This window comes from Azospirillum largimobile (genome assembly GCF_977007025.2).
Window position 1 is genome coordinate 685,001 of sequence record NZ_CDRMUA020000002.1, and the last position, 56,629, is coordinate 741,629.

At 68.0% G+C, this 56,629-nt stretch carries 47 protein-coding genes and 1 pseudogene (2 of these 48 cut by a window edge); 19 read left to right on the forward strand and 29 right to left on the reverse strand.

Annotated elements, in window-relative coordinates; genetic code table 11:
• Positions 1–781: the end of a monovalent cation:proton antiporter-2 (CPA2) family protein gene (locus tag ACWPKK_RS16340; protein ID WP_452006075.1), read on the forward strand. Its footprint begins 917 nt before the window's first position; the window shows 781 of its 1,698 coding nt (coding positions 918–1,698); the start codon falls outside the window, past its left edge; the stop codon is at positions 779–781.
• Between the two features lie 59 nt (positions 782–840).
• Here ACWPKK_RS16340 and ACWPKK_RS16345 read toward each other — a convergent pair whose 3' ends face one another.
• The 4 genes from ACWPKK_RS16345 to ACWPKK_RS16360 are packed head-to-tail and all read right to left on the reverse strand — an operon-like array spanning position 841 to position 4,712.
• A complete protein-coding gene (locus ACWPKK_RS16345; protein WP_452006077.1) occupies positions 841–1,878 on the reverse strand; it encodes a sulfate/molybdate ABC transporter ATP-binding protein in 1,038 nt (345 codons plus the stop codon).
• Between the two features lie 31 nt (positions 1,879–1,909).
• Positions 1,910–2,797, reverse strand: coding sequence for a sulfate ABC transporter permease subunit CysW (cysW, locus tag ACWPKK_RS16350; RefSeq protein ID WP_324864592.1), 888 nt, complete (start codon positions 2,795–2,797; stop codon positions 1,910–1,912).
• A gap of 1 nt (position 2,798) precedes the next feature.
• Positions 2,799–3,701, reverse strand: a complete 903-nt coding sequence (cysT, locus tag ACWPKK_RS16355; RefSeq protein WP_324864586.1) for a sulfate ABC transporter permease subunit CysT — start codon at positions 3,699–3,701, stop codon at positions 2,799–2,801.
• Between the two features lie 3 nt (positions 3,702–3,704).
• On the reverse strand, positions 3,705–4,712 hold the full coding sequence (locus tag ACWPKK_RS16360) for a sulfate ABC transporter substrate-binding protein (protein WP_324864584.1): 1,008 nt from the start codon (positions 4,710–4,712) through the stop codon (positions 3,705–3,707).
• 313 nt (positions 4,713–5,025) lie between these two features.
• On the opposite strand from ACWPKK_RS16360, the gene ACWPKK_RS16365 reads away from it, so the two are divergent.
• On the forward strand, positions 5,026–5,166 hold the full coding sequence (locus tag ACWPKK_RS16365; RefSeq protein WP_188092503.1) for a hypothetical protein: 141 nt from the start codon (positions 5,026–5,028) through the stop codon (positions 5,164–5,166).
• A gap of 23 nt (positions 5,167–5,189) precedes the next feature.
• Positions 5,190–6,950: a hypothetical protein gene (locus ACWPKK_RS16370; RefSeq protein ID WP_452006081.1), complete on the forward strand. Its 1,761-nt coding sequence runs from the start codon at positions 5,190–5,192 to the stop codon at positions 6,948–6,950.
• Here the strand turns inward: ACWPKK_RS16370 and ACWPKK_RS16375 are convergent.
• Positions 6,947–10,309 (reverse strand): PAS domain S-box protein, encoded by a 3,363-nt coding sequence (locus ACWPKK_RS16375; RefSeq protein ID WP_452006084.1) that lies wholly within the window; start codon positions 10,307–10,309, stop codon positions 6,947–6,949. The two genes, ACWPKK_RS16370 and ACWPKK_RS16375, sit on opposite strands and share 4 nt — an antisense overlap.
• A 390-nt stretch (positions 10,310–10,699) precedes the next feature.
• Between ACWPKK_RS16375 and ACWPKK_RS16380 the strand changes: the two genes are divergently transcribed.
• The 5 genes from ACWPKK_RS16380 (at position 10,700) to ACWPKK_RS16400 (ending at position 18,404) form a co-directional block, all read left to right on the forward strand.
• Positions 10,700–11,362, forward strand: coding sequence for an HAD family hydrolase (locus ACWPKK_RS16380; protein WP_452006087.1), 663 nt, complete (start codon positions 10,700–10,702; stop codon positions 11,360–11,362).
• Positions 11,363–11,734: 372 nt separating this feature from the next.
• Positions 11,735–12,814, forward strand: coding sequence for an aldose epimerase family protein (locus ACWPKK_RS16385; RefSeq protein WP_452006090.1), 1,080 nt, complete (start codon positions 11,735–11,737; stop codon positions 12,812–12,814).
• A 69-nt stretch (positions 12,815–12,883) separates the two neighbouring features.
• Positions 12,884–14,383 (forward strand): pyruvate kinase, encoded by a 1,500-nt coding sequence (gene pyk / locus ACWPKK_RS16390; RefSeq protein ID WP_452006093.1) that lies wholly within the window; start codon positions 12,884–12,886, stop codon positions 14,381–14,383.
• Between the two features lie 366 nt (positions 14,384–14,749).
• Entirely contained in the window at positions 14,750–17,986 is a 3,237-nt protein-coding gene (locus ACWPKK_RS16395) for a sensor domain-containing protein (RefSeq protein ID WP_452006095.1), read from the forward strand.
• 91 nt (positions 17,987–18,077) lie between these two features.
• A complete protein-coding gene (locus tag ACWPKK_RS16400; protein WP_149226579.1) occupies positions 18,078–18,404 on the forward strand; it encodes a hypothetical protein in 327 nt (108 codons plus the stop codon).
• Positions 18,405–18,462: 58 nt separating this feature from the next.
• Here ACWPKK_RS16400 and ACWPKK_RS16405 read toward each other — a convergent pair whose 3' ends face one another.
• The 5 genes from ACWPKK_RS16405 to ACWPKK_RS16425 are packed head-to-tail and all read right to left on the reverse strand — an operon-like array spanning position 18,463 to position 22,633.
• Entirely contained in the window at positions 18,463–19,176 is a 714-nt protein-coding gene (locus tag ACWPKK_RS16405) for a histidine phosphatase family protein (protein ID WP_452006097.1), read from the reverse strand.
• Positions 19,173–19,601 carry a DUF6285 domain-containing protein gene (locus ACWPKK_RS16410; protein ID WP_452006099.1) on the reverse strand — a complete coding sequence of 143 codons (429 nt, stop codon included), beginning with the start codon at positions 19,599–19,601 and terminating at the stop codon, positions 19,173–19,175. Before ACWPKK_RS16410 ends, ACWPKK_RS16405 begins: the two co-directional genes overlap by 4 nt.
• Positions 19,598–20,644, reverse strand: a complete 1,047-nt coding sequence (locus ACWPKK_RS16415; protein WP_452006102.1) for a phosphotransferase family protein — start codon at positions 20,642–20,644, stop codon at positions 19,598–19,600. Before ACWPKK_RS16415 ends, ACWPKK_RS16410 begins: the two co-directional genes overlap by 4 nt.
• Positions 20,641–21,837, reverse strand: a complete 1,197-nt coding sequence (locus ACWPKK_RS16420; RefSeq protein ID WP_452006105.1) for an acyl-CoA dehydrogenase family protein — start codon at positions 21,835–21,837, stop codon at positions 20,641–20,643. The genes ACWPKK_RS16415 and ACWPKK_RS16420 overlap by 4 nt, the downstream gene beginning before the upstream one ends.
• 16 nt (positions 21,838–21,853) lie before the next feature.
• A complete protein-coding gene (locus ACWPKK_RS16425; protein WP_452006108.1) occupies positions 21,854–22,633 on the reverse strand; it encodes a glucose 1-dehydrogenase in 780 nt (259 codons plus the stop codon).
• A 161-nt stretch (positions 22,634–22,794) separates the two neighbouring features.
• Here ACWPKK_RS16425 and ACWPKK_RS16430 point away from each other — a divergent pair, with 161 nt between their 5' ends.
• Positions 22,795–23,505, forward strand: coding sequence for a TetR/AcrR family transcriptional regulator (locus ACWPKK_RS16430; RefSeq protein WP_452006110.1), 711 nt, complete (start codon positions 22,795–22,797; stop codon positions 23,503–23,505).
• Positions 23,506–23,696: 191 nt separating this feature from the next.
• Here ACWPKK_RS16430 and ACWPKK_RS16435 read toward each other — a convergent pair whose 3' ends face one another.
• The 3 genes from ACWPKK_RS16435 to ACWPKK_RS16445 form a co-directional block, all read right to left on the reverse strand.
• Complete coding sequence (locus ACWPKK_RS16435; RefSeq protein ID WP_452006113.1) at positions 23,697–24,914, reverse strand: ABC transporter substrate-binding protein; 1,218 nt, start codon at positions 24,912–24,914, stop codon at positions 23,697–23,699.
• 36 nt (positions 24,915–24,950) lie between these two features.
• Positions 24,951–25,883 carry a BKACE family enzyme gene (locus tag ACWPKK_RS16440; RefSeq protein ID WP_324867907.1) on the reverse strand — a complete coding sequence of 311 codons (933 nt, stop codon included), beginning with the start codon at positions 25,881–25,883 and terminating at the stop codon, positions 24,951–24,953.
• 61 nt (positions 25,884–25,944) lie between these two features.
• Positions 25,945–26,601 (reverse strand): TetR/AcrR family transcriptional regulator, encoded by a 657-nt coding sequence (locus tag ACWPKK_RS16445; protein ID WP_452006116.1) that lies wholly within the window; start codon positions 26,599–26,601, stop codon positions 25,945–25,947.
• Positions 26,602–26,821: 220 nt separating this feature from the next.
• Here ACWPKK_RS16445 and ACWPKK_RS16450 point away from each other — a divergent pair, with 220 nt between their 5' ends.
• The 3 genes from ACWPKK_RS16450 (at position 26,822) to ACWPKK_RS16460 (ending at position 32,783) form a co-directional block, all read left to right on the forward strand.
• Positions 26,822–28,363 (forward strand): fatty acyl-CoA synthetase, encoded by a 1,542-nt coding sequence (locus tag ACWPKK_RS16450; RefSeq protein WP_452006119.1) that lies wholly within the window; start codon positions 26,822–26,824, stop codon positions 28,361–28,363.
• Positions 28,364–28,677: 314 nt separating this feature from the next.
• On the forward strand, positions 28,678–30,984 hold the full coding sequence (locus ACWPKK_RS16455) for a 3-hydroxyacyl-CoA dehydrogenase NAD-binding domain-containing protein (protein WP_452006122.1): 2,307 nt from the start codon (positions 28,678–28,680) through the stop codon (positions 30,982–30,984).
• Positions 30,985–30,995: 11 nt separating this feature from the next.
• Positions 30,996–32,783 carry an acyl-CoA dehydrogenase C-terminal domain-containing protein gene (locus ACWPKK_RS16460; protein ID WP_452006124.1) on the forward strand — a complete coding sequence of 596 codons (1,788 nt, stop codon included), beginning with the start codon at positions 30,996–30,998 and terminating at the stop codon, positions 32,781–32,783.
• On the opposite strand, the gene ACWPKK_RS16465 is transcribed toward ACWPKK_RS16460, so the two are convergent.
• The 8 genes from ACWPKK_RS16465 to ACWPKK_RS16500 all read right to left on the reverse strand — a co-directional run bounded on the left by ACWPKK_RS16465 (position 32,780) and on the right by ACWPKK_RS16500 (position 41,237).
• Positions 32,780–33,469, reverse strand: a complete 690-nt coding sequence (locus tag ACWPKK_RS16465; protein ID WP_452006127.1) for a TetR family transcriptional regulator — start codon at positions 33,467–33,469, stop codon at positions 32,780–32,782. The genes ACWPKK_RS16460 and ACWPKK_RS16465 overlap by 4 nt on opposite strands.
• 70 nt (positions 33,470–33,539) lie before the next feature.
• Positions 33,540–34,406 (reverse strand): sugar phosphate isomerase/epimerase family protein, encoded by an 867-nt coding sequence (locus tag ACWPKK_RS16470; RefSeq protein WP_452006674.1) that lies wholly within the window; start codon positions 34,404–34,406, stop codon positions 33,540–33,542.
• A 14-nt stretch (positions 34,407–34,420) separates the two neighbouring features.
• A complete protein-coding gene (locus ACWPKK_RS16475) occupies positions 34,421–35,581 on the reverse strand; it encodes a dihydrodipicolinate synthase family protein (protein ID WP_452006129.1) in 1,161 nt (386 codons plus the stop codon).
• A 159-nt stretch (positions 35,582–35,740) separates the two neighbouring features.
• Positions 35,741–36,892: a Gfo/Idh/MocA family protein gene (locus ACWPKK_RS16480; protein ID WP_452006132.1), complete on the reverse strand. Its 1,152-nt coding sequence runs from the start codon at positions 36,890–36,892 to the stop codon at positions 35,741–35,743.
• Entirely contained in the window at positions 36,889–38,244 is a 1,356-nt protein-coding gene (locus ACWPKK_RS16485; RefSeq protein ID WP_452006135.1) for a hypothetical protein, read from the reverse strand. The genes ACWPKK_RS16480 and ACWPKK_RS16485 overlap by 4 nt, the downstream gene beginning before the upstream one ends.
• Before the next feature lie 194 nt (positions 38,245–38,438).
• A complete protein-coding gene (locus ACWPKK_RS16490) occupies positions 38,439–39,263 on the reverse strand; it encodes an ABC transporter ATP-binding protein (RefSeq protein ID WP_452006138.1) in 825 nt (274 codons plus the stop codon).
• A 51-nt stretch (positions 39,264–39,314) separates the two neighbouring features.
• Positions 39,315–40,331, reverse strand: a complete 1,017-nt coding sequence (locus ACWPKK_RS16495; protein WP_452006141.1) for an ABC transporter substrate-binding protein — start codon at positions 40,329–40,331, stop codon at positions 39,315–39,317.
• Positions 40,332–40,427: 96 nt separating this feature from the next.
• Positions 40,428–41,237 (reverse strand): ABC transporter permease, encoded by an 810-nt coding sequence (locus tag ACWPKK_RS16500; RefSeq protein WP_324867888.1) that lies wholly within the window; start codon positions 41,235–41,237, stop codon positions 40,428–40,430.
• A gap of 498 nt (positions 41,238–41,735) precedes the next feature.
• On the opposite strand from ACWPKK_RS16500, the gene ACWPKK_RS16505 reads away from it, so the two are divergent.
• Positions 41,736–43,496, forward strand: coding sequence for a putative bifunctional diguanylate cyclase/phosphodiesterase (locus ACWPKK_RS16505; RefSeq protein WP_452006143.1), 1,761 nt, complete (start codon positions 41,736–41,738; stop codon positions 43,494–43,496).
• Positions 43,497–43,554: 58 nt separating this feature from the next.
• On the opposite strand, the gene ACWPKK_RS16510 is transcribed toward ACWPKK_RS16505, so the two are convergent.
• Both ACWPKK_RS16510 and ACWPKK_RS16515 read right to left on the reverse strand, forming a co-directional pair.
• Positions 43,555–43,845, reverse strand: a complete 291-nt coding sequence (locus ACWPKK_RS16510; protein WP_452006146.1) for a hypothetical protein — start codon at positions 43,843–43,845, stop codon at positions 43,555–43,557.
• Positions 43,846–43,957: 112 nt separating this feature from the next.
• On the reverse strand, positions 43,958–44,905 hold the full coding sequence (locus ACWPKK_RS16515; RefSeq protein ID WP_452006149.1) for a LysR family transcriptional regulator: 948 nt from the start codon (positions 44,903–44,905) through the stop codon (positions 43,958–43,960).
• Positions 44,906–45,042: 137 nt separating this feature from the next.
• Here ACWPKK_RS16515 and ACWPKK_RS16520 point away from each other — a divergent pair, with 137 nt between their 5' ends.
• Entirely contained in the window at positions 45,043–46,404 is a 1,362-nt protein-coding gene (locus tag ACWPKK_RS16520; RefSeq protein WP_452006151.1) for an aminotransferase class III-fold pyridoxal phosphate-dependent enzyme, read from the forward strand.
• 180 nt (positions 46,405–46,584) lie between these two features.
• The gene (locus tag ACWPKK_RS16525) at positions 46,585–48,084 is read left to right on the forward strand and encodes a CoA-acylating methylmalonate-semialdehyde dehydrogenase (RefSeq protein WP_452006154.1); all 1,500 of its coding nucleotides are present in this window, start codon (positions 46,585–46,587) and stop codon (positions 48,082–48,084) included.
• An 85-nt stretch (positions 48,085–48,169) separates the two neighbouring features.
• Here ACWPKK_RS16525 and ACWPKK_RS16530 read toward each other — a convergent pair whose 3' ends face one another.
• Genes ACWPKK_RS16530 through ACWPKK_RS16545 form a run of 4 tightly spaced genes read right to left on the reverse strand, consistent with a single transcriptional unit; the run spans position 48,170 to position 53,325 of the window.
• Positions 48,170–48,724, reverse strand: coding sequence for a sarcosine oxidase subunit gamma (locus ACWPKK_RS16530; RefSeq protein WP_452006157.1), 555 nt, complete (start codon positions 48,722–48,724; stop codon positions 48,170–48,172).
• Positions 48,725–48,735: 11 nt separating this feature from the next.
• On the reverse strand, positions 48,736–51,732 hold the full coding sequence (locus ACWPKK_RS16535; protein ID WP_452006160.1) for a sarcosine oxidase subunit alpha: 2,997 nt from the start codon (positions 51,730–51,732) through the stop codon (positions 48,736–48,738).
• Positions 51,729–52,061: a sarcosine oxidase subunit delta gene (locus ACWPKK_RS16540; protein WP_324867871.1), complete on the reverse strand. Its 333-nt coding sequence runs from the start codon at positions 52,059–52,061 to the stop codon at positions 51,729–51,731. The genes ACWPKK_RS16535 and ACWPKK_RS16540 overlap by 4 nt, the downstream gene beginning before the upstream one ends.
• Positions 52,062–52,071: 10 nt before the next feature.
• Positions 52,072–53,325: a sarcosine oxidase subunit beta family protein gene (locus ACWPKK_RS16545; protein WP_452006163.1), complete on the reverse strand. Its 1,254-nt coding sequence runs from the start codon at positions 53,323–53,325 to the stop codon at positions 52,072–52,074.
• Positions 53,326–53,439: 114 nt separating this feature from the next.
• On the opposite strand from ACWPKK_RS16545, the gene ACWPKK_RS16550 reads away from it, so the two are divergent.
• Positions 53,440–54,483: a GlxA family transcriptional regulator gene (locus tag ACWPKK_RS16550; RefSeq protein WP_452006166.1), complete on the forward strand. Its 1,044-nt coding sequence runs from the start codon at positions 53,440–53,442 to the stop codon at positions 54,481–54,483.
• A 43-nt stretch (positions 54,484–54,526) separates the two neighbouring features.
• On the opposite strand, the gene ACWPKK_RS16555 is transcribed toward ACWPKK_RS16550, so the two are convergent.
• Positions 54,527–54,700, reverse strand: a complete 174-nt coding sequence (locus ACWPKK_RS16555) for a hypothetical protein (RefSeq protein ID WP_452006169.1) — start codon at positions 54,698–54,700, stop codon at positions 54,527–54,529.
• Here ACWPKK_RS16555 and ACWPKK_RS16560 point away from each other — a divergent pair.
• The gene (locus ACWPKK_RS16560) at positions 54,699–55,442 is read left to right on the forward strand and encodes a HisA/HisF-related TIM barrel protein (RefSeq protein ID WP_452006171.1); all 744 of its coding nucleotides are present in this window, start codon (positions 54,699–54,701) and stop codon (positions 55,440–55,442) included. The two genes, ACWPKK_RS16555 and ACWPKK_RS16560, sit on opposite strands and share 2 nt — an antisense overlap.
• Here the strand turns inward: ACWPKK_RS16560 and ACWPKK_RS16565 are convergent.
• Positions 55,421–55,558: a hypothetical protein gene (locus ACWPKK_RS16565; protein ID WP_452006173.1), complete on the reverse strand. Its 138-nt coding sequence runs from the start codon at positions 55,556–55,558 to the stop codon at positions 55,421–55,423. The two genes, ACWPKK_RS16560 and ACWPKK_RS16565, sit on opposite strands and share 22 nt — an antisense overlap.
• A 119-nt stretch (positions 55,559–55,677) precedes the next feature.
• Here ACWPKK_RS16565 and ACWPKK_RS16570 point away from each other — a divergent pair, with 119 nt between their 5' ends.
• Positions 55,678–56,055, forward strand: coding sequence for a response regulator (locus ACWPKK_RS16570; RefSeq protein ID WP_452006176.1), 378 nt, complete (start codon positions 55,678–55,680; stop codon positions 56,053–56,055).
• 73 nt (positions 56,056–56,128) lie between these two features.
• Positions 56,129–56,629, forward strand: a pseudogene (locus tag ACWPKK_RS16575) (transglutaminase-like domain-containing protein); its annotated part runs 63 nt beyond the window's last position; the annotation flags it as partial.

Below are 56,629 nucleotides of genomic sequence, written 5' to 3' on the forward strand. Positions count from 1 at the left end.
CAAGAGCCTGTTGCTGTTTCTGCTCTGCCGTCTGTCGGGGTTGGGGCTGGCGACGTCGCTGCGGATCGGATTGCTCCTGTCGCAGGGCGGCGAGTTCGCCTTCGTGTTGATCGGCAAGGCGGTCGGGCTGTCGGTGCTGGACGGTCACACCGGCCTGCTGCTGTCCTCTTCGGTCGCGCTGAGCATGGCGGTGACCCCGGCCATCGGCGCCCTGGCCCAGCGGCTTGCCCAGTTCATCGAGGCCCGGATGGGGGCAGAGGCCTTCGGCATCGAGACCAGCGACCTGAAAAGCCATGTGCTGATCTGTGGCTACGGCCGCGTCGGCAAGGCGGTCGCCAAGCTGCTGACCGAGCACAACATCGCCTATGTGGCGCTGGACCTGGAGCCGCAGCGCATCGCCGCGGCGCGGCATGACGGGCTGCCCGTCTATTACGGCGACGCCAGCCAGGGGAGCGTGCTGCGGGCCGCCGGAATCGAACGGGCGCGCGCAGCCGTCATCACGCTGAACCGGCCGGATGCCGCCCACCGCGCGGTGGAGGCGATCCACGCCACGGCCCCGACGCTGCCGATCATCGCCCGCGCCCATGACCTGGGGCAAAGCGCCGCCCTGGCCGGGGCGGGAGCGACCGCCATCGTGCCTGAAACCATGGAGGCCAGCCTGCAGCTCGCCGGCCTCGTGCTGCGCAGCGCCGGGGTTGAGACCGCCGCGGTCGACCTCAGCCTGAAGGCCTATCGCGAGGGCAACTACCGGGCGCTGGCCGAGCAGAAGAACGCCGACTAAAGCGCGATCGCTTCAGACGGAATCATCTGAAGCGTAAATCGCACGGAAAATCAAAAGCTTTACCGGGCGAAGACCCGCGCCCGGTCGATGTGCACGGCGCAGCGGTCGCCGGCGACGATGCCGAGGGTGGCTAGCCGCTCGCGGTCCATCTCGGCCTCCAGCGCCAGACCGGCGAGATCGATCTCGATCCGCGCATCGGGGCCGACGACATGGATGCCGGAGATGCGCGCCGGACCGGCCGAGGCCGGGGTAACGCCGAGGTCGTGCGGGCGGACATAGGCCACCGCCGGTCCCTGCACGCTGCCTTCGGTCGGGATCGTCAGGGCGCCGCCGCCGACATGGGCGATCCCCCCCTCCACCGTGCAGTCGAAGCGGTTCACCTGCCCGAGGAATTCGTAGACGAAGGCGGAGGCCGGGTGGTCGTAGACCTCCGCCGGGGTGCCGATCTGCTCGATCCGGCCCTGGTTCATCACCACCACGCGGTCGGCCAGCTCCAGCGCCTCCTCCTGGTCGTGGGTGACGAAGACGGAGGTGATGTGAATGTCGTCGTGCAGCTTGCGCAGCCAGCGCCGCAACTCCTTGCGGACCTTGGCGTCGAGCGCGCCGAACGGCTCGTCCAGCAGCAGCACCTTCGGTTCGATGGCCAGTGCGCGGGCAAGCGCCACGCGCTGGCGCTGACCGCCCGACAGCTGCGCCGGGTAACGGCCGGCGAAGGGCGACAACTGCACCAGTTCCAGCAGTTCGGTCACGCGCTGGCGGATCTGGGCGCTGCCCAGGCGCTGGCCGCGCGGCCGCACCTTCAACCCGAAGGCGATGTTTTCGAACACGGTCATGTGCCGGAACAGGGCGTAATGCTGGAAGACGAAGCCGACCTGCCGGTCGCGCGGCTTCAGCCCCAACGCCTCCTCCCCGTTCAGCAGAAGGCCGCCCGCATCGGGGCTTTCCAGCCCGGCCATGATCCGCAGAAGCGTGGTCTTGCCCGAGCCGGAGGGGCCGAGCAGGGCCAGAAGCTCGCCCGACTTCACCTCCAGCTCGACGGAATCGAGGGCGATGAAATCGTTGAAGCGCTTGGTGATGCCTGAAACCTGGATCGCCATGGGTCGCGTATTCCTCTCCAGAGTCCGGCGATCAGTGCCGGGCCGCCGCCAGCTCGTCCCCGAATCGCCACTCCAGCGCGGTCTTCACGACCAGCGTGACCAGGGCCAGCATGGCCAGGAGCGAAGCGACCGCGAAGGCGGCGACGAAATTGTATTCGTTGTAGAGAATCTCGACATGCAGCGGCATCGTGTTGGTCTCTCCCCGGATATGGCCGGAGACGACCGACACGGCGCCGAACTCCCCCATCGCGCGGGCATTGCACAGCAGCACGCCATAGAGCAGCGCCCATTTGATGTTGGGCAGCGTGACGCGCCAGAAGGTCTGCCAGCCGGACGCACCCAGCACCAGCGCCGCTTCCTCCTCGTCGGAGCCCTGTTCCTGCATCAGCGGGATCAGTTCGCGCGCCACGAAGGGGAAGGTGACGAAGACGGTGGCGAGCACCAGCCCCGGCACCGCGAAGATGATCTGGATGCCCATGTCGCGCAGATAGGTGCCGAACAGGCCGTTCATGCCGAAAAGCAGCACATAGATCAGGCCCGAAATCACCGGCGAGACGGAGAAAGGCAGGTCGATCAGCGTGATCAGCAGGTTCTTGCCGCGGAAGTCGAACTTGGCGACGCACCAGGACGCGGCGACGCCGAACACCAGGTTGGCCGGCACCGAGATGGCCGCGACGATCAGCGTCAGCTTGATCGCGGCGACGGCGTCCGGTTCGATCAGCGCCGTCCAGTAGGCGTCGAAGCCGCGGCGCAGCGCCTCCACGAACACCGCCACCAGGGGCAGCAGCAGGAACAGCGCCAGGAACAGCAGGGCTCCCCCGATCAGCGCGGCGCGGACCCAGGCGGGTTCGGTCAGGGCCGATTGGGCGGGCGGCACCGGGATGGAGGCCGGCGCGGAAATGCTGGTACCGGCGGGCATATCAGCGGGCATGGCGCGACCTCATCCACTGCTGAAGAAGGTTGAGGATCAGGAGCATGAGGAAGGAGACGCCCAGCATGGCCGTGCCGACCGCGGCGGCGCCGGCATAGTCGTACTGCTCCAGCTTGATGACGATCAGCAGGGGGACGATCTCGGTCAGGCCGGGCATGTTGCCGGCGATGAAGATGACCGAGCCGTATTCACCGACGCCGCGGGCGAAGGACAGCGCGAAGCCGGTCACCAGCGCCGGCAGGACCGCCGGCAGGATCACGCTGCGGAAGGTCTGGAAGCGCGAGGCGCCGAGGGAGGCCGCGGCCTCCTCCTCCTCCGCCGGCAGGTCCTGAAGGATCGGCTGGACGGTGCGGACGACGAAGGGAAGGCCGATGAAGGTCAGCGCGATGGCGATGCCCAGCGGCGTGAAGGCGACCTTCAGGCCGAACAGCTCGTTCAGCGGCTTGCCCAGCCAGCCGTTCGGCGCATAGAGCGCGCTGAGCGCGATGCCCGCCACGGCGGTCGGCAGGGCGAAGGGCAGATCGACCAGCGCGTCGACCAGCCGCTTGCCGGGGAAGTCGTAGCGCACCAGCACCCAGGCCACCAGGAAGCCGAACACCGCGTTGGTCAGCGCCGCGGCTAAGGAGAGGCCGAAACTGACCTCGAACGCGGCGATCACGCGGGGCGTGGTCACCGCCGACCAGAAGCCGCCCCAGCCAAGGCTGCTGGAGCGCAGGATCAGGGCGGCCAGGGGGATCAGAACGATGAAGCCGAGATAGGTGAGCGTGAAGCCCAGCGTCAGCCCGAAGCCCGGAATGACGCTGGGTTTCCGGAAGAGGGGAACGGGGGCGCGGACCGTCACCGCCCCCCCCTTTCCTGCCAGAGCGCCGTCGCTGTCGGCAGCGGCGACCATGGGTCAGCGCCCCTTCTGGAAGATCTGGTCGAAGACACCACCGTCGGAGAAATGCTTCTCTTGCGCGGCACGCCAGCCCCCGAATTGGTCGATCGTGACCAGCTTAACATCCGCAAAGCGTCCCGCATACTGGGTCGCCAGTTCCGGAAGGCGCGGACGGTAATAGTTCTTGGCCGCGATCTCCTGTCCCTCACGGGTGTAGAGGAACTGCAGGTAGGCCTCGGCCACCTTGCGGGTTCCCTTGCGGTCGACGACCTTGTCGACGACGGCGACCGGCGGCTCGGCCAGGATCGACAGGCTGGGCACCACGATCTCGAACTTGTCGGCGCCGAATTCCTGCAGCGACAGGTAGGCCTCGTTTTCCCAGGCCAGCAGCACGTCGCCGATCTCGCGCTGTGTGAAGGTCACGGTGGAACCGCGGGCGCCGCTGTCCAGAACCGGGACGTTCTTCAGCAGCTGCGACACGAATTCCTTGGCCTTGGTCTCGTCGCCGCCGTTGGCCTGCAGGGCATAGGCCCAGGCCGCCAGATAGTTCCAGCGGGCGCCGCCGGAGGTCTTCGGGTTCGGGGTGATGACCTGGACGCCGGGCTTCACCAGGTCGTTCCAGTCCTTGATCCCCTTCGGGTTGCCCTTCTTCACCAGGAACACGATGGTCGAGGTGTAGGGGGCGCTGTTGTTCGGCAGGCGGGTCTGCCAATCCTTCGGCAGCAGTCCGGCATCGGCGATGGCGTCGATGTCATAGCCCAGCGCCAGGGTCACGATGTCGGCGTCCAGGCCGTCGATGACGGACCGCGCCTGCTTGCCGGACCCGCCATGCGACTGGCGAACGGTCAGGGCGCGGCCGGTTTCCGCTTCCCACTTCTTGGCAAATGCCTTGTTGAACTCAACATAGAATTCCCGCGTGGGATCGTAGGAGACGTTCAGCAGCGCGTCCTTGGAATCTGCGGCGGCAACGCCCAGCCAGGCCAGCGTCAGGCCGGCGGCAAGGAGGGTCAGGCGGCGAAGCGACATGGCGGGGGTCTCCTTGGGTAGCTCCTGAATTGCACGAACTTCTTTCGTGGTATCCGTGCTTTCTTTTCTATTTCTTGTGTAGAGTTTGCCCACTGGCGGTGCGCTTGGGAAGTGGTTTTTTCGCATCCACCCGCGGGAAAAACGCAAATTCCAATCAACCCATTGGCGTTAAAGCGGAAAGCGCCTCCGGTGACCTCGTTCGGCAGACCCTGGCGGAACCTGCGCCGGATGGGGAACCGCATCCGGAACCGGCAACTTTGCCGGCCCCGCCCTGTTGATTACCGACAGATCGACACATTCAGGAGCGCACACGATGGCTGGCAATTTCCGGAAAGTAGGCACTGAACTTCCGAAGGCCGGCACCTCGCGGGGCCTGGGCCGTCCCGCCATGTGGACGATTCTGGGCATCCTCGCGGTCATGGCCCTGCTGCTGCTGTTCTTCCCGACCTGGTGACCGCGGCCGGAGGGGAGTGAGCGATGCTGGTCTACGGCGACCAGGACACCTGCGAGGATCCACGCCGCACCATCGCACGGCTGAAACAGGGGCTTGCCGATGCCGACCGCCTCGCCCCCGGAGCGGAACGGCACGGTGCCCTGACAACGCTGTTCATCGAAGCGGGGGAACTGGCGCAGGGGCTCGCCGACTCGGAATTCCACAGCACCGGCGAGGATGATTGCACGCCGTTGCAGCAGGCGGCCATGGCGCTCGTCATGGCTCTCGCACAACGGGTCGCCGGGTCCTGGCGGCCGGTGGAGCGGCGGGAAGCCACGGTTCCGCTCGACCCGCGCCCTCTGGAAAGCTTGGCCGCTTTTCCCCTGCCGGACCTGATCCGCATGCGGCGCGCCGAGGGCTATGCCTTCTACAGCCTTTATCCGGAAGCCTATCTGGAAGCCGCAGCGAGATTGCCGCCGCGGTTCGCCGACGCCTCCATGGTGATCGGGCTGCGCAGCATCGGCACCGGACTGGCGGCCATGGCGGCAGTGGCGCTGAAGTCTTGTCCACCGATAACGCTGCGCCCGGTGGGGCATCCGTTCCGGCGGGAACTGCGGATCTCCAACCGCCTCCGTGCCAGGATGCTTGCCGACCCCAAGGCCACCTACGTCATCGTGGACGAAGGGCCGGGCCTGTCCGGCAGTTCCTTCGGCGCGGTGGCCGACTGGCTGGACTCACAGGGGGTCGGCGCAGACAGGATCGCCTTCCTGCCCGGCCATTGCGGCGACCTGGGCCCCCAGGCGTCAGAGCCGCACCGCCGGCGCTGGGCCGCCGCAGCGCGCCCGGTCGTCGATTTCGATTCACTGTTCCGCTCGGGCGAAGGGCCGTTCCCACCGCTGGAATGCTGGTTCGAGGATCTGCTTGGCCCGGCCTTGGCGCCCCTGGAAGACCTGTCGGGCGGGGCATGGCGGCGGCTGCACGATTCCACAGGCGCCTTGCCGGCCAATCCACAGCAGGAACGCCGGAAATTCCTCCTGCGCACCGGCAGCGGCCCCTGGCTGCTGAAGTTCGCCGGCCTGGGCCGTGCCGGGGAGAATGCGCTTGAACGCGCCCGCCTGCTCCACGCTGCGGGCTTCACCGCCGAACCGGCGGGTTTGCGCCATGGCTTCCTCGCCGAACGCTGGCTGGAGGGCACCCGTCCGCTGACTCGCCCGCTTGCCGACGTCATGCCGGACATGGTGGACCGCCTCGCCGACTATCTCGCCTTCCGCGCCCGGCACCTGCCGGCCCCTGCGGATTCCGGCGCCCCCCTGCCCGGCCTGCTGGCCATGGCACGCACCAACGTCGCGGAGGCGCTGGGCCTGGATGCCGCAGCAGTGCTGGATCGCTGGACGCCGGACGGGCTTACCGAGTTGGAGGCCGCCGTACGGCGCGTGGTCACCGACAACCGGCTGCATCGCTGGGAATGGCTGCGGCTGCCGGATGGGCGCCTGATGAAGGCCGATGCACTGGACCATGCCGCCGCCCACGACCTGATCGGCTGCCAGGACATCGCCTGGGACGTGGCCGGCGGCATCGTGGAATTCGACCTGTCCGATGCGCAGGCCCGCGGCCTGTGCGGTGCTGTGGACGCGGCAGCGGGGCTGGACCGGCGGCTGCTGGAATTCCTCCTGCCCTGCTACATCGCCTTCCAGATCGGCTATTGGACCTTCGCCATGGGCAGCGACCCATCCGCCGCGGCGGAACGCCGGCGCTACGAAGACCAGTGGCACCGCAGGGTCGGGAATGGTGCCGGAGGCGCCTAGGCCATTTCAGCCGACGGAGTCGCTCCGGCCAGCGCCTCGTTCAAGACTTGCAGCAGGTTGTCGATGCGGTAGGGCTTCGGCAGCATCCGGATGCCTTCGGCCCGCGCCACGTCCTCGCTGTAGCCGGTCGTCAGCACCACCGGCAGGCCGGGACGCAGCGCGATCGCCTCGCGGCAGAGGTCGATGCCGCTCAACCGGCCGGGCATCACGACATCGGAGAACAGCAGGTCGATGCGCTCCCCGCCGGCCAGCATCGGCAGCGCCTCGTCCGCGGTGGTGGCGCGCAGGACGATCCAGCCGGCATCCTCCAGCGCCGCCGAAACGGAGGAGGCGACGACCGGATCATCCTCCACCATCAGCACGCGGGCGGCATCCCGGCGCTGGATCGCGATGCGGGCCGGCGGGGCGGTCACCCGCGGCACCTGGGCGGAGGCGCGCAAAAGAAGCGTGACGGTGGCGCCCTGCCCCGGCCGGCTGTCGATCCAGACGGTGCCGCCCGCCTGCCGGGCCAGCCCATAGACCTGCGCCAGCCCGAGGCCGGAACCCTTGCCGACCTCCTTGGTGGTGAAGAATGGGTCGAAGGCCTTGGCGATCACCTCCGGCGGCATGCCGGTCCCGGTGTCGCTGACCGACAGGCGCACGAACTCGCCCTCCAGGCCAGTGGGGTTGCCGGGTTCGAGCGTGGCGTTTTCCGCCGCGATGGTCAGGCTGCCGCCCTGGGGCATTGCGTCGCGCGCGTTCACCGCCATGTTGATCAGCGCCAGCTCGAACTGGGTCGGATCGACCTCGATCGGACGAAGCTCGGGGGCGAAGCGGGTTTCGACCCGGATGTCGGCGCGCAGCGCGCGCTCCAGCAGGCCGGCCATGCCCAGAACCCGGTCGCGCAGGTCGATGGGTTCCGGGCGCAGGCTGTCGCGGCGGGCGAAGCCCATCAATTGCTGGACCAGCTTGCTGCCGCGGTCCACCGCCTGCATTCCCGCCTCCAGCAGCGGCGCCACCCGCGGCTCCGCGGTGCGGCGGCCGATCATGGTCAGGCAACTGCTGAGCGCCTGGAGCAGGTTGTTGAAATCGTGGGCGACCCCGCCGGTCAGTTGGCCGACCGCCTCCATCTTCTGCGCCTGCCGCAGCTGCTCCTCGGCCCGGCGCAGGGCGGCTTCGGACTCCTTGCGCGCGGTCACGTCACGGCCGACCGCGTGGATGAAGCGGTCGTCGGGAACCGCGGTCCAGGAAATCCAGCGGTAGGATCCGTCCTTGTGGCGATAGCGGTTCTCGAACCGCATGGTGGTCAGGCCCGATTCCAGCCGGCCCGCCTCGGCTCCCGTCGCCTCCCGGTCCTCGGGGTGGACGTAATCGAGGAAGACCGTTCCCAGCAACTCCCGCTCCTGCCAGCCCAGCAGGGCGGTCCAGGCCGGGTTGACCGCGGTGATGGTCCCGTCGAAGCGCGCGACCAGCATGATGTCGGTCGACAGCCGCCACATGCGGTCGCGGTCGGCGGTCCGGTCGGCCACGCGCTGTTCCAGCGTCGCGTTCAGTTCGCGCAGGGCCTCCTCGGCACGCTTGCGGTCGGTGATGTCGTAGCAGGCGCCGAGCACCCGCGTCACGCCCCCTTCCCCCTGCAGCCCGGCATGAGTGATCGCCTGCGCGCGCCGGGCGATCCAGCGCGCCTCACCACTGCCGGGACCGCTGCCGGGCCTGAGGATGCGGTATTCGACATAGCCCAACCCTTCCGCCGGCACGCGGCCGGGCTGAAGCGTCGGCAGGGATGGCCGGTCGGCCGGATGGATCAGGGTGACCAGTTCCTCGAGGGGAACCAGAGGCCGCGGCTCGACACCCCAAAGCCGGCAGAATTCCGGCGACACCGCCAGCATCCCGTCCTCGCGCAGTTCGAAGGTGCCGACCCCGCCGGCATCCTGCGCGATGCGCAGCCGCTGCTCGCTTTCGCGCAGCGCGTCCTCGGTGCGCTTCATCCCGGTCACGTCGTTGCCCTGGACGAACATGCCCGTGACCTGGCCCCGGTCATCCCGGATGGGCTGGAACACGAACGTGACGAATCTGTCCTCCAGCGGTTCCCCTGGCCGCCGCGCCAGCCTCGCGCGCATCCCCTCGCCGACGAACGGTTCGCCGGTGGCATAGACATGGTCGGCCAGTTCGAAGAATCCCTGCCCGACCACTTCCGGCAGAGCCTGCCGCGCCGGCTTCCCGATGATGTCGCGGCAGCCGATCAGGTCGAAATAGGCGTCGTTCGCCATCTCGAAGACATGGTCGGGACCCCGCCAGACATACATGAACCCCGGCGCCTGCCGGAAAAGGGCACGGAACCGCTCCCCCTCCGCCCGAAGCTGGCGGTTGGCGCGGCGCAGCTCGGCTTCGGCCTGCACGCGCTCCACCGCCGACCAGGTGCGTTCCGCCACCTCCCTGACCAGGTCAATCTCGTCGTCGCGCCACCGCCGCGGGGTCCGGTTGTGCACATAGAGCGCGGCGACCATCCGCCCCTGCTTCACGAGGCTGGCGGTGATGACCGCGGCGAATTCCAGGGCGTCGAAGGCCGCCCGCAGGTCCGGCGCCGCCGTGCGTGGATCGCGGGTGGCGTCGTGGATGACCAGCGTCTCCCCCTTGCGCAATGCCGTCAGGACGGGCTCTCCGAAGCCCATCAGGTCATGCGTGCCGATGTGGGACTGCACCGTTCCGTCGGTCCAGTTGCGTTCGGTGGTGAAGAAGCGCTCGCCATCGTCCATCCGGCCATAGCCGACGCGGCTGGCGCCGAGATGCCGCCCGATCGCCGCCGCCGCCGCGACCACCACATCGAGCGGATCCGACAGCTCCCGCAGACGGTGCTCCAGTTCCACATGGAAGGCCATTCGCCGCTGGGCCAGCACCGCCGCCGTCGTCTCGGTCACGATGCAGAGGAAGCCTCCGACCGCGCCGTCCATGGTCATGATCGGCGTATAGGAGAATGTGAAGTAGGCGTCCTCCTGATGACCGTTCCGTTCCAGCGGCACCGTCCAGTTCTCGTGCCTTAGGGCTTCGCCGCCCAGGACCTGGCGGACGAAGCCCTGCACCTGCGGCCAGGCGTCCGGCCATACCTGCGCCATCGGCCGTGCAAGCGCATCGGGATGCCGGGTGCCGAGAATCTCGACATAGGCGTCGTTGTAGAGAAAGGTGACCTCCGCCCCCCAGCCGATGAACATCGCCTGCCGGGAATGCAGCATCAGCCCAGCCGCCGCACGCAGTTCCGGCGGCCAGCCGGCAGGCCGGCCGAGAGGCGTCGCATCCCAGTCATGGCTGCGCATGAGCCCGCTCACCTCGCCCACGCCGGTCGGGAAGGCGGGCGGCACGGCGATGTCGGATGACGGTCTCACCGGCGAGGCCCGGCGTTGGCGGAGTTCGGGCAGCCTTGGGCGTCCATCACAAGCAAGCGAATGGTCAGAGTCGAAGCAACCCCTTATCACACGCCGGTAGGGTGACGAGGTAGCTGTCCAATCGTCAGCCCCGTTCGAGGTAGCGCCTGTGCCGAAGGGGAGACGACCGACAAGCTGGCTTTCCAAGGCTTGAGCATACTAATATATTGCAATCGGTGCCGCAGCCTGCCTCATCTCTTACCGGGCGGTCGCTTTCAGTGACCGTTCCATGGGGCGGTTTCCGGATGCTCCTCTCGGACTTGAGGCCCGCCGTGCTATTTTGGCCGGCGGCTTCCTTTTCCGTCCTGCGGACGCTCCCCCCTTATCAAGACCTGAAAACGGGACCTGGACATGACCTTGCCTTGCCAAGCGGTCCTGTTCGATTTCGACGGTGTGATCGTCGAATCGAACGCGATCAAGCTTGAAGCATTCCTCAGCCTTTACCGCGGGCATGGCCCGGAGGTGGACCGGGCGATCGCCGATTTCTACCATCGCAACGGCGGGCTGCCGCGGGGGCAGATGCTCCACCATTTCGATCAGGTGCTGCTGGGCCTGCCGCGGAACGACGAGCGGATCGAGGAGATGGTCCGGCGCGTCGGCGGGATGGTGGAAGACGCCGTCACCGCCTGCGAGGAGATCCCCGGCGCGCTCGACTTCATCCGCCGCCATGGCGAGCGGCACCCGCTGTTCATCGCCTCCGGAACGCCGGAAACGGAGTTGCGGCGGATCGTGGAGCGCCGCGGCTGGACGCCGCTGTTCGCCGAGGTCGCTGGCAGCCCGCGCCACAAGACCATCGTTGTCGCCGACCTGATCGACCGCCACGGCATCGACACCACCCGCAGCGTCTTCGTCGGCGACGCCCTGACCGACCTGGAGGCGGCGCAGACCAACGGCCTGCCCTTCATCGGCGTCGTCCGACCCGGTGCGGAGAACGTCTTCCCCGCCAGCACGCACATCGAACCCGACCTGACCGCGCTGGAACGCGCCATCGCGACGGTGCTGGGCCGCGCGTGAGCGCGCCGCCGGAACTCGCTTGAGGCGGAACTACTGGCCGTCGACCACGGTGCCGGCGGCCAGACCGTTCTCCGATCATCACTTGCCAAATGGGCTGCGGCGCCTTCCTTCCGCCCCACGCCCCGAAATTTCGCAAAACTTCCCAGCCTCACCGCCACCGCCTGCGGCAAACTGTCCGCCCAGGCTCAAAAACACGGAAGCGGTTTGCCTTCGGTTCTAATATATTAGTATAATAATGCCACGATGCTTCCGGTGAGGCCCAAACCATGACCGCGGACCCATTGGAAACGGCACTGCTCCTGCGTGTGGTGATGATCCTGGGGCTGATGCTTCTCGGTTTTTTGTAACCTCTTCCACAGGGATGCCTGGACCATGGCGACCTACACCGACCTAAAGCGCGACGATTACCGCGCCACCATCGACGGCAAGCCGGTGGACCTGTTCACCCTGCGCAACAGCCGGGGCATGGTGGTGCGGATCACCAATTACGGCGCCAAGATCGAACAGATCCTGGTTCCGGACCGCGACGGCGCTCTGGGCGACGTCGTCCAGGGCTATGACACCATCGATGGCGCGATGGGCGGCCAGCCCTCCATGGGGTCCTTCATCGGGCGCTATTGCGGGCGCATCGACGGCGGCCGCTTCACCCTGGACGGCGTGGAGCATCAGGCTTCGGTGAACAGCCCGCCCAACACCCTGCATGGCGGCCAGCGCGGTTCCCGTTTCCGCGTTTTCGATGCCCGCCAGTTGGACGAAGCCAGCCTGGAACTGACCTACGTCTTCCAGGACGGCGAAGAGGGCTTCCCCGGCACCCTGCCGGTGCGGCTGGTCTATTCGCTCGGCGACGACAACGCCCTGACCATCGCCTGGACCGCTGTGGCGGCCGACAAGACCACCATCGCCAACTTCACCGACCACACCTTCTTCAACCTGTCGGGCGATCTCGGATCGTCCATCCTCGACCATGTCGTCACCGTCCACGCCGGCCGCTATCTGGCGCTCAGCGACAACGCGGTGCCGACGGGCGAGATGGTGGATGTCACCGGCACGCCGCACGACTTCCGCAGCCCGGCTGCCTTCGGCGACCGCATCGACGCCGACGACCGCATGCTGGCGCTCGGCAAGGGCTACGACCTGCATTACGTGATCGACCAGCCGGCATCCGGCCCCGCGCCGGCGCTGCAGGCCCGCATCCTCCATCCCGGCAGCGGCCGGACGCTGGAGGTGCTGTCGACCGAACCCGGCATTCAGCTCTACACCGGCAATTTCCTGGAGGGCAAAGCCCCGCGCGACATCGGCAAGGGCGGCACGCTCTACACCAAGCACAGCGCCTTCTGTGCCGAACCGTCGAAGTTCCCGAACGCCGTCAACATCCCCTCCTTCCCCTCGACCGTGCTGCGCCCCGGCCAATGGTATGCCGGGTCCATCGTCTACCGGTTCGGGGCGGTCTGAGGCGGCGCCGCCGCCCGCCCCCTCCTGTCCCGCACGGCCACCCTCTTCTCTTCGGAGCCTGTTACCCCCATGAGCACTGCCAAGCCGATCCGCCGTTACCGGCAGACGAAAATCGTCGCCACGCTGGGTCCGTCCTCCTCCTCGCCCGCGATGATCCGCCGCCTGTTCGAAACCGGCGTCGACGTCTTCCGCCTGAACTTCAGCCACGGCAGCCACGAGGACCATGGCGAGCGCGTCCGCGCCATCCGCGCGCTGGAGGAAGAGACCGGCCGCCCCGTCGCCATCATGGCCGACCTGCAGGGTCCGAAGCTGCGCCTCGGCCGCTTCGCCGATGGTCCGGTGACGCTCACCGCCGGCCAGTCCTTCTGCCTCGACCTGTTGTCGGAGCCGGGTGACGCCCGCCGGGTCGGCATGCCGCATCCGGAGATCTTCGCCGCCCTGGTGCCGGACGCCGAGCTGCTGCTGGACGACGGCAAGGTGCGGCTGCGGGTGACCGCCTGCGGCGCTGACTTCGCCGAGACCGTGGTGGTTTCCGGCACGAAGCTGTCCGACCGCAAGGGCGTCAACGTCCCCGGCGTGGTGCTGCCGCTGTCGCCGCTGACCGCCAAGGACCGCGCCGACCTCGACTTCGCCCTCGACCAGGGGGTCGACTGGGTGGCGCTCAGCTTCGTCCAGCGGCCGGAGGACGTGGCCGAGGCGCGCAAGCTGATCGGCGGCCGCGCCGCCCTGCTGTCCAAGCTGGAGAAGCCGCAGGCGATCCAGCACCTCGACCGCATCGTCGAGATGTCGGACGGCGTCATGGTGGCCCGCGGCGACCTGGGCGTGGAGATGCCGCCGGAGGACGTGCCCTCGATCCAGAAGCGCATCGTCCACGCCGCCCGTCTGGCCGGCAAGCCGGTGATCGTCGCCACCCAGATGCTGGAATCGATGATCTCCGCCCCCGCCCCGACCCGTGCGGAGGCCTCCGACGTCGCCACCGCGGTGTTCGACGGCGCCGATGCGGTCATGCTGTCGGCGGAAACCGCGTCGGGTGAATATCCGATCGAAGCGGTGGCGATCATGGACCGCATCGCCCGGCGGGTTGAAGGCGACACGCTCTACCGCACCATGATGGACGCGCAGCACGCCGATCCGGAACAGACCGCGTCCGATGCCATCACCGCCGCAGCCCGTCAGGTCGCCCACACGATCAAGGCGGCGGCCATCGCCACCTACACCACCAGCGGCTCCACCACGCTGCGGGCGGCGCGCGAACGGCCGGAGGTGCCGATCCTCTGCATGACCGAAAAGGCCGCCATCGCCCGCCGCCTCGTGCTGGCCTACGGCGTCCACGCCGTGCTGACCGAGGACGTGCAGAACTTCTCCGACATGGTGCACAAGGCCGCCCGTCTGGCCTTCGTCCATGGGCTGGCCGAGGAAGGGCAGCGGCTGGTCATCACCGCCGGCGTTCCGTTCGGCATGCCGGGATCGACCAACATCCTGCGCATCGCCTGGGTCGAGGCGCCGAGCCGTCAGGACCGCGAGCGCGACACCCAGGCCCGTCAGCCGATGGAGCTTACCGAGGCCTGATCGGCAGCCCGGCATAACCGCAGCGTCTGCCAGCATTCAGGCTTCCGTTTCGAGGAACCGGAAGCCTGACTGCTGGCAGCAAGCGAATAGCCGACCGACCTTCAGGTCCCGCCTCCTAGACGAGGCGGAGGATCGATCCACTCCCATGCAATCCGCGACCGTCCGATAAATATCAGGGTTTCCCCCAATAGCATCGCGCCGGAATTTGCGGTGCCGCCGCAGAACATTCTTGAGACAACACCTTCGCTTCATCGGCGGCTACTGTCAGCCTGGATAGACAATTAACCTTTTCTTCGGTGCTTCACGAATAAGGATGAGCTCTGGCACCTTGGTGCCGGTGATCGTCATCCTTTTCGATCCGGGACAATGCACCAAGCCCTGACCGCCGAGCCGACCGCCGGATTCGACTGGCTTCCGGACCGCAAGCCGGCTCCGGTGGATGCCGTGTACGACGCGCTTCCGGTGGGGATCGCGTTCCTCGACCGGCGGCTCCGTTGCCTGCGGATGAACCGGCGCATGGGCGCCATGGCCGGGCTGCCATCCTCTTCGGCGGCGGGGGTCTCGCTGGCCGACCTCTGGCCGGAGGCGGAAGAGGCATTGCACGCGGCCCTTCCGGCCGTCCTGGCCGGCGCGGTGGTCGAGGGCATCCTGCTGACCGGCACCGACACGGTCCTGGTCGCCGCGCTGCATCCCCACCGCGACGAGGACGGAGCCGCTCTACTCTGCGTCGTCGAGGATCGTACCGAACTATGGCGCCGGGAGGCCGACCTCCGGCAGTTCGAGGAGCTGCATCGCCACACGCTGGAGCAGAGCGACCTCTATCCCTGGTGCAGCGACCCCGACGGCACGCCGCGGACGACGCCACGCTGGCGCGACCGCATCGGCCTGACCGCCGGGCAGACCGCCACCGCCGAAGGGTGGAGCGCCGCACTCCACCCCGACGACTGCGCGCCCTTCGCCGCCGCCTGGGCCGTGGCGCTGAATTGCGGCACGCCGCTTGAAATCGACCTGCGCCTGCGCATTGCCGGAGGAGAGGCGCAAGGCGGCGACGGCTATCGCTGGTTCCGTCGCCGCGCCTCCGCCCACCGCGGCGGGGATGGCCGCATCCTCCACTGGTATGGCACCGACGAGGATATCCACGAGCGCCGCCTGGCCGAGGACGCGCTCCGCGAGAGCGAGGACCATTACCGCCATTCGGTCGAACTGAACCCGCAATTCCCCTTCACGCTCGATGCCGACGGTCGGCTTCTGGAAGTTTCGTCGCGCTGGCGCGCCCTGGTCGGCCTGACCCACGAGGAGACGCTGGGGCATGGTTGGATGGGCGCCGTCCACCCCGACGACATTGGAAGCACCCTGAACAATTGGGCCGACGCCATGGCGACCGGCGTCCGGATCGACCATGAAAAGCGCATCCGCATGGCCGACGGCAGCTATCGCTGGTTCCGCGGGCGTGCCGCGGCCCGGCGCGACGCGACCGGCCGGGTCGTGCGTTGGTACGGCTCGACCGAGGACATCCACGAACGGAAGATGACGGAAGCCGCCCTGCGCGAGAGCGAGGCCTTCGCCCGCCAGATCCTCGACAACACGCCGGAATGCGTCAAGGTCCTGGACATGGAGGGGCGGCTGACCTTCATGAGCATCCCCGGCCTCGCCCTGATGGAACTCGACAGCTTCGACTGCGTGAACGGCCAACCCTGGGAAACATTCTGGCCCGAGGAACGGCGGGCGCAATTGCGGACTTCGGTGGAAACCGCGCGGCAAGGCGGCACCGCCCGCTTCATCGGCTTCTGTCCGACGGCCAAGGGCACGCCCAAATGGTGGGACAATCTGGTCTGCCCCCTGCCCGGCCCCGATGGGCGACCGCAGCGGCTGCTGGCGATCTCCCGCGACATCACCGACATCCAACTGGCCCGGCAAAAGGCGGACGAGTCCACGGCCCTGCTGTCCAGGGTGCTGGAGAGCACGACCGACAGCGTGGTGTTCGTCGACCGCGACTGGCGCATCACCTACCGCAACCCGGCCGCCGCCGCCATCCATGAAGGCTGCGGCATCCGGCTGGGTGACGACTTCTTCGGCGCCTTTCCGCAGCAGACCGGCACCCGCGAGCTGTTCCGCAAGGCGATGGTGGAGCAGCGGCCGGTGGTCTTCGAGGAGTTCGTCACGGCGCTTGGCGAATGGACGGAGGTTCATGCCTTCCCCACCGCGCAGGGGCTGTCGGTGTTCTTCCGCAACGTCACCGAACGCCGCCGCATGGAAGAGGAGCGGCGCGCTGCACAGGAGAAGATCGCGCGCCTCGCCCGTCTGGATTCGCTGACCGGCCTGTCGAACCGCCTCTATTTCCAGGAAAGGCTGGAGCAGTCCCTGCGCGAGGCGACACCCGACTGCGTGATGGCGGTCCACTACATCGACCTGGACCAGTTCAAGGCGGTCAACGACACGCTGGGCCACCCGGCCGGCGACGCGCTGCTGCGGCAGGTGGCCGACCGGCTGCGCGGCTGCATCGGCCCGGCCGACCTCGTGTCGCGCTTCGGCGGCGACGAATTCGCCATCCTCCAGCCCGGCCTTTGGGGACCGGGAGAGGCGGAGGAGCTTGCCCGCTGCATCGTCTCCGCCCTGGCGCAGCCCTTCGACATCGACGGCGCCCAGATCCAGACCGGCACCAGCATCGGCATCGCCCTGTCCCACCGCGACGGGACCGACGCCGATTCGCTGATGAAGGCGGCGGACATCGCGCTCTACCGCGCCAAGGCCGACGGCCGCAACACCCACCGCTTCTTCGCGCCGGAGATGGCGGAACGGCTGAAGGCCTTCCACGACCTGAAGCTCGGCCTGCACGACGCCCTGCGCCATGACGAGTTCGAACTGCACTACCAGCCGCTGATCGCCACCGACGACGGCCGCATCCGCGGGTTCGAGGCGCTGATCCGCTGGCGCCATCCCGGACGCGGCCTGATCAGCCCGGCCGACTTCATCCCGGTGGCGGAGGAAACCGGCCTGATCGCCCCCATCGGCGAATGGGCCCTGCGCACGGCCTGCCGCGAGGCCATGCGCTGGCCGGACGGGATCGGGGTCAGCGTCAACGTCTCCTCCGTCCAATTCCGCAACAAGGGACTGGTCGATGCGGTGCGCAACGCACTGGCCGAGACCGGCCTCGCCCCCGCCCGTCTGGAGTTGGAAATCACCGAATCCGTCCTGCTGCAGGACGACGACACCAACCTGGATACCCTGCGGGAGCTGCGGGCGCTCGGCACCCGCATCGTCATGGACGATTTCGGCACCGGCTATTCGGCGCTGGGCTATCTCTGCCGCTTCCCCTTCGACAAGGTGAAGATCGACCGCAGTTTCGTCGCCGATCTGCCGCGCTGCACCGGGTCTACCGCCGTGGTGCAGGCGGTGGCCGGCATGGGCCGCAACCTCGGCATCGTCATCACCGCAGAGGGGGTGGAGGACCGGGCGCAGCTCGACGCCGTCCGCCGGCTGGGCTGCCACGAGGCGCAGGGCTACCACGTCTCGCGCCCGATTCCCGCGGCGGAGGTGCCGGCGCTGATCAATCGTCTGCAGGGCGGCCGACTGCAGAGGGACCGTCTTCAGGGTGGCGGCTGACCCGGCGAGCCGCTGGACCGCAACGCCTTCCGGCGCCGGCTGTTCTGGTACGGGAACGCTTCCTGCCAGGACACCGACCCGGAGGATACCCATGGCAAAGACCACCACCGACCACGACGAGATCCGCCGCTGGGCCGAAAGCCACGGCGGCAAGCCCGCCGTCGTCCGCAGCACCCATGACGAAGACGGCGGCAAGAACCGCAAGACCGGCGTCGGCCTGCTGCGCCTGATGTTCCCCAAGGCCCGCCAATCCGACCATGGCGAGTTGGAGGAGATCGACTGGAACGAGTTCTTCCAGCAGTTCGAGGACTCCAAGCTGGCGCTGCTCTATGAGGAGGGCTCCAACTTCAACAAGCTGATCGGCCGCGATACCGCCGAGAAGCGGGAGCACGGCGACCACAAGGCGGCACGGCACTGATGGATCGCCGGGCGGCGGCCGACCGCCCGGCATTTCCCCACCCCGCACGGCACCGCCATCAGTCCAGGTCCAGCAGCGGGCCGAAGGCCTCCTCCAGGCTGGTGCGGTGCAGGCCGAGCTTTGCCGGGTTGCCCGGCGTCAGGTTCACGGCGCGGATCAGGCGGCGCAGCACGCGGCCATCGGCCACATCGACGTCGACGATGTTGATGCAGCCGTAATCCTGTTCGAAGGCCGACAAGGCGGACAGGCCGGCCCCACAGGCCCAGGACAGCAGCATGCGGTTCACCCCGTCATGGGCGGCCAGCGCAAGATGGGTCCAGCCCGGTTCGCGCACCAGCGCCTCGATGGCCGACACCACCCGGTCGCGGACCGCCGCGAAACCGTCGCCGCCGGCAAAGCTGCCTTCTTCGGTGGCGGCGTCGAAGCCGTAGACATACGCGGCCTCGCGGTTTTCCTTCGGAATGCCGGCCAGCCGCCCGGCGCGGATTTCCAGGAAGGCCGGGTGGTCCTCCACGGCCAGCCCATGCGGTTCGGCGACCAGTTCCGCCGTCTGCCGCGTGCGGGCGAGACCGGAACACAACACGCGGTCGAGCGGTACGGCGGAGAGCAACCCGCCGGCCGCCCGCGCCTCTTCCCGCCCGCGCTCGGTCAGGGCGGCCAGCTTCGGGTTCAGCGGCTTGCCGTCGGCATCGTAATAGGCGACATGCCCATGGCGAAGCAGGTACAGGCGCCGCCGAGCGACGGTGCCGTCCAGCGGCGCGAACAGGCTCATCGACCGGATCCCGGCGTTTCGGACCCCGGCGTTTCGGACTTCGGTGCTTCGGGCTTCGGTGTTTCGGTTGCCAGCCGCTTCGGATTGCTCACCGCCAGCCTTGCCCGCGTGATGTCCATCAGCACCGCCCGCAGGGCGGCCTGCCGCTCGGCGGAATCGAACCGGCCGGCGTCGATGTCAGTGCAGAGCCGGGGAAGCAGCGCCCGCAGATCGCCCTTGGCATTGATTAGTCCGCCGATGGCCGCGGCAAGCTCCGCTTCGGCCTTGCCGCCGGCCGCCAGTTCCCGTTCGGCCATGCCGAGCGCGTTGGCGATCATCAGCGCGGTGAAGCGCTGATCGGCCGGGATCACCGGCAGGATCGACTCGCGGAAGCTGCGCAGCGCGATGGCGACGAGGTCGCCGGCCTTGGGATCGTCGTTGATCATACGAAACCTCCGCGCGCCGCGACGGCGTCCAGGTGCAGCAACAGGTCCATTTCGATCTCCGGCAGCATCCGCCCGGTCAGCGCCAGTTCCAGCGACGGCTCGGTGCCGGAGATGTGGCGGTTGGCCTGCTGGATCGCGATAACCGCCCAGCGCATGCAGGCGGCGGCCTCCCAATAGGCGACGGCATGCGGATCCACGGGACGGCCGGCGGTCTCCTCATAGCCGGCATAGAAGTCGGCCCGGTCGGCGATGCCGCCGGCCTCGCGGTCGTTGCGGCCGAAGCGCCAGCAGGCGGCGCAGAACCAGCCCAGATCCTCCATCGGATCGGACCAGCCCGCGAACTCCCAATCGATGATTGCGGACAGCCGGCCGTCCTCGACCATGTAGTTGCCGGTGCGGTAATCGCGGTGGCACAGCACGAGATCGCCGGGGGGCAGCGCGTTGCGTTCCAGCCAGCGCAGGCCATAGGTCAGCACCGGATCGGTCACCGCATAGCGCCCAGCCCAGCGGCGGAAATCGGCCGTGGCCTGCAGCGCCGCCGTCGGTTCGGGCAGGTCCAGGAACTCCAGCCCCGGCGTCCCCGGCCGCACGCGGTGGATCAGGCCGAGTTGCCGGCCGAGCTCGCGGGCCAGATCACGCTGCGGCGCGTCGCTCTTGACGATTCGGAAGCCGGCGGCGACGCCCGCCGCCCGCCGCATGATGTAGAAGGGCGCGCCCAGCATCGCCGGATCCGATCCGACGAACAGCGGCTCCGGAACCGTGGCGCCGACCGCGAAAACGGCACCCAGCACCGCCGCCTCCTGAACCTTGCCGAGGCTGGCCGACACGCCCGAGGCCGATCCGGTGCGCAGCACGCAGGCATGGCGGCCATCCAGCCGCCCCCCGTCAATCTCCAGCGTCACCGCCAGGTTGAGCGAGATGGCGCCGCCGCTGAGCCGTCCCTCCTCCGTCACCGTCACGGCCCTGGCCCCGGTTTGCCCGGCCAGCCAGGATTCCAGCGCGGCCTTCCGCTCCGCGGTCAGGCCGGTATCGCCGCCGCTCATCGCCAACCCCAGAAATCGTCGCCCTCGGCGAGATAGCTGCGGCTCAGCACCATCTTGTGGACCTCCGACGCGCCGTCGACCAGCTTCGCCTGCCGGGCGTAGCGGTAGATCCATTCCAGCACGGTGTCCTTGGAATAGCCGCGCGCGCCGCAGAGCTGGATCGCCGTGTCCGCCGCCTTGAACAGCGTGTCGGCGACCTGGACCTTGGCCATCGACACCTCCTTGCGGGCAAAGCTTCCGCTGTCCAGCGCATGGGCGGCCTTCATGGTCAGCAGCCGGCCGATCTCGATCTGCATCGCCGTCTCGCCCAGCATCCACTGCACGCCCTCATGCTCGGCCAGCGGCATGCCGAAGCTCTCGCGCTCCTTCACGTAAGCCGCGGCGATCTCCAGGCAGCGCTTGGCAAGGCCGGTCCAGCGCATGCAGTGGGTCAGCCGCGCCGGCCCCAGGCGAATCTGCGTTGCCTTCAGCCCGTCGCCGACCTTCATCAGCACATTCTCGTCCGCGATCTCCAGACCGTCGAAGATCAATTCGCAATGGCCGCCATGCTCTTCCGGCCCCATGATCGGGATGCGGCGCTCGATGCGCCAGCCGGGCTGGTCCTTGTCGAACAGGAAGGCGGTCAGCCCCTTGCGCGGATCGGCGGACGTGCGCGCCATCAGGATGAAGTGCTGCGCCGCGTCCGCCCCGGTGATGAACCATTTGCGCCCCGTCACGACCCAGCGGTCGCCCTTGCGCTCCGCCCTCGTCTTCATCATCGACGGGTCGGAGCCGCCGCCGGGATGAGGTTCGGTCATGGCGAAGGCGCTGCGCACCCGTCCCTCGACGATGGGGGCGAGCCAGCGCTCCTTCTGGGCCGGCGTGCCGACCATGCTCAAGAGCCGCATGTTGCCGTCGTCGGGGGCGGCGGCGTTGAAGCAGACCGGGCCGAAGATCGACCGGTTCATCTCCTCGTAGCAGGCGGCGACGCCGACCATCGGCAGCCCCTGCCCGCCCACCTCCTTCGGCAGCTGCAGCGTCCACAGGCCGGCGGCCTTGGCCTTGGCGCGCAAGGTCGCCAGGGGGGCGTCGGCGATGTTCTCGTGCTCGTCCCAGTTGGCGCGGTCGGCCTCGACCGGGAGGATCTCCTCCTCGACGAAGGCGCGCACGCGGCGGCGGTAGTCGTCCAACTCCGGGGGAAGGGTGAAGTCCATGGAACGGCTCCGTTCTTTACAGGGAGGACACCAGATGGCCGCCGTCGACGGCGAGAACCGATCCGGTCATGTAGGCGCCGGCGTCCGACGCCAGCAGCAGCAGCGGGCCGTCCAGATCGGCCAGCCGGCCGAGGCGGCGCTGCGGGATGCGCTTGACCAGCGCCTTACCGGCATCGCTGGCGAAGAATTCGGCGTTCAGTTCGGTTTCGACGTAGCCGGGGCACAGCGCATTGACGCGGATGTCGTAGCGGGCCAGTTCCAGCGCCATCGCCTTGGTCAGATGCACCAGACCGCCCTTGGCGGCGATGTAGGACGATACTTGGCCGGCAACCCGCATGCCGAGGATCGACGCGATGTTGACGATCGCCCCGCCCCGCCCGCCGCCCTGCGCGTCGTCGCGCATGCGCCGCGCCACTTCGCGGGCGACGCGGGCGCAGCCGGTCAGGTTGGTGTCGATCACCCGGTCCCACTCCTCCTCGCTCATGTCGAGGAAGGGGCGCGTGGCGGTCACGCCGGCATTGTTGACCAGGATGTCGATGCGGCCGAGCCCGTCCCAGGCCTGCCCGACCGCCGCCGAGACGGAGCCGGCATCGGTGACGTCCATCGCGACGACCAGGGCGGTGCCGCCGGCCGCCTCGATTGCGGCCTTCGTCTCGGCCAGCGCGTCGGTGCGCCGGGCGGCCAGCGCCACACGGGCGCCCGCCTTCGCCAGGACCCCGGCGAAATGGCGGCCCAGGCCGCTCGACGCGCCGGTGACCAGCGCCGTCCTGCCGGTCAGGTCGATGGTGAAGCTCATGCTTCCTCCCGTGGTTGGGCCGTGGTTGGGATTTCTTCGTGGGCGCCGCGGCAGGCGCACCGAACAGCGCTCTTGAAAAAACGAGCGAGCGCTCGCTTTATATCTCCGACGCCCATCCTGTGCAAGAACGTTTGGCGTCACGAACAATAGGACCCGACCGCATGAGCAGCTTTCAGGAGTTCCAGGCCCGGCACGATCTGTCGATGGAAGCGCTGTGCGCCCGCATCCTGGAACGCCATGCCGCGACCATCCGGGTGAAGAAGCCGGCGGTCGCCATCGCCAACCTCGCGCGGATCGTGGAGACGACGCTGACGCTGGCGAACCGCAAGGGCTTCCATTCCACGAGCCTGCGCGACCTGACCGAACAGTCGGGGCTCAGCATGGGTGCGCTCTACGCCTATTTCGACAGCAAGGACACGCTGCTGATGATGATCCTGGGCCAGGTCGTCGGCGTGGTGGAGGAGGTGCTGGGCCGGCCGCCGGAGGCACTCGCGATGGATCCCGCAGGCCGGCTGCGCTGGCTGTTGGAAACGCACCTTTATCTGACCGAGGCGATGCACCCCTGGTTCGTCTTCGCCTACATGGAGGCGAAGGCTTTCCCGAAGGAAGGTCGCGAACTGGCCGTCAGCAGCGAGATGATGACGGAATCGATGATCGCCGACGCGCTGGCCGACGGCGTCGCCCGCGGGCTGTTCGCGGTGCCGGACGTGACGATGGCCGCGGTGCTGATCAAGCCGATGCTGCAGGACTGGTACGTGAAGCGCGCCAAACACCGCCGCCGCGGCGTCACCCCCGACCTCTACGCCGAGCAGTTGATCGCCTTCGTCGAGGCGGCGGTGGGGCTGAGGACGATGCAGGCGGCGGGGCGCTGATCCTAAGATGTCGCCCAGCCAAAGCCCCTCTCCCCTCGCGGGAGAGGGGTTGGGGTGAGGGGTGCAAACTTATGAAACCGACTGCCTTCGGCAGTTACCCCTCATCCCAACCCTTCTCCCGCAAGGGGAGAAGGGCATTCGTAACGGGATGTGGCTGCTCGGACCTGAAACGCGACAGTACCGGCATCGGACTACTTCACCAGCGGACAGCCGCCCTTGTCCATGGGCCGGTAGGCCTCGTCGCCGGGAATGGTGGTCAGCACCTTGTAATAGTCCCACGGCCCCTTGGATTCGGCCGGGGTCTTCACCTGCATCAGGTACATGTCGTGGACCATGCGGCCGTCGGCGCGCAGCTTGCCGCCCTTGGCGAAGGCGTCGTTCACCGGCGTCTCGCGCATCTTCACCATCACCGCCTTGGCCTCGTCGGTGCCGGCGGCCTCGATGGCCTTCAGGTAATGGCGCACGGCGGAATAGCTGCCGGTCTGGATCATGCTGGGCATCTTGCCGGTCTTGGCCATATAGGCCTTGGCGAAGGCGCGGGCATCGTCGTCGCGGTCGGCATTCCAGCCATCCATCAGCACCAGCCCCTGCGCCGCCTTGAGACCCAGGGAATGCACGTCGGTGGGGAACATCAGCAGGCTCGCCAAGGTCTGCCCGCCCTGCGGCAGGCCGAACTCCTGCGCCTGCTTGATCGAGTTGGCGGTGTCGCCGCCGGCATTGGCGAGCGCGATGACCTTCGCCCCCGACCCCTGCGCCTGCAGCAGGTAGGAGGAGAAGTCGGCCGTGTTCAGCGGATGCCGGACGGAGCCGGTGACCTTGGCGCCGTTGGCCTTCAGCACCTCCGTCAGCGACTGCTCCAGCGCATGGCCGAAGGCGTAATCGACGGTCAGGAAGTGCCAGCTGTCGCCCAGGATCTTGGCACCCGCCTTGCCCATGCCCTGGGCCAGCGCATAGGTGTCGTAGGTCCAGTGCGCGGTGGTCGGCGAACAGGCCTCACCGGTCAGCTGTGCCGCACCGCCGCCGGAGATCAGGAAGATGCGGTTCTTGCGCTTGGTGATGTCCTGCACCGCCAGCGCGACGGAGGAGGTGGGGACGTCGACGATCACGTCCACCTGCTCGGTGTCGATCCACTTGTTGACCAGCGACGCGCCGATGTCCGGCTTGTTCTGGTGGTCGGCGAAGATCACCTCCACCGGCTTGCCGGCGACCTTGCCGCCCATCTCCTCCACCGCCATGCGCACCGCCTCGACCGAGCCCATGCCGGTCGGGTCGGCATAGACGCCGGTCATGTCGTTCAGAACGGCGATCTTGACCTTGCCGTCGGAGATCTGAGCTTGGGCCGAGGCTTGAGTGGCCCCGGCGATCAGCGCGGCGGAACAGACACCGGCGGCCAAAATCCAGCGTTTCATGGATGTTTCCTCCCTGTTGGTTTGTTTTTTGGACGGTCAGAAGGCGACGTTGTCGCCGCCCTTGGTCTGCAGCATCGCCCGCGCCTCCTCCGGCGTGGCGATCTCCAGGCTCAACTCTTCGAGGATGCGGCGGATTTTGGCGACCTGTTCGGCGTTGGAGGTCGCCAGCTTGCCGCGGCCGGCATAGAGGCTGTCCTCCAGCCCGACGCGGACGTTGCCGCCGAGAATGGCGCTCAGCGTGACGAAGGACATCTGGTGGCGCCCGGCGGCCAGCACCGACAGGTAATAGTCGTTGCCGAACAGCCGGTCGGCCGTTGCCTTCATGTGCATCAGGTTTTCCGGATCCGGGCCGATGCCGCCGAGAATGCCGAAGATGCATTGCGTGAAGAAGGGCGGCTTGACGATGCCGCGGTCGGCGAAATGCGCGAGAGTGTAGAGATGGCCGACGTCGTAGCACTCGAACTCGAACCGGGTGCCGACGTCGCCCAGTTCGCGCATGCCGCGCTCGATCTGGGCGAAGGTGTTGGACAGGATGAAGTCGGTGGTCGACTCCAGATAGGGCTTCTCCCAGTCGTGCTTGAAACTGTCGAACTTCGCCGCGGCGCCGGAGATGTTGAAGTTCATCGACCCCATGTTCATCGACGCCACTTCCGGCTGCGCCCGCTTGGCCGCGGCAAGCCGCTCGTCCAGCGTCATGCCCAGCCCGCCGCCGGTGGTGATGTTCAGGATGGCGGCGGTCTGCTGCTTGATGCGCGGCAGGAACTCCATGAACAGGTCCGGCGAGGGCGAGGGCTTGCCGGTGTCCGGATCGCGGGCGTGCAGGTGGAGCATCGCCGCACCGGCCTCCGCCGCCGCCACGGCGTCGCGGGCGATCTCGTCCGGCGTGACCGGCAGATGGGGCGACATGGTCGGCGTGTGGATCGAACCGGTCACCGCGCAGGTGATGATGACCTTGTCGGCGCGCTTCATCAGGTGTCTCCTCCCTCTTTTTTCGTGATGTCGAGGCCGGTCGGGGTCAGGTCGGGCCGCGTCAGGCCGGCGGGCGCACGGCCCCGGATGCTCCGCTCTTACCCAGGCCGTTCATCAGCAGGTCGATGCACTGGGCGGCGATGTCGTGGGCGCTGAGGCCGCCGTTCGGCTGGTACCAGCGACCGATCCAGCTCAGGGCACCCGCCACGGTGAAGGCGGCGATCTTGGGATCGCAGGGGGCGATGCAGCCTTCGGCGATGCCGCGTTCGATCAGGCGGCGGAACTTGCGGTCGATGCTGCGCTTCAGGGACCGCAGCGTGCGGCGGCTTTCCTCCGTCAGCGGTTCCTCGCCGACGCGGATCACGCACATGCCGAAGTCCATGGTGACGATCTCGGCGTATTTGCGCATCACCGCGATCAGCTCCTCATAGGCGCTGCCGTCATGGCCGATCACGTCGTTCGAGGCCTCGTCGAGCATCTCCAGCCCGATTCGCACGCACTCGAACAGGATCTCCTCCTTGTTCCGGACGTAATAGTAGATGGTCGGCTTGGTGACGTTCAGACGCCGCGCGATGTCGTCCAGCGAGGTGTTGTGATAGCCCATCTCGTTGAAGGCCCGCGCCGCCGTCCGCAGCACGGCGACGCGCTTCGCCTCCCGCTCCGTCTGGCGGTCGGATGACGCCTTCCATGGCGATTCGCTGTCCAAAGAATCCTGCATCGCGTCATCACTCCGTTCCGGCACGCGCTCATCCCCCAGACTTTGCATTCCCCTCCGCTTCCGTCCATCGCCCCGACGGCAGCGACAGCGATAGCCGCAGCAGCCGATTGATCACTACACATACTGTTGACCAGCGCATCAATCTGCCTCATCCTACTCGCAAGTAACATGCCTTCCAACAAGTATGTTGAGGGCGCAAACATCGAGGGAGGAGGAACGCATGGACAGCATTGCCCTGGCCCGGACCGACAGCATCGGCGCGGCACTCGCCCGCAGCGCCCGGCGCAACGCCACGCGGACCGCCCTGACCTACGAGGAGCGGGACTGGAGCTTTTCCGGCCTGCATCTTGCGGCGCTGCGGGTGGCCCGGCGGCTGGGGGATTTGGGCATGCGCCCCGGCGACCGGGTGGCGGCCTATGGCCGCAACTCCGACGCCTATGTGATTGCTTGGCTCGGCTGCGCCATCGGCGGCTTCATCCATGTGCCGATCAACTACGCCCTGTTGGGAGAGGAGCTGTCCTACATCGTCGAGCAGTCGGGCGCCCGCATGGTGCTGCACGACCCCGACCTCGCCGCCAACCTTGAGGGCGTACGTGCCGCCGGCCGGGTGGAGCGGTTCGGCACGCTGACGGACGGCGGCGATGGCCTGGACATCCTGGCGGTGGCGCTCGACGAAACGGCCCCGGCAGAGGTCGATACGGCGGTTCGCGCCGACGACGTGGCGCAGCTTCTCTACACCTCCGGCACCACGGCGGCGCCGAAGGGCGCGATGATGACGCACGGCGCGCTGCTGGCGGAGTATCAGAGCTGCATCTACAGCTGCCGCCTCGACCAGGACGACCGCTCGCTGGCCGCCCTGCCGCTCTACCATTCGGCGCAGATGCATGTGTTCGTCATGCCGCAGCTTCTGATCGGGGCGACGACGCGGCTGATCCAGGCCCCGGCGCTGAAGCGCTGCCTGGAGCTGATCGAGCGCCACGGCATCACCTCCTTCTTCGCGCCGCCGACGGTCTGGGTCGGGCTGCTGCGTCATGCCGATTTCGACGCGCACGACCTGTCATCGCTGCGCAAGCTCTATTACGGCGCGTCGATCATGCCGGTGCCGGTTCTGCAGGAGCTGCGCCAGCGGCTGCCTAACGCCCAGGCCTTCAACTGCTATGGCCAGAGCGAGATCGGGCCGCTCGCCACCGTCCTGCGGCCGGAGGAGCATGAGGCGCGCCCCGCCTCCGCCGGGCGTCCGGTGCTGAATGTCGAGACGCGGGTCGTCGATCCCGACATGAACGACTTGGCCCCGGGCACCCATGGCGAGATCGTCCACCGTTCCCCCCAGCTGATGGTCGGCTATTGGGGCAAGGAGCAGGAAACGGCGGAGGCCTTCACCGGCGGCTGGTTCCATTCCGGTGACGTCGGCTATTTCGACGAGGAGGGCTATCTCTATATCGTTGACCGCATCAAGGACGTCATCAACACAGGCGGCGTCCTGGTCGCCAGCCGCGAGGTTGAGGAGGCGATCTACACCCACCCGGCAGTGGCGGAGGTGGCGGTGGTCGCCCTGCCCGATCCGAAATGGATCGAGGCGATCAGCGCCTTCGTCGTGCTGCGCGACGGCCAGACCGCGACGGAGGAGGAGCTGGTCGCCCATGTCCGCCAGCATCTGGCCCACTTCAAGGTGCCCAAGCGGATCGAGTTCCTCGACACCCTGCCCCGCAACACCGCCGGCAAGCTGCTGAAGCGCGAACTGCGCAAGTCCTACAGCGCCTGAGCCTCATTTCCGACGGATACAGCCCCTCTCCCCTTGCGGGAGAGGGGTTGGGGTGAGGGGGCGCAAGCCTGATTCCCTCCAGCCTTTGGCCGGCAGCACCCCTCATCCCAACCCGCGGGTCGGCAAAACGCCGTTGGCGTTTGGCCGATCCCGCCCCACAAGGGGAGAAGGGCATCCGATCCAGATGCGTTGCTGTTCAAGTTTCAAACGCGATAGCCCGAACCGACCACCCGTACTCAAGGAACGAATGCGATGAACCACGCCTTCGTCGCGGGCCGCACCCGCTTGCCCGCCATTCTCCCGGAGGGCGCGTGATGGAAAGGGCAATCCGCAAGGTCGCGGTGATCGGCGCCGGGTCCATGGGATCGGGCATCGCCGCGCAGTTCGCCAATGGCGGCGTGCCGGTGCTGCTGCTCGATATCGCCGGGCCTGACGGCGACCATTCCGCCCCGGCCCGCGCCGGGGTGGAGCGGCAGGTGAAGGCGCAGGGCTTCATGGGCCCGTCCGCCGCGGCGCTGGTCGGCGTCGGCTGCATCGAGGACGATCTGGCTGCCGTCGCCGACGCCGATTGGATCGTCGAGGCGGTGGTGGAGGATCTGTCGGTCAAGCGCCGGCTGTTCGCCCGGCTCGACGCCCTGCGCAAGCCGGGGGCGGTGGTGTCGTCCAACACCTCCACCATCCCGCTGGCGCAGCTGACGGAAGGGGCGTCGGAGGCCTTCCGCCGCGACTTCGTCATCACCCATTTCTTCAACCCGCCGCGCCACATGCGGCTGATGGAGCTGGTCGCCGGCCCCTGCACCGCGGCGGAGACCGTCGCCCTGGTCCGCGAGGCTGCGGAGACGGTGCTGGGCAAGACCGTGGTGGACTGCCGCGACACGCCGGCCTTCATCGCCAACCGGCTGGGCTGTTACTGGATGTCGGTCGCTGCCATCGAGGCGCTGCGCCACGGCCTGACGGTGGAGCAGGCGGACACGGTGGCCGGTGCGCCCTTCGGCGTGCCGCGCACGGGGATCTTCGGGCTGCTGGATCTCGTCGGCATCGATCTGGTGCCGCTGGTGTGGGGCAGCCTGCTGGGCGCCCTGCCGCCCGAGGATGCCCACCACCGCCACGACCTGGCCGCCGAGCCGCTGATCCGCCGCCTGATCGCGGAAGGGCGGATCGGCCGCAAGGCCAAGGGCGGCTTCTACCGCCTCGCCCCCGGCGGCAAGGCACGCGAGGCGCTGGACCTCGCCACCGGGGAGTACCGTCCGCAGGCCGACGTTGCGGCCAACCGCGATCCGGCGGCGCTGATCCGGCAGGAGGATGCGGCCGGACGCTATGCCTGGGCGGTTTTGTCCAACAGCATCGCCTACACCGCCGCCGTGGCCGGGGAGATCGCCGACGACGTGGCGGCCATCGACACCGCCATGCGGCTCGGCTATGGCTGGGCCGAGGGGCCGTTCGCGCTGGCCGACCGGGTCGGCTGCGCCACCATTGCCGACCGGCTGGCGGCGGAGGGACGCGAGGTGCCGCCGCTGCTCGCCGCCGCCGCGGCTGAGGGCGGCTTCTACCGCCGCACCGCCACGGGGCGGGAGACCCGCAGCACCGTTGGCGCCTGGACGCCCGTCCGCCGGCCACCGGGCGTGCTCGACCTTGCCGAGGTGAAGGAGCGCGGACCGCGCTTCACCGGCAACGGGTCGGCCTCGGTCTGGGACCTGGGCGACGGCGTCGCCTGCCTGGAATTCCACACCAAGATGAACGCCATCGACCAGGGCATCCTCGCCATGGTCGCGGAGGCGGCGGAGCGGGTGCCGGCGGAGTTCCGCGCCCTCGTCCTCTACAACGACAATCCGCGCGCCTTTTCCGCCGGAGCCAATCTCGGCTATTTCGTCGAGCGGCTGGAAGCGGAGGACTTCGCCGCCCTGGAACGCTTCGTGGAGCAGGGGCAGGCGGCCTTCCGCGCGCTGAAGCATGCCGCCATCCCGGTGATCGGCGCGCCGGCCGGGCTGGCGGTCGGCGGCGGCTGCGAGGTGCTGCTGCATTGCGACGCCATCCAGGCCCATGCCGAGACCTACATCGGGCTGGTCGAGTTGAAGGTCGGCATCATTCCGGGCTGGCGCGGCACGGCGGAACTGCTGCTGCGCTGGGGCCGAAGGACCGACCGGCCCGCCGGTCCGGAGGGAACGTCTCAGGCGGCTTTCGGGACCATCGCCGGGGCGCGCATCACCGGCTCGGCGCTGGAGGCGCGGGCGCTCGGCTATCTGCGGCCGGAAGACGGCATCACCATGGGCCGCGACCGGCTGCTCGGCGATGCCAAGTCGAAGGCTCTGGCGCTGGCCGAGGGCTACCGCCCGCCCGGTGTGGGCTCCGTCGCCCTGCCGGGTCCGGCGGGGCGGCAGGCGTTGCAGGCCATCGTCCGGGGCTGGCGGCAGGACGGGCGGGCCAGCGCCCATGACGAGCTGGTCGCGGACTGGCTGGCCGGCGTGTGCTGCGGCGGACCTGGGGCCGGGCCGCGGACTTCCGTCGACGAGGACACGCTCGCCGCGCTGGAACAGGAGGCCCTGTCCGCCCTGATCCGGGAACCGGCGACCCGCGCCCGCATCCGGCACATGCTGGACACCGGCAAGCCACTGCGGAATTGAGGAGCACAATCATGGCCGTGTATCAGCCGCCGCTTCAATCCATGCGCTTCCTGGTCCATGAGGTGCTCCATGCCCCCGCCGTGCTGGCGGAATCGGGGTGGGAGGAGATGTCGGGCGAGCTGTTCGACGACGTTCTCGCCCAGGCCGGGCGCATCGCCGCGGAGGTCCTGTTCCCCCTCAACCGCTCCGGCGACGAGGAGGGGGTGCGCGTCGAGGCGAACGGCGTCCGCATGCCGGCCGGGTTCGCCGACGCCTACCGTGCTTGGCGCGAGGGCGGCTGGAATGGGCTGGCCGGCGATCCCGCCTATGGCGGACAGGGCATGCCGGCGCTGCTCGACACGCTGGTGACGGAGATGGTGTGCGGCGCCAACCTCGCTTTCAGCATCGTGCCCGGCCTGACCCAGGGCGCCATCCGCGCCATCGCGGCGCATGCCGGCGACGCGCTGAAGGACACCTATCTGCCGCGGATGATCTCCGGCGACTGGACCGGCGCCATGGCCCTGACCGAGCCGCATGCCGGCACCGACCTCGGCCTGCTGCGCACGCGGGCGGAGCCGGCCGATGACGGCAGCCATCGCGTGACCGGCCAGAAGATGTTCATCTCGTCGGCCGACCACGACCTGACCGACAACCTCGTCCATCTGGTGCTGGCGCGCCTGCCCGATGCGCCCGCGGGCACGCGCGGCATCAGCCTGTTCCTGGTGCCGAAGCTGCTGCCGGACGGCTCCCGCAACGGCTGGACCGTGCTGTCGTCGGAACAGAAGATGGGGCTCCACGCCTCGCCCACCTGCGTGGTGTCCTACGAGGGGGCGGTGGGCTGGATGGTGGGGCAGCCGCACCGGGGCCTGCCGGCCATGTTCACCATGATGAACCACGAGCGGCTGTTCGTCGGCATCCAGGGCATCGGCGTCGGCGAATGCGCCGCACAGTCCGCCCTGGCCTACGCGCGCGAGCGCGAACAGGGCCGGGCGCCCGACGGGCCGCGCAGCCCCGACCGGCCGGCGGATGCGATCATCCACCTTCCCGACGTGCGGCGGATGGTGCTGACCGCCCGCGCGCTGACCGACGCCGGGCGGGCGCTGGCCGCCTGGACCGCGCTGTGGATGGACCGCGCCCATCATGCTACCGATCCCGCCGTGAGGGAGGAGGCGGAGGATTGGGCGGCCCTGCTGACCCCGGTCATCAAGGCGGCCGGCACCGACTTCGGCTTCGAGGCGGCGGTGTTGGCCCAGCAGGTCATGGGCGGCCACGGCTATATCCGCGACAACGGGGTCGAGCAGTTGGTCCGCGACGTGCGCGCGACGCAGATCTATGAGGGGACCAACGGCGTCCAGGCGCTCGACCTCGTGCAGCGCAAGCTGACGCTGAACGGCGGCCGGCCGGTCGCCCGCCTGTTCGCGGCAATCGACGCGGCGGCAAGGGATCTGGCCGCCGAACCGCTCACCCGCGACTTCGCCGGCCCGCTGCGCGACGCGGCGGAGCGGCTGCGCGGGGTGGTCGCGTGGCTGGCGGAGGCGGGAGCGCAAAGCCCCCTCGCCCCGGCGGCGGCGGCGACCGACACGCTGAGGCTGATGGCGCTGGTGACCTATGGCTGGATGTGGGGGCTGATGGCGACGGCGGCGGCACGGCGGCCGGAGGGGTATGACGAGGCTTATCTGGATGGACGGATCGGCCTCGCCCGCGTCTTCGCTAACCACTTGCTGCCCGAGACCGTAGCGCTGGACCTGCGCATCCGCAGCGGCCACGACAGCCTGTTCGATCCCGGCCTGCCGGCCGACCTGACCGGCTTGGAAGGTTAGGCCCGCAAAGCCTTCAGGACCAGTTCCACCATATGGGCGAGCCGCTCCTCCCGCGCCGGCTCGGCCAGCAGGTCGCGGCCGAAGATGACGGACAGGGTGTGGACGTTGGACAGGTAGAAATAGGACAGTCCCGCGATGGAGATGTAGAGCTGCACCGCATCCACCCCGGCCCTGAACACCCCCTGCTCCACCCCGCGCGCCAGCACGTCGGCAATCATCTGGACGAAGGGCGAATGCATCGACTGGACATGGGCCGAGCCCTTCAGAAGCTCCGCCTTGTGCAGGTTCTCGATGTTCAGCAGGGCCATGAATTCGGGATGGTCGATGAAATACTGCCAGGTGAACCCGATCAGCCGCGCGATGGCGTCAGGCGGGTCCAGCATCTCCAGGTTCAGCGTGCGTTCGGTGGCGCGGATATGGGCGTAGGCGCCTTCGAGGACCGCCAGATACAGCTCCTCCTTGTTGCCGACATGGTAGTAGAGCATGCGCTTGTTGGTGCCCGCCTGCTCGGCGATGCGGTCGATGCGGGCGCCGCCCAGACCGTAGCGCGCGAACTCCTCCGTCGCGGCGGCCATGATGCGGGCCCGCGTCCCTTCCGGGTCACGTGTCGCCTTGGCCGGCGCGGCAGCTTTGCTCGGCGTCGGTGCGGGCGGCACCGGTTCGGGTGCGTCGGTCAGGGCGTCCATGCGGGAAGCCGGCTCCTGCGGTACGGGTAGGGGGCGGTCTTCCCCGATGGTAGAGCGTCGGCCGGCGAATTCAAACCACGCTGCGGTGCCGGTCGATGCAGGTGTCCAGCACCTCGCCCATCGGCCGTTCCCACCAGTTGGCTTGCGAGAAGATCTCCACCTCCGACCAGCCGGCGAAGCCGCACTCCTCCACCCAGCCGCGGATGCGCGGGATGTCGATGACGCCGTCGCCCATCATGCCGCGGTCGAGCAGCAGGTCGGTCGTCGGCACCAGCCAGTCGCAGACATGGAAGGCCAGCAGCCTCTCCTTGCCGGCGCGGCGGATCTGCGCCTCCAGCTGCGGATCCCACCAGACGTGATAGACGTCGACCGCCACCCCAAGCGCCCCGGTCCGCGCCGGGTCCAGCCGGTCGCAGAGGTCGAGCGCCTGGGCCATCGTGTTCACGCAGGCGCGGTCGGCGGCATACATCGGGTGCAGCGGCTCGATCGCCAGCGGCATGCCGGCCTTGCGGGCGTAGTCCAGCAGTTCGGCGATGCCGTCCTCCACCTGCGAGCGGGCCAGCGCGATGTCCTTGCTGGGCGGCGATCCGGGGCGGGAATATTGCGGCAGTCCGCCGACCACCAGCACGAGGCACACCGCTCCCAGCGCCGCCGCCTCGTCCACCGCGCGACGGTTGTCGTCGCGGACCTCCGCCGCCTTGGACGGGTCGGCCGGGAACATGCCGCCGCGGCAATAGCCTGACAGCGCCAGTTCTCCGTTGCGCACCGCCCGCACCGCGGCGTCCAGCCCGACCGCCGCGACCTGATCGCGCCACGGCGAGACGGCGCGAATGCCGCGGCGGGTGCAGGCATCGAGGATCTCCACCAAGTTGCCTTGCTTGCGGACGGTGGCGGTGTTGATCGACAGCCAGCGGTGATCTCCGGAAAAGTCGCGCATCATGAAATCCTGCATCAGGCGATCCCCCGCACCGCCAGCACCGCCGCCATCCGCCGCGCCGCCCGGTCGGGATCGGACAGCAGTCCGGCCCGGTCGGCCAGCCGGAACAGCTCGGCCAGATGCAGGGTGGAGCGCGTGCTCTCCTGCCCGCCGACCATGGTGAAATGGTCCTGATGACCGTTCAGGTAGGCCATGAAGACGACGCCGGTCTTGTAGAAGCGGGTCGGCGCCTTGAAGATGTGGCGCGACAGCGGCACGGTGGGCGCCAGGATGTCGTGGAACGCCGCCTCGTCGCCGTCGGCCAGATGGGCCAGAGCTGCCGCGGCGGCCGGCGCGATGGCGTCGAAGATGCCGAGCAGCGCGTCGGAATGATGCTGCCCGTCGCCGGCGATCAGCTCCGCATAATTGAAGTCGTCACCGGTATACATGCGCACGCCCTCAGGGAGGCGCCGCCGCATGACGATCTCCTTGTCCTTGTCGAGCAGCGAGATCTTGATGCCGTCCACCTTGGGCGCGAAGTCGCCGATGATCGACAGCGCCGTGTCCATCGCCCCGTCGATGTCGGTGGTGCCCCAATAGCCGGCCAGCGCCGGGTCGAACATGTCGCCCAGCCAGTGCAGGATCACCGGCCGCTTCACCTGCGACAGGATGCGGCCATAGACGCGGGCATAATCCTCCGGCCCCCTGGCGACGCGGGCCAGCGCGCGCGACGCCATCAGGATGATGCGGCCGTCCAATGCCTCGATGGCATCGATCTGCTCCTCATAGGCGCGGATCACGTCGTCGATGCCGCGGGCGTTCTCCGGCGGCAGATGGTCGGTGCCGGCGCCGCAGGCAATCACCCCGCCGCGCGCCTTGGCCGCCGACAGCGAGCGGCGGATCAGCTCCAGCGAGGTCGGCCAGTCCAGCCCCATGCCCCGCTGCGCCGTGTCCATCGCCTCTGCGACGCCGAGACCGAGGTCCCACAGATGCTCACGGAAGGCGATGGTGCGGTCCCAGTCGATGGCCGGGGCCAGCCACGGGTCGCAGTCGGCGAAGGGGTCGGCGACCATATGGGCGGCAGCGAAGGCGATGCGGGTCAGCGGCCGTTCGGTGCGGGCGGGAAAGCCGCGCGGCGGGGCGAGCGTGTAGCTTTCGATGCTGCGGTCGGGGCGGGGGAGGCGGATGGTCGGCATGGGATGGATTCCTGACTGAAGGTACCGCCACTTGCCCCCACCCCAACCCTCCCCCGCTGGGCGAGGGAGGGAGCAGGCGCTTGTTCGGGAGAGCAGCGGCAGTCCCCTCCCCCGCCCAGCGGGGGAGGGTTAGGGTGGGGGTCTAACTCGGCCGACGCCTCACCCCCCGATCGCCGGCACATCCACCCAGCGGCGCTCGCGCCAGCTCTGCAGCGCGCATTCCACCAACTGGACGCCCTTGGCGCCTTCGATCAGACCGTGCTTGTAGGGCGCATCCTCCACCACATGGCGGATGAAGGACTCCCACTGCACCTTGAAGCCGTTGTCGAACACGGCGTTGTCCGGCACCGGCTGCCAAGTGTCGTAGAAATCGATGGTCTGCTTCTGGTCGGGGTTCCACACCGGGCGCGGCGTGCCCTGGCGCGGCTGGATCACGCAGTCGGTCAGGCCGGCTACCGCCGAGCCGTTGGTGCCGTCGACCTGGAAGGTCACCAGATCGTCGCGATAGACCCGCGTGCACCAGGAGGAGTTGATGGTGGCGATCACCCCGCCTTCCAGTTCGAACATCGCATAGGCGGCGTCGTCGGCGGTGGCCTTGTAGGGCTTGCCGGTCTCGTCCCAGCGTTCGGGAATGTGGGTGGCGCCCAGGCAGGAGATGCTCTTGACCTGCCCGAACAGGTTGTCCAGCACATAGCGCCAGTGGCAGATCATGTCGAGGATGATGCCGCCGCCATCCTCCTCGCGGTAATTCCAGGACGGACGCTGCGCCGGCTGCCAATCGCCCTCGAACACCCAGTAGCCGAACTCCCCGCGCACCGACAGCATGCGGCCGAAGAAGCCGCTGTCGCGCAGCATGCGCAGCTTTTCCAGCCCCGGCAGAAACAGCTTGTCCTGCACCGTGCCGTTCTTCACCCCGGCCTCGTTCGCCAGCCGGACGACGCGCAACGCCTCGTCCAGGTTGGTGGCGATGGGCTTTTCGCAATAGACATGCTTGCCGGCGCGGATCGCCTTTTCCAGCAGGGTCGGCCGCATTTGGGTGGTGCCGGCGTCGAAGAAGATCACGTCGTCGCGGTTTTCCAGTGCGGCGTCGAGATTGTCGCTCCACCGCTCGATGCCGTGGCGGCGGGCCAGCTCCTGCATCTTCTCGGCATTGCGGCCGACGAGGATCGGGTCGGGCATGACGCGCGTGCCATCGGACAGGGCCACACCGCCCTGGGCGCGGATCGCCAGGATCGAGCGGATCAGGTGCTGGTTCATGCCCATCCGCCCGGTCACGCCGTGCATGATGAGGCCAAGGCGCTTGGTGCTCATGGGGGAACTCCTTCGGAAAGCGCTGATGTCGGGTCTGAAAGGGGGGACAGGCCGGCCCAGTCGGGGTCGGCGATATGAGCGAAGCCAGGGCCGAACAACGGCGCCGTCGGCAGCCGTCCGCTGCCGGTGGCGAGCCTGACCGTCCCCTCGGCGCGACGTTCGTAGAAACCGGGATGGGCTGTGAGGAAGGCGTCGGCCTCATTCGGACTGCCGAAGCCCTCGCCATACTGATGCCCGTTGCGTTCGGCATGCGGGATGCCGAGGAAGGCGACGAGCGCAGTGTCCTGCTGCACCGACAACCCGGCCTGACAGGTCAGATCCTCGGCGGAAATGAAGTGCGGCGGCCCCCACGCCGTGCAGCGGGCGCGGTTGAGCATCGCCTTGTAGAGGCCCTTGCAGGATTTGGACGACACGCCGCGATAGCCCATGGCGCGGGCTTGCGGGAAGGCGTCATAGCCGTCGTCGGATTCGTCGATGATGACCGCGATGCGGTCCGCCACCGCGCCCAGCGGCCGCGCGAGCGCCGCCTCCCGCGCGATGGGCTGCTCCAGATAGGCCAGCGCCTTGCGGAAGCCCGCCAGCGCCGGGGTAGCGTCGATCCGGTCGAGAAGTTCCGCGACGTGGGCCGCGTCGCGATACTGCTCGTTGCCGTCCAGCGTGGCGCGGTAGCCGGGGACCGCCCCCCCAAGCACGCCGGCCAGTTCGGTGAGCCGCTCGACATCGGCGGACACGTCGCCGCCCAGCTTGATCTTGAACCAGTGCAGATGCGTGTGCCCTGCCAAGTCTTCCGGTTGGTCGAGCAGGCCGACAGTGTGACGCAGTTCCACCTCGGCAAGCGGGGAGAGGTTCCGCAGGAAGTCGTCGAGATCGAAACCGCCGAGGTCGGCCGTCAGCCGCGCATCCAGCCCGGCGACGTTGGCGCCCAGCCCCTGGAACGCATTGAGATTCAGCACCCGCAGGAGCCCGTCGAGCACCGCCTTATCGATCTGCGCCGGGCCGAAGGCGGCGGCGAGTTTCGGTTCCAGCGTCGGGGTGAAAGCGGCGTGATGGCCAAAGGCGGTGTCGAGCCGGCTATCCGCCAGATACCCTTCCCGCGCCTCCACCAGCGAGCGGCGCAAGCCGTCCACGGTGTCGGCCGGGCTGCGGTCCGGGCGCTTGTCGAACCATTTCGGCATCATCATCTCGGCCGTCGCGCCCCAGGCCTCGCCCTGCCCTTCGACGGCGACCAGAGCGCGGACGAATGCCTGCGGGGCGGCCTCCACCGTCACCGCGCCGAAGCGGAACGGCTTCACGAAACGGACGGGCCGCTCGTACAGCTCGATGGCGCGGATGCGGAGACGGGGGGCGGGCATGGGATGGTCTTTCGTGGTGATGGTGACTGGCCCCCACCCTTCCCATGCTAGCGCATGGGCCCCTTCCCTCCCCCGCTGGGCAGGGGAGGGAGTTGGTCGCAAGGCGGCGGCAGTTCCCTCCCCCGCGGTCGGACCGGCCTTCGGCCGGCCGAGAGCGGGGGAGGGTTAGGGAGGGGGCAATCGCAGTCCGGTGCCTAATCCAGATGCCCCTGCGCAGCGAAATGCTTGCGGATGGTCTGGGTCAGCTGGATGAAGACCGGGTCGCCCATGACGTCCAGCGTCCGCGGGCGCGGCAGCGGGACCTCGTAGGTGGCGGCGATGGTGCCGGGACGTTCCGACATCACCATCACCCGGTCGGCCAGGAACACCGCCTCGGGGATGGAGTGGGTGATCAGGATCACCGTCTTGCCGGTCTCGAACTGGATGCGCTGCAACTCGACGTTCATCCGCTCCCTGGTCATGGCGTCGAGCGCACCGAACGGCTCGTCCATCAGCAGGATCTTCGGGTCATGCACCAGCGCCCGGCACAGCGCGGCGCGCTGCTGCATGCCGCCCGACAGCTGCCAGGGGTATTTGTTCTCGAACCCCGTCAGCCCGGTCATCCCGATCAGCTTATGCGCGCGCTCCAGGTAGCGTTCGCGCGGCAGGCGGCGGATTTCCACCGGCAGCATGATGTTGCGCAGCACGGACCGCCAAGCCAGAAGGGTCGGGCTCTGGAAGACGATGCCGGTGTCGTCGTGCGGCTCCGTCACCACGTCGCCTTCGATGCTGATGGTGCCGCTGGTGACCGGCAGCAGCCCGGCCAGCATCTTCAGCAGGGTGGACTTGCCGCAGCCGGACGGGCCGACCACCACCAGGAACTCGCCCGGCCGCACGTCGAAGGTGATGGGGCGGAGCGACGGCACCTCGCCGTCGCGGGTGCGGTAGGTCTTGGTCACGCCGTCGATGCGGATCAGCGGCGCGCCGGACAGGCGCTGCGTCTCCGCCTCGCCGACCAGTTTCAACTGAGGCTGTGCCATGCTCTCCTCGTCGGGCCTTGCGGGGGCCAATGCCGGTCACTCAACGGAAGGTCATTTGGCGGCGGCGTTCATCGCCTTCGCCGCGGGGTCGGCCGGCAGGAACTCGCGGGTGTAGAAGCGCTTGGGGTTCTCCTTGGCCGAGGCGTCCAGCCCGCCATACTCGACCAGCATGTCCACCGTCTCCTTCATGTTGGCGTCGGTGACCTGGAAGGGCCGCATCCCCTGCGTCTCCTTGGTGCGGTAGAGCGGGATGGTCAGCTCGAAGCCTTCCTGCAGCGTGTCCGGCTTGCCGCCCTTGGGGTTGGCCTTCAGGATGGCGGCCGCGGCCTCCTTCGGCGCCTTCTCCGCCTCCTCCACCGCCTTGGTGGAGGCGGCCATGAAGCGGCGGACGAGGTCGGGATTGTCCTTCAGCGTGTCGGTGTTGGCGATGATGCCGGACGAGACCATGTTGACGCCGTAATCGGCGAAGCGGATCGGCGTCACCGACTTGCCGGTGGCGTCCTTGATCTTCATGCTCTGGTCCATGACATAGCCCAGCAGCAGATCGGCCTGTCCGTTGATGACGGCGTTCAGCTTGGTCTGGGCATCGCCGGACACCACCTCGAAATCACGCTCCTTCAGGCCTGTCTTCTTCAGGAACAGCGGCCAGATTTGGGACATGCTGTCGCCCGGCGTCATGGCGACGATGCGGTTCTTGATGTCCTCGGGCTTGCGGATGTTCTTCTCGGTGAAGCCCATCGCCGACATCGGGCTGGTCTGCAACAGCACGCCCGGCGAGGTCACCGGCGCGCCCTTCATCGCCGCCTTGATCATGGTCGGCACGTCGACATAGCCGAAGGTGACGCCTTTGCTGGCGACCAGCTGCGTCGTCACCGCCGACCCGCGGCCCTCCTGGATTTCGAGGTCGATGCCCTCGGCCTCGTACAGGCCCTTGTCCTTACCGTAATAGAAGGGGGCGTGTTCGCCATAGACGTACCAGTTCAGCATCAGCGTCACCTTGTCGGCGGCCTGCGCCGGCAAAGTGGAGGCGGCAAAGGCGCAGAGCGCCGCGACGATGGTTTTCTTCATCACGACCGGTGTCCTCCCATGGGTGGTGGATCGCCCCGTCGGCCGGCGCTGTGCGGCGTCGGGGTTCTTGTCGGTGATTTGAGTTTTCGGATGACGTCAGGCGGTGGGGCTGAACTTGTCGCGCTGGCTGGCGTGCCAGGGGATGGCGAAGCGTTCCAGCACGTCGATGACCCAGAACAGCACCACGCCCATCAATGCCAGCACGGTCAGCGCCGCGAACATCAAGGGCAGTTCGAAATTGCCGATGGAGCGTTGCAGGACGAAGCCGATGCCGGAGTTGGAGCCGACGAATTCGCCGACCACCGCCCCCACCACCGCCAGGGTGATGGAGACCTTCAGCCCCGCGAAGATCGCCGGCAGCGCATGCGGCAGGCTGACCATCCGGAAGGTCTGCAGCCGCGACGCCTTCATCGAGCGGGCGAGGTCCATCATCTCGCCATCCACCGACTTGAAGCCCTGTACCGCCGAGACGACGACGGGGAAGAAGCCCAGCAGGAAAGCGGCGATCACCTTCGGCATCAGGCCGAAGCCGAACCACACCACGAACAGCGGCGCGATGGCGACCTTAGGGATCGACTGCGAAAAGACCAGCAGCGGGTAGACATAGGCCTCCACGGTGCGCGATCCGGCGATCAGCATCGCGATGGGAATGCCGAACAGAACCGAAAGCGCGAAGCCGCCAAGCGTCGCCGTGAAGGTCGGGACGGATTCGGACAGCAGCCGCGGCCATTCGTCGATCATCGCCAGCACGACGTCGCCGGGCTTCGGCACCAGATAGGCGGGCACGCCGAACAGCCGGACCGACAGATCCCACAGAACCAGCAGGATGACCATCAGCAGGATGGGGCGGACCCAGTCGGAATTGAGCAGGCGCAGTGCTGCGCCCGAGCGTGAGCGACGTTCCATGCGTCTTCTCCGGCCGGCGGGCTCGGGCGGCCGAAGGAGCGGCCGCGGTGTTTTAACCGGCTGGTTAAAAGTACGCTCGCGCCGCCCTCCCGGTCAACGCTTACAATGGTGGTAGCGAACTGTTTTGTGCACGGACGGTTCGCCCGTGACGGCGCTTGCCAGCCATCAGCTGTCTGGAGTCCGGGATGCTCGGCCTTTCCCGTTTGCACAACTCGGACACTCAAAACCCATCCGTAAAATCCTAGGGCACGTTTAATAAATCTTTAGGGAAGATGACCCAGCGTGACTGAAGAGAGCTCGCGGTCTTCTTCCGTATCCATCAGACGATTCTCATCTTACCGAAGCGCCTCCAGTGCGGATCCTCGAAATGAATGTCGCTACATTCACCCAATTCCAAAGTCCTTTGGCTCGTGGGGAACAGAACATTCCCGAATCTTCCGCAATAAATCTGTGGTTGTATCTTTTGCGTAAGTCGATGTCGGGGCAAGGTGCGCAGTCATGACTCAGGAAGAAGCCCGGCTGGATGCGCTACGCGAGTTGAATCTGCTGGATACGGCGCCGAGCGAGAGCTTCGATCGCATCACCCGCATGGCAAGCCAGCTGTTCGGCCTGCCGATCGCCGCCGTCTCGCTGACCGACAGGGACCGGCAATGGTTCAAGTCACGTGTCGGCGTCGATCACTGGCAGATCCCGCGTGAAAAGGCCCCCTGCGGCCAGGTCGCGGAAAGCTGCGACTTCCTGGTCATTCACGACTTCGACAAGGACGAATGCTACCGCGACAGCCTTCTGGCCCGGTCCGGCATCCGGTTCTACGCGGGCGCTCCTCTGATCACCCGCGAAGGACACACGCTCGGGGCGATGTGCGTGCTCGGTACGGAGCCGCGCGCGATCACCAGCCAGGAAACGGCGGCACTCAAGGATCTTGCCGCCATGGTGATGGCCCAGATCGAACTGCAGCATGCCCTGGGACGGATCGATCCGGTCAGCGGCCTGCCGAACCGCACGCAGTTCATCGAAGACATCGAGGATCTCGCACGGGATCATCCGGGGGAGCAGCGCTATGCCATCCTGGTCGATCTGATCGATGTTGCGCAGCACACCGCCACGCTCCGCGCCATCGGCCCGGCCTTCACCGATGACCTCGTCCGGGCGGCCACCCGGCGTCTGCGGCGCGTGGTCGGTCCTGAAACCACGATCTATCAGATCGGCACGACCCACCTCGGCTATCTGCCGTCCGTCATGAGCGAACAGGAGATGATGGCGGCCGCGGCCAAAGTACCGACAGAATTGGGCAAAGTAACCGGCGCGCAGGAAACGCCTGTGGTGATCCGTGCGGCCATCGGCGTGGCTCCGTTCCAACTGGGCGCGGCCACCCCCCAACATGTCCTGCGCATGGCCTACAGCGCTCTGCAGGATGCCCGCGAGGCGGACAGAGGGGTCGGTATCTATTCCGCGTCGCTCGACGACGCTCACCGACGCCGCTTTCAACTGCTGGCCGATTTTCCCCAGGCGCTCGCCGCGGCCGACCAGTTGACGCTCGTCTTTCAGCCGCGCGTGGACATCCCGACCGGCAGATGCGTTGGTGCGGAGGCGCTGCTGCGCTGGTCCCATCCCGTTCTCGGCGCAATCCCGCCCGGGGAATTCGTCCCCATCATTGAGCAGACCGCTCTCGCCGACGGCATGACCGAGTGGGTTGCCCGCACCGCGCTGTCACAGCTGGCCGCATGGCGAGCCGCGGGCATCGATCTGGCGCTTTCCATCAACATCTCGGCATCGAACCTGGACCAACGGGATTTTCCTGCCCGTCTGGCTGGATTGGCCAAGCAGTGTGACGTTCAACCGGATCGCATCGAGCTGGAACTGACCGAAAGCGCCATTCTCCGCAATGGCGAAAACGCTTTGCAACGGATGGAAGAGCTGAGATCGACAGGCTTTGGAATAGCCATCGACGATTTCGGCACCGGGTACAGCAGCCTGTCCTACCTTGAAAAAATACCGACCGACGTGGTGAAGATCGATCGCTCCTTCATCCAGGGCCTTGGCGATCAGGACCGGAGCTTCACGCTGGTAAGCGCGATGATCTCCCTGATCCATCAGCTGGGCTATCGGGTCGTCGCCGAAGGCGTGGAGAACCACACCGCCCTGGACCTGCTGTCGGAACTGGGGTGCGACGAAGTCCAGGGGTATCATATCGCGCGCCCGATGACGGCGACGGTGTTCGAGCGCTGGCTGCGCGATCACTCTGGAGGTCGGGGATGACAGCCGTGGGGAGACGCCGTCCGACAAGGCGCGACGCCGTCCTTCCCACCATCATCCATCAGGCCGGGAGCCGCTGCCAGCCCAGCCGCTTGTAGCGCGCTTCCAGAATGGTCGGCGTCGCGCAGGCGTAGCCGAACCAGAGCCCCACCAGCATGAGCGCCCCGCTGGGCCAAAGCAGCAGGGCGACGACGGTCAGAACCGCGTGGATCGCGCTGTGCATCCACTCGCCCTTGGACGCGAAATAGAACGGGCCGCACAGGAACGCCCAGACACCGGACCTGTTGGACACCGCTTCCGTCTGGCCGGTCTCGGGGTTTTGGAAGATCGTGGCTGATGACGGCGATGCCATGTTCGTCTCCTTGGCTTGCCGGACCCAGTGTGGACGACGGTCGCCGCACCCGTCGCTTCCGGTAGCCGGCTTTCCCGCATGGTGGACAATCGGGCGCCACGATGGTCGCTCGTCAGGCCTCGGCCGTGCTTTCCTCGTTTCCGGTTCCGCGCAGGACTTCCAGGAACCGTTCCAGCACCAGATTCGGCTGGGCCCCCTTCTTCGTCACCACCTGAAACTCCAGGGCATGATGGTAGGTGTCGGGCTGCAGCGCCCGCATCATGCCGCGCTCGACCCATTGCCGGGCGTAATGGGTGGGCAGAAAGCCGACATAGCATCCGGTGAGGATCAGGAAGGCCACCCCCTCGCGGTCGGTCGCGGTCGCGGTGTTGTTCAGCTCATGGGGAAGCTGCGCCTGGGTCGGCGCCACGGCGTCGGCGGCCTCGACCGCCTCCCGCGTCACGGCAGCACCGGAACGGTCGAACAGCGGATGACCATCGCCGCAGTAGAGCAGGGACTCCTCCTGGTAAAGCGGAAGACCGGCCAGTCCCGGCAGGCCTCTGCGGACGGGAACGACGCCGACGTGCAACTGCCCGTCCAGCACGCCGCGCTCGATCTCGTTGGGCGGGATCATGCGGATGTTGACGCGGACCTCCGGCGCCAGCTGCTTCAGGCTGCGCAGGGCGTGGGTCACCCGCATCTGCGGCATGGTGACGAGGTTGTCGGTGATGCCGATGTTCAATTCGCCGCGCAGACGGCCATGAACGGTGTTGATCTCGCTGCGGAAACTCTCGGTGCTGGCCAGCAGGCGCAGGCTCGCCTCATAGGCCAGATGCCCCTCGTCGGTCAGCCGGAAGCCCGCCCGCCCGCGCCGGCAGAGCGTCAGGCCGAGCCGCCGTTCAAGATCCGCCATGTGCTGGCTGATCGCCGCACGGCTGATGTTCAGCTCCACCTCGGCAGCGGAAAAACCGCCGCACTCCACCACCGTCCGGAACACGCGCAGCAGGCGGATGTCGGCATCGCCGATCGGGGCCAGGGAGCGGGTGGGGGAGCGGGTGGGGGACCGGGTGGGCTTGCTCATGCTGGGACCATGGTGTCGGGGCAGGATAGTTAAGCGCTGGGTTATGTGAAGTTCTTATAGTTTGGATTTAATCGCAACGGGGAAGCGCGCACACTCACCGCCGACAGCACACCCAACAAGATGCGGGAGAACAGCGGATGGCCCCCCTGGACAACGATCATGCCCAGTCCCTCGGCAAGGCTGCCGGACTGACGCGCGAGGAGCTTGACGCCTATTGGATGCCGTTCAGCGGCAACCGTCAGTTCAAGAACAACCCGCGCATGATCGTGAAGGCAGAGGGGACCTGGTACTGGGACGCCGAAGGCCGGAAGATCTACGACAGCCTGTCCGGCCTGTGGTGCAGCGGCGCCGGCCACTGCCGCCGCGAGATTTCCGACGCAGTCGCCCGCCAGATCGCGGAGCTGGATTACAGCCCCGCCTTCCAGCATGGCCATCCGGCCGCCTTCAAGCTGGCGCACAAGCTGGCGTCGATGACCCCGGCCGGCCTCGACCATGTCTTCTTCGTCGGTTCGGGCTCCGAGGCCGCCGACACCTCGCTGAAGATGGCGCGGGCCTATTGGCGGATGAAGGGCCAGCCGACCAAGACCAAGCTGATCGGCCGGTCGAAGGGCTATCACGGCGTCAATTTCGGCGGCACCAGCCTGGGCGGCATCGGCGGCAACCGCAAGCTGTTCGGCACCGGCGTCGATGCCGACCACCTGCCCCATACCGTGCTGCCGCAGAACCTCTTCGTGAAGGGCATGCCGGAGGAGGGCGCCTTCCTGGCCGACGCGCTGGAGGAGCTGGTGGCGCTGCACGACGCCTCCAACATCGCCGCGGTGATCGTCGAACCGCTGGCCGGCTCGGCCGGCGTGCTGCCGCCGCCGAAGGGCTATCTGCAGCGGCTGCGGGAGATCTGCGACAAGCACTCCATCCTGCTGATCTTCGACGAGGTCATCACCGGCTTCGGCCGCATGGGCGCCCCCTTCGGCGCCGATGCCTTCGGCGTGGTGCCGGACATCATGAACGTCGCCAAGGGCCTGACGAACGGCGCCGTCCCGATGGGTGCCGTCGTGGCGAAGCACGACATCTACCAGGCCTTCATGGACAATGGCGGGCCGGAGTACATGGTGGAGTTCCCGCACGGCTACACCTATTCCGCCCATCCGGTCGCCTGCGCCGCCGGTCTGGCCGCGCTCGACATCTTCGAGCGGGAGAAGCTGTGGGAGAAGGCGGCTGCGCTGGCGCCGCATTTCGAAAACCTCATCCACGGGCTGAAGGGACTGAAGAACGTCGCCGACATCCGCAACTACGGCCTGACCGGCGCCGTCACCATCGCCCCGCTTCCGGGCGAGCCGGCACGCCGGCCCTACGAGATCGGCGAGAAGTGCTGGAAGGCCGGCTATTACGTGCGCTTCGGCGGCGACACGCTGCAGTTCGGCCCGCATTTTTACAGCGAGCCGGCCGACCTCGACCGCCTGTTCGACGTCGTCGCCGACGCCATCCAGGCCACGGCGTAAGGGCGCCGGCCCGCGCATTGCCCCCACCCTTCCCGCGGCTGACGCCGCGGGCCCCTTCCCTCCCCCGCTTCGCAAGGGAGGGACGTATGCGCAGCGGCGGAGTTCCCTCCCCCGCCCAGCGGGGGAGGATAGGTGGGGGTCTAACTTCGCAAAGACAAACACCCCCAGGAAAGCCCGACCATGACCATCGTTGCCCACCTGATCGGCGGCAAGACCGACGCGCCCGCCGGCACCCGCACCGCCGACATCGTCAATCCCGCCACCGGCGACGTGGCGGGTCAGGTGGCCCTGGCGTCGCGTTCCACGGTGGAAGAGGCCATCGCCGCCGCCGAGGCCGCGTTTCCGGCCTGGCGCGCCACGCCGCCGGCCAAGCGCGCCCGCGTCATGTTCCGCTTCAAGCAGCTGCTGGAGGAGAATGCCGAGCGCATCTGCGCGCTGATCACGGCGGAGCACGGCAAGGTCCTGGACGATGCCTTCGGCGAGCTGACCCGCGGCATCGAGAATGTCGAATATGCCTGCGGCGTGCCCGAGCTGCTGAAGGGCGAGTTTTCCAAGAATGTCGGGCCGGCCATCGACAGCTGGTCGGAGTTCCAGCCGCTCGGCGTCGTCGCCGGCATCACGCCGTTCAATTTCCCGGCGATGGTTCCGCTGTGGATGTACCCCATCGCCATCGCCTGCGGGAACACCTTCGTCCTCAAGCCGTCGGAGCGCGACCCAAGCTCTGCCCTGTTCATCGCCCAGCTGGCCGAGCAGGCCGGCCTGCCACCGGGCGTGCTGAACGTCGTCAACGGCGACAAGGAGGCGGTGGACACGCTGCTGACCGACCCGCGGGTGCAGGGCGTCAGCTTCGTGGGATCGACGCCGATCGCCGAGTATGTCTATTCGACCGCCGGCGCAAAGGGCAAGCGGGTGCAGGCGCTGGGTGGGGCCAAGAACCACGCCATCGTCATGCCCGACGCCGATCTGGACAACGCGGTCAGCGCGCTGATGGGTGCGGCCTATGGCTCCTGCGGCGAGCGCTGCATGGCGATCTCCGTCGTCGTTGCGGTGGGCGACGAGGTGGCCGACCGGCTGAAGGACAAGCTGTCGGTGGCGCTGCGCGACCTGAAGGTCGGCGCCGGCACCTCGACCGGTTGCGAGATGGGGCCGCTGGTCACCCGCGCGCATTGCGAGAAGGTGAAGGCCTATGTCGACCAGGGCGTCGCCGAAGGGGCGGAGCTGGTGGTGGACGGCCGCGGTCTGGTGGTGCCGGGGCATGAGAACGGCAACTTCCTGGGCGGCTGCCTGTTCGACCGCGTCACCCCGGACATGACCATCTACCGGGAGGAGATTTTCGGTCCGGTCCTCTGCCTCGTCCGGGTCAAGTCGATGCAGGAGGGCATGGACCTGATCGACGGCCACGAATACGGCAACGGCACCTGCCTGTTCACCCGCGACGGCGAGGCCGCCCGCTATTTCAGCGACATGATCAAGGTCGGCATGGTCGGCATCAACGTGCCGCTGCCGGTGCCGGTCGCCTACCACAGCTTCGGCGGCTGGAAGCGGTCGCTGTTCGGCGACCTGTCGGCCTATGGTCCGGACGGCGTGCGCTTCTACACCCGGCGCAAGACCATCACCCAGCGCTGGCCGACCGGCGGGGTCCGCGAGGGCGCCCAATTCGCCTTCCCGTCGATGAAGTAAAGCAGCTTTGGCTGTCGCGACGCCGGTGCCGATGGGAGCGCCGGCGTCGTCCGCCAAGGTTCGGCCCGATGGGCCATGTTCTCGATCAGATGCCGAGCGCGATTTCGCGGCTGACGGCGTGCAGGAGTCCCCAGACATGGTCGGCGAAGGAACGCCAGACCTCGATCCGGAAACGGTTCTCGTCCTCGCGGACCAGGACGATCTGCGCCTTGTCGAAGAGAGTGCGGCAGCCGCTGCCGACCGGCATCGCCTCGACGTCGAAGGCGATGGCCGAGCGCAGGGCCAGCGCCGCGGCCTCCCCCTGCACCAGGATGCCGACCTCGCGATGGCCGACATCGACCAGGCTGTGCGGCTCCTGTAGCGCGGCGAAGGCGTCGGCGATGCCGTCGCCCTCGGCGACCGGCGCCGTCAGCACCCACTCGTCGGGGCCGAGCTGGAGCGCGGTCCGGCCGCCGGCCTCCACCATCCCGCCGATGCGGGTGGGCAGCGGCGCGCCGAATGCGGCCCCGGCCGCCCCGGCGGATGCCGGGTCGATGCGCAGGCTGAAGCGGGCCACGTCGTCGGCGGCGCGGATGCTCAGCCGGCTTGCGGTGTCGCCGGGGATCGTCTTGCCCGGCAACGGGTGATTAGCCAGAAGCATGGGTGGGCCTCCTATGCGCTGAGACGCGTGTTCTCGGGATCGACGAACACCATGCCGGAGATCGTCGCGGAATGGACCTTGTCCGGCATCGGCACATGCACGGTCCGGCCCTGCAGCGATCGGCCGCCCTGGATCACCGCAAGGGCGATGGACCGTCCCAGTTCGGCGCTCCAGTAGGAGGAGGTCACATGGCCGACCATCTCCATCGGCACCGGCTGGTTGGGGTCGAGGACGATCTGCGCCCCCTCCTCCAGCACCGTCTTCGGATCGGCGGTCAGCAGGCCGACCAGCTGCTTGCGGTTCGGCGCCAGCATGTCCGGGCGGGACAGGGAGCGCTTGCCGACGAAGTCCGGCTTGGTCTTGCCGACGGCCCAGGACAGGCCGGCATCGTCCGGCGTCAGCGTGCCGTCCGTGTCCTGGCCGACGATGATGTAGCCCTTCTCGGCGCGCAGGACGTGCATCGTCTCGGTGCCGTAGGGGGTGATGCCGAAGCGCTGCCCGGCCTCGAACAGCGTCTCCCACACCGCGCGGCCGTAGCGGGCCGGCACGTTGATTTCAAAGCCCAGTTCACCGGTGAAGGAGACGCGGAACAGCCGGGTCGGCACGCCGCAGATCTTCCCCGTCGCCACCGCCATGTGCGGGAAGGCGCCCTCCGACAGGTCGATGCCCTCGATGAACGGCGCGATCAGCTTGCGGGCGTTCGGGCCGTTCAGCGCGATCACCGACCATTGTTCGGTGGTCGAGGTCAGCCAGACCTTCAGGTCCGGCCATTCGGTCTGAAGGTAATCCTCCATCATGGTCAGCACGCGCGCCGCACCGCCGGTGGTGGTGGTGACGTGGAAGCGGTCGTGGGCCAGACGCCCGATCACGCCGTCGTCGCGGATGAAACCGTCCTCGCCCAGCAGCAGGCCGTAGCGGCAGCGGCCGGGAGCCAGCTTGGTCCAGGCGTTGGTGTACATGCGGTTCATGAACTCGGCAGCGTCGGGACCGACGATCTCGATCTTGCCGAGGGTGGAGGCGTCGAAGATGCCGAGCGACGAGCGCACCGCCTTGCATTCGCGCGCCACCGCCGCATGCATGTCCTCGCCGACCTGCGGGAAGTACCGGGCACGGCGCCACAGCGACACCGGCTCGAACACCGCGCCGTTCTCCTCGGCCCAGCCGTCGATCGGCGTCTTGCGCGTCACCTCGAACAGCGCGCCCTTGTTGTAGCCGGCGAAGGTGCCGAAGCTGGTCGGGGTGTAGGGCGGGCGGAAGGTGGTCAGGCCCACCGCCGGGATCGGCCGCTTCAGCGCGTCCGACGCGACGGCCAGGCCGTTGATGTTCGACGTCTTGCCCTGGTCGGTCGCCATGCCGGTGGTGGTGTAGCGCTTGATGTGCTCGATCGACTTGAAGCCTTCGCGCACCGCCAGCCGGATGTCCTTGGCCATCACGTCGTTCTGGAAATCGACGAAGGCCTTGGCATGGCCCGGATCGCGGTCGGTCGGCAGCTCGCGGCCGGTCACGCCGGTGAAGGAAAGCTCGCCCTCCACATGGTAGGACACCGGCTCGACGCCGAACCCGGCATCGGCGGCAGCGGCGGCGCCGGCAGCGGCGCCATCCTCGAAGGCGGCCTTCAGCCCGAAGCGGCCCTTGCCGGCGCCGGCCAGACGGCACTCCTCCTTGCCACGGCCGGGCAGGAACATCTGGCCGTCCTCGTTCCACGCCAGCGAACCCTGGGTGTGCGAGAACAGATGGACGCTGGGGGTCCAGCCGCCCGACATCAGCAGGGCGTCGCAGGCGATGGTCTCCGCGCCGCCGACCTTGCCGCCGGCCACCGGGTTGACGCGCACCGACGAGACGCGCAGCCGGCCCTTGGTGCCGGTGACGGTCCAGCCGATCAGCGTCCTGATGCGGAGCGCGGCGGCGGCGGCGGCCAGCTGGGTCGGCACGGTGCCGCGGACATCGACGATAGCCGCGACCTCCACCCCCGCCTTCGCCAGGTCCAAGGCGGCATGCCAGGCGCTGTCATGGGTGGTGACCACTACCACCCGGTTGCCGACCTTGACGCCGTAGCGGTTCAGGTAGGTGCGCGCGGCCCCGGCCAGCATCACGCCCGGCCGGTCGTTGCCGGCGAACACCAGCGGCTTTTCGATGGCGCCCTGCGCCAGCACCACCTGCTTGGCCCGGACCTTCCACATCCGCTCGCGCGGCGCGCCTTCGGGCACGATGCGCAGATGGTCGGTCAGCCGCTGGCACAGGCCGACGAAATTCTGGTGGTAATAGCCGATGGCCGTCGTGCGCGGCAGCACCGTGACGTTCGGCATCGCCGCCAGCGCGGCATTGGTGTCCTCCAACCAGTCCCAGGCCAGCTGCCCGTTGATCTCGGCATCCGGTTCGGACAGCAGCGAACCGCCAAGCTCCGACTGCTCGTCGCACAGGATGACGGACGCGCCGCTGCGCCCGGCTTCCAGCGCCGCGGCGAGGCCGGCGGCACCGCCACCGACGACCAGCACGTCGCAATGGGCGAAGCGGCTGGCGTAGGTGTCGGGATCGGGGGCGGTCGGCGCCTTGCCCAGCCCGGCGGCGCTGCGGATGACCGGCTCGTAGACCTTGTCCCAGAAGCTCTTCGGCCACATGAAGGTCTTGTAGTAGAAGCCGGCCGAGAACAGCACGGAGAGCGCGTCGTTCACCGCGCCGATGTCGCGGGTCAGCGACGGCCAGCGGTTCTGGCTTTCGGTCTTCAGCCCTTCGAAGACCTCCAGCACCGTCGCCCGCGTGTTCGGCTCGAACCGCCCGTTGCCGCGGTCGGTCGCAACCAGCGCGTTCGGCTCCTCCGACCCGGCGGTCAGGAAGCCGCGCGGCCGGTGGTACTTGAAGGAGCGCCCGACGAGATGGACGCCGTTGGCCAGGAGTGCTGAGGCCAGGGTGTCGCCTTCGTAGCCGGCATAGTCCACGCCGTCGAAGGTGAAGCGGAGCTGACGGCTGAGGTTGACCCTGCCCTTGCCGGCAATGCGGAAACTGGTCATGGACGTGCTTCCTCGGCAGGGGTGGCGGCACTGGAGGCGAGCGCGATCTCCTCGTCGCTCGGACGCGGAGCCCCGGCCTTGTAGGTCATGGCGAACTTGTCGGTGACGGTGTCGCGCACCGCGTTGAAGAAGCGGCCGCAGCCGTGCATGTGCCGCCAGCGTTCGAAATGCCGGCCGCGCGGGTTGGTGCGGATGAACAGGAAGTCGCGCCATTCGTCGTCGGACAGGGCAGACGGGTCCGCCGGTCGCGCGATGTGCGCCTCGCCGGCATAGGTGAACTCCACCTCCGGGCGCTCGGCTTCGCAGTAGGGGCAGCGGATGAGCAGCATGATTGTCTCCTCAATGCGCGACGGCGGCGGCGGCGGCCTCGTCGATCAGCCGGCCGGTCTTGAAGCGCTCCAGCGTGAAGGGCGCGTTGATCGGATGCGGCTCGTCGCGGGCGATGGTGTGGGCGAAGACGTTGGCCGACCCCGGCGTCGCCTTGAAGCCGCCAGTGCCCCAGCCGCAATTGACGTACAGCCCCGGCACCGGTGTCTTGCCGATGATCGGCGAGCGGTCGGGCGTGACGTCGACGATGCCGCCCCATTTGCGCAGCATGCGCATGCGGTTGAAGATCGGGAACACCTCGCAGATGGCGGCGACGGTGTGCTCGATCAGCGGCAGCCCGCCGCGCTGGCTGTAGGAGGTGTACTGGTCGGTGCCCGACCCGATGACCAGCTCGCCCTTGTCGGACTGGCTGATGTAGGCGTGCACGGTATTGGACATCACCACGCAGGGGAAGACCGGCTTGACCGGTTCCGACACCAGCGCCTGCAGCGGGTAGCTTTCCAGCGGCAGCCGGACGCCGGCGGTGTCCATCACCACCGAGGTGTTGCCGGCGGCCGACACCGCGACCTTCCTGGCCTTGATGAAGCCGCGCGCGGTCTCCACGCCGGTGACGCGGCCGTCGGCGTCGCGGCGGATCGCGGTGACCGGGCAGTTCTGGACGATGTCGACCCCGCGCGCCGACGCGGCCCGCGCATAGCCCCAAGCCACCGCATCGTGGCGGGCGGTGCCGCCGCGCCGTTGCAACGCCGCACCAACCACCGGATAGCGGGCGTTGGCGGCGATGTTCAGCGGCGGGCAGTAGTCCTTGGCCTGCTCGGGCGTCAGCCACTCGTTGTCGATGCCGTTGAGGCGGTTGGAATGGATGTGGCGCTTGAAGCTCTGGATGTCGTGGACCGTGTGCGCCAGCATCATCACGCCGCGCTGGGAGAACATGACGTTGTAGTTCAGCTCCTGGCTCAGCCCTTCCCACAGCTTCATCGCATGCTCGTAGAGCCGGGCGCTTTCGTCGTAGAGATAGTTGGAGCGGATGATGGTGGTGTTGCGGCCGGTGTTGCCGCCGCCGAGCCAGCCCTTCTCCACCACCGCGACGTTGGTGATGCCGTGTTCCTTGGCGAGATAATAGGCCGCACCCAGGCCATGCCCGCCCGCGCCGACGATCACGACGTCATATTCGGATTTCGGTTCCGCATCGGGCCATTGCGGCTGCCAGTTCTTGTTGCCGGTCAGCGCGTTGGTCAACAGCGAGGAAAACGAGAAGCGGGTCATGGCAGCACCGCGAAGTTCAATGTGCTGACAGTATCGCGACGCGCCCCTTTGTTGGACAGAATGGATGCGTCAGTTTAATGTCACCCGTGCGACGGTACGACCGCCGGAGGTCACATGACGAATAGCGTTGGAGTTGGCACCATCGGGGCAGGCAGCGTCAGGACGACCGCCGCCAGGACCGGCCGGTTCCCGGACCGCTCCGCGGCACCGCGCCTGTCCGTCGGCTTCATCCTCGCCCACCGCTTCACGCTGTGCGCCTTCGCAAATTTCGTCGACGTGCTGCGGCTCGCCGCCGACGAGGGCGACCGCAGCCGGCCGATCCTGTGCGACTGGGCCGTGCTGTCGGACCAGATGGGGCCGGTGGCGTCGAGCTGCGGCATGCTGGTCCAGCCGACCGAGCGGTTGGGCGATCCGGCCAAGTTCGACTACATCGTCGTGATCGGCGGGCTGATCGACGAGATCTCCAACCTCAGCCCCGACTACATCCGCTATCTGCGTCAGGCGGCGGCATCGAAGATCCCGCTGGTGGGCGTCTGCACCGGCGCCTTCATCCTGCAGCGGGCCGGGCTGATGGACGGCTATCGCTGCTGCATCAGCTGGTTCCACCATGCCGATTTCCTGGAGCAGTTCGACGGCATCATGCCGGTGTCCGACCAGATCTTCATCGTCGACCGCGACCGGCTGACCTGCTCGGGCGGGACCAGTTCGGCCCATCTCGCGGCCTATCTCGTGGAAAAGCATGTCGGCCGCGCCCAGGCGCGCAAAAGCCTGCACATCATGATCATCGACGATGCGCTGCGCGGGGAGAAGCCGCAGCCCGGCATCCCGCTCGACTTCTCCACCAATGACGAGGTGGTGCGGAAGGCGCTGCTGCTGATGCAGCAGAACATCGACGTGCCCTTGTCGGTAGCGGAGATGGCTCGACGGCTGGGGACCGCCCGGCGCCAGATGGAGCGGCATTTCCAGAACTCGCTGGGCATGACGCCGACCGAGGCCTACCGGATCATGCGGCTGGAACATGCGGAATTCCTGCTGCGCAACACCGAGCAGTCGGTGACGGAGATCGCCGCCGCCGTAGGCTTCTGCGATTCCTCGCACTTCGTCCGCGCCTTCAAGGAGCGCCGCGGCATGACCCCGTCCGTCTTCCGCAAGGGCTGAGACTTCAAAAACGGTCGTTTCATGCAACGTCGGAGACGCGCCCCTATAGACCTGCCCGGTTGCCCGAGCATCGGGCCGGCACCGCGATCAGGTCACCGACCAGCGCCTCGACCAGCGCCTTGGCGTCCGCCATCAGCTCCGTCGGATGCAGCCCATTGCACAACACGCCGCCGGTGACATACTCGCAAACCGGAACCCGACGAAGGCCGTTCTTCATGGACATCGTTCCCGTCATCGACCTGCTGGGCGAACAGGTGGTTCATGCCAAGCGGGGGGAGCGCGACCGCTACCGCCCCATCGAAAGCGCGCTGACCACAGGATCGGCACCCCAGGATATCGTGGCCGCGCTGCTGGCACTGCAACCCTTCCGCGCCTGCTATGTCGCTGATCTCGACGCGATCCGGGGACATGGCGACCATCGATCGACCGTCGCGGCGCTGCAGGCCCGATGGCCGGAGGTCGCCTTCTGGGTCGATGCCGGTCTGGCGACGCCGGACGATTGCCGCCGCTGGCTCGAGGCCGGGATCCGCCATCTGGTGATCGGCAGCGAAAGTCAGACGGACGGCGCGACGCTGGAAGCGGCGCTGGCGATGGCCGGAGACGACCGGGTGGCGCTGTCGCTGGATGTCCGGCGGGGGGAACCGCTGGGACCGGTGGCGTTGCACGAGGAGTCCGCACGCTGGCCCAAGCGGGTGATCGCCATGACGCTGGACCGTGTCGGGTCGGGCGAGGGCCCGGACCTGGACCGCATCGCCACGCTGGCGGCCCAACGCCCGGGGGTTCGGGTGTGGGGGGCCGGCGGCGTGCGCGACGCGGCGGATCTGGACGCGCTGGCCGCGCACGGAACCGATGCCGTGCTGGTGGCCAGCGCGCTCCACGACCGGCGCCTCGACGCCGGGACGCTCGCCCGCTTCGCCTCCGGCCAGCGTCCCTCCGGTCACGAGACGGCGAACGGGTGAACCGCGGCGGCCTCGCCGTCCAGCATCGACGGGGCGGCCGGATTGCCGGCGCTGTAGAAGCGCCCGGCCATCGGGAACGCTTGAACCGGCCCTTCATGCTGATCGCGCCGAAGCACTCCAATCGCCGCTGAGAAAAAGCTTTCAGAGCAAAATAACCATTTGAGACTCTAAATGAAGAAGGGAGCGCCGACATCGATGGCTATCTATGTCTTTCCAAATGTGTTGCTATCGAAGAATGATCATTCAACCTCATCTCCTCATCGCCGAGGATGAAAATCTTGCGGCGATGGCATTGATAGAGATTCTAGAAGCCGAAGGCTTCCGGGTCACGCTCGCTCATAATGGGGTCGAGGCGCTGGAGGTCGACGAGAAGGACCCTGCAGCCCTTCTGTTGACTGACATGCGGATGCCCGTCATGGGCGGCGGGGCTCTGATTCGAACGATCCAGCGGCGGCGCGCCGGTCTGCCAATCATCGTCATGACCGGCTACTGTGAACATCTCCCACGGGAGGTGCCGGGACGGCTGGTCGTCTTGCGCAAGCCCTACAGTCTTTCCGCTTTGGCCGGCCATGTCAGAGCCCTCCTGCCCCGCCAGGAGACGGCTGAACACTGATCGAGGAAGTCCGCTCCCCGTTCCCTTTGAACCACCGGCCGGCACAACCACGCTTTTTCAAAGGAAAGTCTTCATGCGCATCCGACTGGGTTACCAGCTGACCTTCAACTTTCCCGCTCCCACGCCGATGATCGTGATGCTGAACGTGCATTACTCGCGCGTCGGTGACCTGGAGCAGCCCGACCACATCGTCACCAACGTACCGGCGCCGATCCAGGGCTACCGCGACAGTTTCGGCAACTGGTGCAGCCGGCTGGTCGCGCCCGCCGGGCCTGTCACCATCAGCGCCGACAGCATCATCCGGGACAGCGGGATCCCCGACCCGGCCGAGCCCGGCGCAGTGCAGCACCGTGTGGACGAACTGCCTGCCGACACCCTGCTGTTCCTGCTGGGAAGTCGCTATTGCGAGACGGACGTCCTGTCTGACGAGGCATGGCGGCTGTTCTCGGGCACCGCGCCGGGCTGGGCGCGGGTGCAGGCGATCTGCGATTTCGTCCACGGCCATGTGACCTTCGGCTACGAACATTCGCGCCCGACGCGGACCGCGGCCCAGACCTATGCCGAGAAGCGCGGA

Excerpts from the sequence above, each read along its gene's own strand:
- ACWPKK_RS16525 (WP_452006154.1), top strand. The coding sequence starts at position 46,585 with ATGACCATCGTTGCCCACCTGATCGGCGGCAAGACCGACGCGCCCGCC.
- ACWPKK_RS16360 (WP_324864584.1), bottom strand. The coding sequence starts at position 4,712 with ATGTCGCTTCGCCGCCTGACCCTCCTTGCCGCCGGCCTGACGCTGGCC.
- ACWPKK_RS16570 (WP_452006176.1), top strand. The coding sequence starts at position 55,678 with ATGATCATTCAACCTCATCTCCTCATCGCCGAGGATGAAAATCTTGCG.
- ACWPKK_RS16515 (WP_452006149.1), bottom strand. The coding sequence starts at position 44,905 with ATGAGCAAGCCCACCCGGTCCCCCACCCGCTCCCCCACCCGCTCCCTG.
- ACWPKK_RS16400 (WP_149226579.1), top strand. The coding sequence starts at position 18,078 with ATGGCAAAGACCACCACCGACCACGACGAGATCCGCCGCTGGGCCGAA.
- ACWPKK_RS16535 (WP_452006160.1), bottom strand. The coding sequence starts at position 51,732 with ATGACCAGTTTCCGCATTGCCGGCAAGGGCAGGGTCAACCTCAGCCGT.
- ACWPKK_RS16505 (WP_452006143.1), top strand. The coding sequence starts at position 41,736 with ATGACTCAGGAAGAAGCCCGGCTGGATGCGCTACGCGAGTTGAATCTG.
- ACWPKK_RS16365 (WP_188092503.1), top strand. The coding sequence starts at position 5,026 with ATGGCTGGCAATTTCCGGAAAGTAGGCACTGAACTTCCGAAGGCCGGC.
- ACWPKK_RS16450 (WP_452006119.1), top strand. The coding sequence starts at position 26,822 with ATGGACAGCATTGCCCTGGCCCGGACCGACAGCATCGGCGCGGCACTC.
- ACWPKK_RS16500 (WP_324867888.1), bottom strand. The coding sequence starts at position 41,237 with ATGGAACGTCGCTCACGCTCGGGCGCAGCACTGCGCCTGCTCAATTCC.
- ACWPKK_RS16465 (WP_452006127.1), bottom strand. The coding sequence starts at position 33,469 with ATGGACGCCCTGACCGACGCACCCGAACCGGTGCCGCCCGCACCGACG.
- ACWPKK_RS16445 (WP_452006116.1), bottom strand. The coding sequence starts at position 26,601 with ATGCAGGATTCTTTGGACAGCGAATCGCCATGGAAGGCGTCATCCGAC.
- ACWPKK_RS16385 (WP_452006090.1), top strand. The coding sequence starts at position 11,735 with ATGGCGACCTACACCGACCTAAAGCGCGACGATTACCGCGCCACCATC.
- ACWPKK_RS16490 (WP_452006138.1), bottom strand. The coding sequence starts at position 39,263 with ATGGCACAGCCTCAGTTGAAACTGGTCGGCGAGGCGGAGACGCAGCGC.
- ACWPKK_RS16520 (WP_452006151.1), top strand. The coding sequence starts at position 45,043 with ATGGCCCCCCTGGACAACGATCATGCCCAGTCCCTCGGCAAGGCTGCC.
- ACWPKK_RS16460 (WP_452006124.1), top strand. The coding sequence starts at position 30,996 with ATGGCCGTGTATCAGCCGCCGCTTCAATCCATGCGCTTCCTGGTCCAT.
- ACWPKK_RS16415 (WP_452006102.1), bottom strand. The coding sequence starts at position 20,644 with ATGAGCGGCGGCGATACCGGCCTGACCGCGGAGCGGAAGGCCGCGCTG.
- cysW (WP_324864592.1), bottom strand. The coding sequence starts at position 2,797 with ATGCCCGCCGGTACCAGCATTTCCGCGCCGGCCTCCATCCCGGTGCCG.
- ACWPKK_RS16485 (WP_452006135.1), bottom strand. The coding sequence starts at position 38,244 with ATGCCCGCCCCCCGTCTCCGCATCCGCGCCATCGAGCTGTACGAGCGG.
- ACWPKK_RS16470 (WP_452006674.1), bottom strand. The coding sequence starts at position 34,406 with ATGCGCGACTTTTCCGGAGATCACCGCTGGCTGTCGATCAACACCGCC.
- ACWPKK_RS16540 (WP_324867871.1), bottom strand. The coding sequence starts at position 52,061 with ATGCTGCTCATCCGCTGCCCCTACTGCGAAGCCGAGCGCCCGGAGGTG.
- ACWPKK_RS16420 (WP_452006105.1), bottom strand. The coding sequence starts at position 21,837 with ATGGACTTCACCCTTCCCCCGGAGTTGGACGACTACCGCCGCCGCGTG.
- ACWPKK_RS16345 (WP_452006077.1), bottom strand. The coding sequence starts at position 1,878 with ATGGCGATCCAGGTTTCAGGCATCACCAAGCGCTTCAACGATTTCATC.
- ACWPKK_RS16395 (WP_452006095.1), top strand. The coding sequence starts at position 14,750 with ATGCACCAAGCCCTGACCGCCGAGCCGACCGCCGGATTCGACTGGCTT.
- ACWPKK_RS16440 (WP_324867907.1), bottom strand. The coding sequence starts at position 25,883 with ATGAAGCGCGCCGACAAGGTCATCATCACCTGCGCGGTGACCGGTTCG.
- ACWPKK_RS16410 (WP_452006099.1), bottom strand. The coding sequence starts at position 19,601 with ATGATCAACGACGATCCCAAGGCCGGCGACCTCGTCGCCATCGCGCTG.
- ACWPKK_RS16555 (WP_452006169.1), bottom strand. The coding sequence starts at position 54,700 with ATGAAGAACGGCCTTCGTCGGGTTCCGGTTTGCGAGTATGTCACCGGC.
- ACWPKK_RS16405 (WP_452006097.1), bottom strand. The coding sequence starts at position 19,176 with ATGAGCCTGTTCGCGCCGCTGGACGGCACCGTCGCTCGGCGGCGCCTG.
- ACWPKK_RS16545 (WP_452006163.1), bottom strand. The coding sequence starts at position 53,325 with ATGACCCGCTTCTCGTTTTCCTCGCTGTTGACCAACGCGCTGACCGGC.
- ACWPKK_RS16475 (WP_452006129.1), bottom strand. The coding sequence starts at position 35,581 with ATGCCGACCATCCGCCTCCCCCGCCCCGACCGCAGCATCGAAAGCTAC.
- ACWPKK_RS16455 (WP_452006122.1), top strand. The coding sequence starts at position 28,678 with ATGGAAAGGGCAATCCGCAAGGTCGCGGTGATCGGCGCCGGGTCCATG.
- pyk (WP_452006093.1), top strand. The coding sequence starts at position 12,884 with ATGAGCACTGCCAAGCCGATCCGCCGTTACCGGCAGACGAAAATCGTC.
- ACWPKK_RS16480 (WP_452006132.1), bottom strand. The coding sequence starts at position 36,892 with ATGAGCACCAAGCGCCTTGGCCTCATCATGCACGGCGTGACCGGGCGG.
- ACWPKK_RS16560 (WP_452006171.1), top strand. The coding sequence starts at position 54,699 with ATGGACATCGTTCCCGTCATCGACCTGCTGGGCGAACAGGTGGTTCAT.
- ACWPKK_RS16435 (WP_452006113.1), bottom strand. The coding sequence starts at position 24,914 with ATGAAACGCTGGATTTTGGCCGCCGGTGTCTGTTCCGCCGCGCTGATC.
- ACWPKK_RS16530 (WP_452006157.1), bottom strand. The coding sequence starts at position 48,724 with ATGCTTCTGGCTAATCACCCGTTGCCGGGCAAGACGATCCCCGGCGAC.
- ACWPKK_RS16370 (WP_452006081.1), top strand. The coding sequence starts at position 5,190 with ATGCTGGTCTACGGCGACCAGGACACCTGCGAGGATCCACGCCGCACC.
- ACWPKK_RS16495 (WP_452006141.1), bottom strand. The coding sequence starts at position 40,331 with ATGAAGAAAACCATCGTCGCGGCGCTCTGCGCCTTTGCCGCCTCCACT.
- ACWPKK_RS16430 (WP_452006110.1), top strand. The coding sequence starts at position 22,795 with ATGAGCAGCTTTCAGGAGTTCCAGGCCCGGCACGATCTGTCGATGGAA.
- cysT (WP_324864586.1), bottom strand. The coding sequence starts at position 3,701 with ATGGTCGCCGCTGCCGACAGCGACGGCGCTCTGGCAGGAAAGGGGGGG.
- ACWPKK_RS16510 (WP_452006146.1), bottom strand. The coding sequence starts at position 43,845 with ATGGCATCGCCGTCATCAGCCACGATCTTCCAAAACCCCGAGACCGGC.
- ACWPKK_RS16380 (WP_452006087.1), top strand. The coding sequence starts at position 10,700 with ATGACCTTGCCTTGCCAAGCGGTCCTGTTCGATTTCGACGGTGTGATC.
- ACWPKK_RS16425 (WP_452006108.1), bottom strand. The coding sequence starts at position 22,633 with ATGAGCTTCACCATCGACCTGACCGGCAGGACGGCGCTGGTCACCGGC.
- ACWPKK_RS16550 (WP_452006166.1), top strand. The coding sequence starts at position 53,440 with ATGACGAATAGCGTTGGAGTTGGCACCATCGGGGCAGGCAGCGTCAGG.